Source organism: Micromonospora sp. NPDC048842, assembly GCF_040649935.1.
Taxonomy (GTDB): Bacteria; Actinomycetota; Actinomycetes; order Mycobacteriales; family Micromonosporaceae; genus Micromonospora; species Micromonospora hortensis.
Map to the genome: position 1 here is coordinate 1 of NZ_JBEZGK010000013.1, position 56353 is coordinate 56353.

A 56353-nucleotide genomic window follows, 5' to 3' on the forward strand; every position below is an offset into this window, starting at 1 on the left:
GCCTCGCCGCCCTCGCACCCCGCCGCCACGCGCCCCGCGCCCCGCGCCCCGCGCCCCGCGCCCCGCGCCCCGCGCCCCGCGCCAAGATCTCCGCAACATCCCCGATGTTGCTGCCTCCGCCACGTGGGAGACAGCAACATCAGTGACATTGCGCGGATCTTGACGACCAACCCCGCCCTCGAGAAAGCACGACCCGGGTTCGGGGGCCCACGGCCGCCCAAGATCGCGCTCGAACCAGGGTGCAGTGGCCACGAAACACCGAGAAGTCACTACAACCTGGATGCCGCGTGATCTTGCCGCGCAAGGCGCGGCGCGGGGATGGGGCGGTGGCCCGCCGGCGGGAGCGGGCGGCGGCGGGCTGCGAGCGGCGGCGGGCTGCGAGCGGCGGCGGGCGGAGCGGGCGGCAGGGTGCGAGCGGCGGCGGCGGGCGGGCGGCGGACGGCCGGGGTGGGAGCGGGTGGCAGGGCCGAGACCACACAGCATTGGTACGGAGTATGTGTTGCTGGCCCATGTGCCGGGGAGCACACAGCTCGTAACTTCTTGCGCCATGACGGCAGAACCCGTGGTGGTCCCCCACGTCGTGCAGGTCGACCTCTCCGGTCGGACCGCCCTGGTGACAGGGGGCGGCGGCGGTATCGGGCGGGCGTGTGCCCTGCGGCTGGGCGCGGCCGGCGCCAAGGTGCTCGTGGTGGACCGCAACTTGGAGGCGGCCAAGGCGGTGGCCGCCGAGGTCGGTGGCCGGGCCGAGGGCGTGGACCTGTCCGACGCCGCGGCGGTGGATTCACTCGACGTGGACGTGGACATCGTGGTGAACAACGCCGGGCTCCAGCACGTCGCGCCGTTGCAGGACTTTCCCGTCGAGCGGTTCGAGTACATCCAGCGGGTGATGGTGGAGGCGCCGTTCCTGCTGATCCGCCGGGCGCTGCCGCACATGTACGACCGGGGCTGGGGGCGGATCGTCAACATCTCGTCGGTGCACGGGTTGCGTGCCTCGCCGTACAAGGCGGCCTACGTCTCGGCCAAGCACGCCCTGGAGGGGTTGTCGAAGGTGGTCGCGCTGGAGGGCGCGGCGCACGGGGTCACCGCCAACTGCATCAACCCGGCGTACGTGCGTACCGCGCTGGTGGAGAGCCAGATCGCCGACCAGGCTGCCAGTCACGGCATCGACGAGGCCGAGGTGATCGAGAAGATCATGCTGGCGCGGGCCGCGATCAAACGGTTGATCGAGCCGGAGGAGGTGGCCGAGCTGCTGGCGTACCTCTGCTCGCCGCCGGCGGCGTTCATCACCGGGGCGTCGATCGCCCTCGACGGGGGCTGGACGGCCAACTAGTGGGGCTGAGCACAATGTCGACCATGTCTTCGCCGGTGGAGTTCCTGGAGCTGCTCGCCCGAGAGGCCGCGACGGTCGAGTTCGAGGGACCGCTGGTGGCCGCACGGGCCGCCGGGCTGCCGCCGGACCGGCTGGCCGAGCTGGAGCAGGCCAAGTCGGTGGCGTTGCGGGTCCGCGCGCTGCTGGAGCGTCGCCGCCGCCGGGAGAGCGAGCTGTCCGGCCTGTACGACACGGTCAGCGACCTGGCGGGGCTGCGCGATCTGGACGACGTGTTGCGGGCGATCGTGCACCGGGCCCGTCACCTGCTGGGCGCGGACGTGGCGTACATGACGCTCAACGACGACGAACGTGGCGACACCTACATGCGGGTGACCGACGGGTCGGTCTCGGCCCGTTTCCAGCGGCTGCGCCTGCCGATGGGCGCCGGTCTCGGTGGCCTGGTGGCCCAGTCCGGCGCCCCGTACGTCACCGCCAACTACGGCGAGGACGCGCGCTTCCACCACACCGGTGAGATCGACGCCGGGGTGGGCGAGGAGGGTCTGGTGGCGATCCTGGGGGTGCCGCTGCGGCTCGGCTCGACCTCGATCGGGGTGCTGTACGCGGCCAACCGTTCGGCGCGGCCGTTCGTCCGGGAGGAGGTGGCGCTGTTGGTGTCGCTGGCCGCGCACGCCGCGGTGGCGATCGACACCGCCCGGCTGTTGACCGAGACCCGTTCGGCGTTGGCCGAGTTGTCGGCGGCGAACACCACCATCCGGGCGCACAGCAGCTCGGTGGAGCGGGCCGCGGCGGCACACGACCGGATGACGGCGCTGGTGCTTCGCGGCGGCGGCGTGGAGGACGTGGCGGCTGCGGTGACCGAGGTGCTGGGCGGCGCGCTGCTGGCACTGGACGCCGAGGGCCGCCTGCTGGCCCGGGTGGGTGAGATCGAGGAGCCGGACCGCGCGGACATCGTCGAGGCGGTGGCCGCGTCCCGGACCGAGGGGCGCAGCGTACGCCGGGGTCCGCTCTGGTACGCGGCGGTGGTGGCCGGCGCGGAGAACCTGGGTGCCCTGGTGCTGCGCCCGGACGACGAGTTGGTCGACGCCGACCAGCGCATCCTGGAGCGGGCCGCGTTGGTGACGGCGCTGCTGCTGCTGTTCCGCCGGACGGTCGCGGAGGCGGAGGGGCGGGTGCGTGGCGAGTTGCTGGACGACCTGATCGCCCGCCCGCTGCGTGACACCGACGCGCTGCGCAGTCGGGCCCGTCGGCTCGGGGTGGACCTGGACGCGCCGCACGTGCTGGTGGCGGTGGGCGACGACGCGATCGCCGCGACCGGCTCGGCTCGGCAGCGGGTGCTCTCCTGGGCCACCACGTACGCGTCGGCGCGCGGCGGGCTCGCCGCGGCGCGCGACGGCCGGGTGGTGCTGATGTTGCCGGGGTTGGACGCGGGCGGCAGCGCCCGCGCGGTGGCTCGGGACCTGTCCCGGGTGACAGGTCGACCGGTGACCGCCGGGGCGAGTGGCCCGTCGAACACGCCGGCGGCGCTGGCCGGGACGTTCCAGGAGGCGGACCGGTGCCTGACTGCCCTGGGTGCGCTGGGCCGTGCCGGGCAGGGCGCGAGCACAGTGGAGTTGGGCTTCGTCGGGTTGTTGCTGGGCACTGTCGGTGACCGGGGCGAGAAGGACGTGACCGAGTTCCTCAGCGCCACCGTCGGGCCGGTCCTCGACTACGACGCCCGGCGCGGCACGGCTCTGGTGAAGACGCTGGAGGCGTACTTCGGGGTGGGCGGCAGCCTGGCCCGGGCCGCCGAGCAACTGCACGTGCACGTCAACACGGTGACCCAGCGGTTGGAGCGGGTCGGGCAGTTGCTCGGCGTCGACTGGCAGCGGCCCGAGCGGGCGTTGGAGGTGCAGCTCGCGCTGCGCCTGCACCGACTGCGCGCACCGGCCGGCTGACCAGAACCGAGAAGCTGACCGGAGCCGGTCGGCGGCACGAACGCCGCCGACCGACACCAGCGCACACCACAGCCGCCGACCGGGCACCCGGCGTCAGCGGGCCTGGATGCCCTCCAGCACGGCGTCCACTACCCGTTCGGGCAGGGACTGCTCGTCCAAATCAGGGTTCCACTGGAGCACCCGCTGGATCAGCATCGGCCCGGTGAGCAGAGCCATCGTCACCTCGACGTCGATGTCGGAGCGGAGCACCCCCTCGTCGATGCCGCGCCGCAGCACCTCGCGCATCAACTGCCGGCGGGGCGAGATGATGTTCTGGTAGAGCTGGAACTGGTCGGCGCTGCGGTTCACGGCGGGTGCCAGGCAGGGCATGATCTTGGCCGCTCGCGGATCGACGTTCTTGCCGATCGCGCCGACCAGCAGCACCAGGTCGTCGCGGACGGAGTGGCCCGCCGGCTGGGCCAGGACTCCCTTGAGGCGGCGCAACGCGTCCAGCAGCAACGCGTCCTTGCCGGCCCAGCGGCGGTAGATGGTGGCCTTGCCGACCCCGGCGCGGGTGGCGATCGCCTCGATCGAGAGCGCCTCGATGGTGCTGCCCTCGGCGAGCAGGTCGAGGGTGGCCTCGATGATCGCCTCGTCGGCGCGGATGCTCCGCGGTCGACCGGGCGACCGCGGAGCATCGGCAGTGGACGTCATGTCCGCCATCCTCCCCGAACCTATGCCGTGCCGGCCAGCTCAGGCTCGGCGACCGGCGCCGCCGGGGCGACGCTCGTGTCCTCCTTGCCCGGCATCCAGCGCAGCACCACGATGATCCCGAGTGCGGCGATCACCGCGGAGAGCCCGGCCGCCCAGTGCATGGCGGTGACGAAGGCGTCGTTGGCCGCCGAGATCAGCGCCGGCGCCGCCGGCCCGAGCTGGCCCGCCGCCGCGTACGCCCCGGAGATCGACTCGTTGGCCGCGTCCTGGGCCTGCGTGGGCAGACCGGTCAGCGCGTCACCGATGTCGCTGCGGTAGACGGCGGAGAGCACCGAGCCGAGGATGGCCACGCCGAGCGCGCCGGCCACCTGGCGGATGGTGTTGCTGACCGCGGAGCCGACCCCGGCCTTCTCCCTGGGCAGCGCCGACATGATCGACTCGGTGGCCGGCGGCATGATGTTGGCCATCCCGGCGCCCTGGATGAGGAAGACGAGCAGCACGATCCAGATCGGGGTGGAGGCGCCGATGAAGACGAACGCGCCGAGTGACACCACTGTCAGCACCAACCCGACGGTGGCGACGGCCTTGCCACCGTAGCGACGGACCATCGCGGCGCTGCGCGGCGCGAAGACCAACTGGGCGCCGGCGAAGGGCAGGAAGAGCAGACCGGTCTGCAACGGGCTGTAGTCGCGCACCAGTTGCAGGTAGAACGAGCCGAAGAACATCGAGCCCATCGCGGCGAAGAACACCAGGCCGACGATGGCGACCGGCGCGGCGAACCGGGGCACCTTGAACAGTCGGACGTCCAGCGACGGGTGGTCGCTGCGCCGCTCGTGCTGGACGAACCAGGCCAGCACCGCGACGCCGAGCAGGATCGAGCCCCAGGCCACCGGGCGGCCGAAGCCGTGCTCGCCGCCGTCGATGATGCCGTAGGAGAGGGCGACCAGGCCGACCACGGAGAGCAGCACGCCGAGCACGTCGATCCGGCCGGGCCGCGGGTCACGCGATTCGGGGACCAGCAGCGCGACCAGGACCACGCCGGCGACGACCACCGGCACGTTGATCAGGAAGACCGAGCCCCACCAGAAGTGCTCCAGCAGCGCGCCGCCGAGGATCGGGCCGATCGCCACGGCGAGACCGACAGCGCCGGCCCAGACCCCGATGGCCCGACCACGCTCGCGCGGGTCGAAGACGTTGGAGATGATCGACAAGGTCACCGGCATGATGGCCGCGCCGCCGACCCCCATCAGGGCGCGGGCCGCGATGAGCTGTCCGGGGCTCTGGGCGTACGCGGAGAGCAGCGACGCCAGGCCGAACAGAACCAGACCGATCATCAGGAAGCGCTTGCGACCGGCGCGGTCGCCGAGCACTCCGAAGGTGAACAGCAACCCGGCGAAGACGAGCGTGTAGGAGTTGATGGACCACTCCAGCTCGCCCTGGCTGGCGCCGAGGCCGTGCACCGGGTCGGCCAGGGTGCGCAGGGCGACGTTGAGGATCGTGTTGTCGAGGACGACCACGAGGAGGCTGATCACCAGCACCCCCAGGATCGCCCACCGCCTCGGGTGTCCGGTGTTGTTGTGCAGCTCCATGCCTTGCTTTCCCCCCACGCTGATCACCCGCGACGAAATACGATACGGGTCAGACTCGTAACGCGGATCAGCCTACGACGGGTATTAACGATACGGCACCGATCCGTATCGTATGTGGTGGGCATCACGGCCGGGCACGACCGCCAGGCAGGCGTCGACGGCCTCCGTCAACGTCCCGAGACGGACCGCCGGACGGCCGAGCGGCTCGATCCAGCCCGGCCCCGCGCCGTACACCCGCAGGAGCGGAAAGTCCCGGGCGAAGCGCACCAGGCGGTACGCGCGGCCGGTGAGCGGCGTCTGCGACCACAGCACGACGGTGCGCGGACGGGCGCGGTACACCGCGCTGGTGAGCGCGGACCAGGGCAACGCGGGGCCGAGGTTCAGACAGCCGCGGCCCTGCTCGCGCAGCGCGGCGGCGAGCGCCAGCAGACCCAGGCTGTGCGCCTCCTTCTCGGCGCCGGCCAGCAGGACCCCGCCGGTGGGCAGTGACCGGCCCGGCTCCCGGCGATACGCGTCGAACCCGACCCGGACGCCCTCGAAGAGGGCGTGCTCGATGACGATCTCGGCGGCGGTACGCCCCGACAGCCGGGCCAGCAGCGGACGGCAGACCTGCTCCCAGAGCGCCGGCACGCCCCACGCCTCGACCAACTCCAGCACCAGCGTCGCGACGCCGTTGGCGTCCAGGTCCTCGGCCGCCAGCGAAACCTGCTTGTGCGCGATCTCCACGGCCTCCGCCGGCATCGGATCGGTCAGCACCAGACGTACCCCCGGGTAGACGTTCTCTACCCGGGGGTTCGCTCGGAGGGCGCGTGGCGGATGCGCCGTCGTGTGAATTTCAGCGGCGGCGGGCCGCCAGCCGGTGGGCCAGCGCGGCGACGCTGCCCCAGATGCCGCGTCGGAACAGCACCACGACGAGGACGAAGATGCCGCCGGTCACCAGGCCGATCGCTTCGAACCCGGAGAACGACAGCCAGTCCTCCAGCCGGACCACGAGGGCGGCGCCGAGCACCCCACCCCAGAGGGTGCCGATCCCGCCGAGCACCACCACGATGACCGCCTTGCCGGAGGTGGTCCAGTGCAGCACGTCCAGCGAGACGAACCGGTGGCCGACAGCGAACAACCCGCCACCGAGACCAGCGATGAACCCGGAGAGCACGAACGCGGTGAGCTTGTAGCGGTGCACCGGGTAGCCCAGCGCCCGCGCCCGCGCCGGGTTGTCCCGGATGCCGACCAGCACCCGACCGAACGGTGAGTGCACGATCCGCCAGGCGGCGGCGAGCCCGAGCAGCACGATCGGCAGGATCGCGTAGTAGAAGAAGTAGTCGTCGGTGAGGTCGACGCCGAACAGCTCCCGGGGCACCCCCTGGAGGCCGTTCTCGCCCTGCGTCACCGAGCGCCACTCGTTGGCGACGTAGTAGACCATCTGCGCGAAGGCCAGGGTCACCATGGCGAAGTAGATGCCGGTCCGCTTGACCGCCAGGTACCCGATCGGCACCGCCAGCACTGCCGCGGCGAGGGCCCCGGCCAGCACCGCGAGGGGAAACGGCAGGCCGGCGTGGATGGCCACCAGCCCGGTGACGTACGCGGAGGTGCCCCAGAACGCGGCGTGCCCGAAGGACATCAGCCCGGTGAAGCCGAGCAGCAGGTCCACCGCCACGGCGAACAGCGCCCAGCAGAGGATGTCCACAGCGACCGCCGGGTAGAGGCCGTTGGGCAGCCACGCCGCGACGGCCAGGCCGACGGCGAGCAGCGCGTACCGGACCCAGCCGGGGGCCCGGGCCACGGCGATCAGCCCGGACGGTGGCGTCGAGCGGGACGCGTCGGTGGGAGTGTCCACTGTGTTTGTCATGCGGGGGCCTCCTCCCGACCGAACAGGCCGGCCGGGCGCCAGAGCAGCACGCCGGCCATCACCACGAAGACGATCGTCTGCGAGACGAGCGGGAAGTTGGAGAGGTACGCCTCACCCCACGCCTGCACGAGTCCGATGCCGAAGCCGGCGGCGACCGACCCGAAGATCGAGCCCAGCCCGCCGATCACCACCACCGCGAACACCACGATGATCAGGTCGGCGCCCATCAGCGGGTTGACCGCGCGCATCGGCGCGGCCAGCACACCGGCGAGGCCGGCCAGCCCGATGCCGAAGCCGAAGACCGGGGTCACCCACCGCCCGACGTCGATGCCGAAGGCACGGGTCAGGTCCGGCCGTTCGGTGGCCGCACGGACCACCATGCCGATCCGGGTCCGGGTCAGCACCCACCACACCGCGACGCAGAGCAGCACCGCGAAGCCGAGGATGAACACCCGGTACGTCGGGAAGTCGAACAGCCCGAAGTCCACCGACCCGCTCAACAGCGACGGCGTCTCGTACGGGCTGGACTGCACGCCGTAGCGCAGCTTCACCAGGTCCTGGAGGATCAGCGTCAGACCGAAGGTGAGCAGGAAGTTGTAGAGCGGGTCCAGTTTGGTCAGCCGGTGGATGACCGCGCGTTCCAGTGCCATGCCCAGCAGACCCAACCCCACCGGCATGATCACCAGGGCGGCCCAGAACGGCACACCCGCCTCGCTGAGCAGCACGTACGCCCCGAACGCGCCGAGCATGTAGAACGCGCCGTGGGCGAAGTTGACGACTCGCAGCATGCCGAAGATGACAGCGAGCCCGAGGGCGAGCAGGGCGTAGAACGCCCCACTCACCAACCCGTTGAACGTGTTCTGCGCGAATGCGCTCACAGCGTCACACCCGTTCGCGACTGCGGGGCTCGCACAACCGGCTCACTCCTCGCGCTCACAGCTTGCAGTCCGCCGAGGGCGCGCGGAACGCCTCCGCGGCGGGGATCGTCTTGAGCACCTTCACGTAGTCCCACGGCTCGGCGACCTCGGACTGCGGCTTCACCTGGGCCAGGTACGCGTCGTGCACCACCCGGTGGTCCTCGGCGCGGATCTTGCCGTTGCGCAGGAAGACGTCCTCGACAGTCTTGCCCTCCAGGCCCTTGACCACTGCGTCCGCGTCGTCGGTGCCGGCGGCCTGCACCGCCTCCAGGTACTGCAACGCCGCGGAGTAGTTGGCGGCGTGCGCGAAGGTCGGGCGGGTGCCGGCCTTCTGCTGGAAGCGGTCGGCGAACTCCCGGTTCTTCGCGTCGAAGTTCCAGTACCAGGCGTCGGTGTACGTGGTGCCGGCCAGCGCCGCCGGGGTGAGCGAGTGGATGTCGGTGAGGAACATCAGCCCCACCGCCAGGCCGACGCCCTTGTCCCGCAGCTTGAACTCGTTGTACTGCTTCACCACGTTGACCAGCTCCGCGCCGGCCTGCATGGCGCCCAGCACGTCCGGCTTCGGGTTCAGGTTGGGCGCCTTGAGCAGGAAGGTGGAGAAGTCACCACTGGTGTTCGGGAACGGCGCCCCGTCCCTGCCGACGACAGTGCCGCCGGCCGCCGTGATCGCTGCGGAGAAGCTCTTCTCCATGTCCTGACCGAAGGCGTAGTTCGGGTAGAGGATGTACCAGTTCTTGCCGATCTGCTCGGTGGTGGTCCTCCCGGTGCCGTTGGCCAGCATGTAGGTGTCGTACGCGTAGTGGAAGGTGTACTTGTTGCAGCTCTTGCCGGTCAGGTCGGTGGTCGCCGCCCCGATGTTGAAGTAGAGCTTCTTCTTCTCCTTCGCCACGTCGGCGACCTTCAGCGCGGCCGACGAGGTGGGCACGTCCAGGATCAGGTCGACGCCCTTGCGGTCGTACATCTCCTGGGCCTTGGAGTTGGCCACGTCCGGCTTGTTCTGGTGGTCGGCGGTCTCCACAGTGATGTCGGTGGTCACCGCCTTGTCGCCGTACTTCGCTGTGAAGTCGGCGATGGCCATCTCCACCGCCGCCACCGAGTTCTTTCCGGACAACTCCGAGTACGCCCCGGACTGGTCGTTGAGCACGCCCAGCACGATCTTGTCGCCGGTCAGCTTCTGGTCGCCACTCGACTGGGGGCCACCGCCGCCGCACCCGGCGGCCAGCACCACCACGGCCGACGCCGCGGCCACACCCATCGTCCTGCGCATGCCCACTCCATCCATTCCGCGCGGCGTCGCGCGGGTCGTCGTTGAGAAAATTCAGATCCCGAGGTACGCGAGCAGTTCGCGTTCGCGCGACCGCACTTCGGAGTTGTCCATCGCCTCGGCGACCCGGCCCTCGGCCAGCAGGTAGTGCCGGTCGGCGACACCGGTGGCGAAGTGCAGGTTCTGTTCGACAAGCAGCACCGTCACCCCGTGCCGTTTGGCCTCGCGCAGCAGGTCGCCGACCTGCTGCACCAGCAGTGGCGACAGCCCCTCGGTGGGCTCGTCGCAGAGCAGCAGCCGGGCGCCCATCCGCAGCACCCGGGCCAGCGCGAGCATCTGCTGCTCGCCGCCGGAGAGCATGGTGGCCGCCGAGTCCCGTCGGGTGTACAGGGCCGGGAACGCCTCGTACACCCGCTCCAGCGACCACGGGTCGGGGCCGACAGTGGGCGGCAGCGTGAGGTTCTCGGTGACCGTCAACGTGGCGTAGCTGCCCCGGTCGTCGGGCACCCAGCCCAGCCCCAGGCGGGCCCGCTTGTGCGCCGGCAGCCTGGTGATGTCCCGCCCGTCCAACTCCACGGTGCCGCGCTGACCGGAGTGCAGCCCCATCACGCAGCGCAGCAGCGTGGACTTGCCGGCACCATTGCGGCCGACCAGGGTGACCACCTCGCCGGCGGAGACCTCGAGGCTGACGTCGCGCAGCACCTGCGCCTCGCCGTAGTAGGCGGACAGGCTCTCAATGCGCAGCATCGGCGGCTCCCAGGTAGGCGGTGATCACACGCTCGTCGGCGCGGACCTGCTCGTACGGGCCCTCGACGAGGACCTTGCCGGCCTGGAGCACCGTGACGGTGTCGGCGAGACGGCCGACGACGCTCATGTTGTGCTCGACCATCACCACTGTCCGGCCCTGGCGGACCCGACCGATCAGCTCGACGGTGCGGTCGACGTCCTCCAGGCCCATGCCCGCCGTCGGCTCGTCGAGCAGCAGCACCTTCGGGTCCAGCGCCAGCGCGATGGCCAGTTCCAGGGCGCGTTTGCGGCCGTACGCCAGGGACGCCGAGGGGGCGTGCGCCAGCTCGGCCAGCCCCACCATGGCCAGCAGTTCGTCGGCCCGTTCGGTGTAGCGGCCCATCAGCTTCGCCGACCGCCAGAACCGCCAGCCCAGCCCGCTGGGCGACTGCAACGCCAGCGCGACGTGCTCGCGTGCGGACAGTTGGGGGAAGAGGCTGGTGATCTGGAACGAACGGGCCACGCCGAGCCGGGCCACCTGCTCGGGGGGCAGCCCGGTGACGTCGCGCCCGGCCAGCTCGATCCGGCCACCACTGGGTCGCAGGAAGCCGGTGAGCAGGTTGAACAGGGTGGTCTTGCCCGCGCCGTTCGGGCCGACCAGCGCGTGCACGCTGTCCGACGCGACGTCGAGGTCGACGTCGTCGACCGCCCGGAAGCCCCGGAAGTCGCGGGTCAGCCCACGGGCCGACAGGAGCGCTTGCCCGGCCATCGCCTCATCCTCCGCACGTCGCGGCGACGGTCGGTTCGGTGACCGTGGTCACAGGCCCGTCGCGTGGACGAAACCTACGGCGGGCCGCTGGAGTCGAGCCATGTCGATGGGCTCCATATTCGACGGGCGGTTGACGTGCGTGAACTCCACTCCCCCGCGCCGTCGACTTGACCGGACCCCCTAGGTTGATGATCCACACAGCCCACCGGAAGGTCCCCACCCCATGCCCGTCGGCTTCACCATGGCGATCGTCTTCGCCGTCGCCCTGGCGGTCAGCGCCGTCGTCGCTCTCGTCGCCCCCGCACGGCCGCTCAAGCGGATGGCAGCCCTCGCGGCGCTCGGCTTTCTCGCCCTCACGCTGGTGGTCGGCATCGCGTCCAGCGCCCACTCGGTGCCCATCCGATCGGTCGGCATCGTCACCAGCTTCGGCAAGCCCACCGGCGAGGTGACCGGCTCGGGCCTGAAGTGGGTGGCGCCCTGGCAGAAGGTCGGCGAGTGGGACGCGGGCCGCCAGAAGTACGACCACATCGGCGGCAACAACTGCGTACGCGTGCGCACCGGCACCCTCGCCGACGCCTGCGTCGAGGTGCTCGTCGAATGGCAGGTCAAGCCGGAGAACGCGCCGAAGCAGTTCATGGACTACAAGGGCGACTTCGGCAGCTTCCGGGGTCAGCGGGTGGGAGTACAGCTCGACAGCGCGGTCAACGACGCCTTCGCCGCGTACAACCCGCTGGAGAAGATCGACGCCCAGACCGGCGACCTCAACGTCGACCTGAAGCCGTTCGCCGCGAACATCAAGACCAGTGCGGAGACCCGCCTCGCCACCGACGTGGACATCCTGTCGGTGACCATCACCCGGGTGAACCACGACGACAAGACCGAGGGCAACATCAAGGCGTTCCAGGACAAGCTGGCGCAGACCCGCAACCTGGAGCAGGACCGCAAGAACGCCGAGATCTCCAAGCAGATCACCGAGACCAACGCAAAGGTCGACAAGGTGACCCGTTGTCTGGAGATCGCGGAGAAGAACGGCGCGAACCCGGGGCTCTGCATCAACCCGGGCATCGTCACCGGCAAGTGACGCACAAGCCGGCCCACCCACTGCGGGTGGGCCGGCTCAGGCGTCACGGCCCGCCTGGCCGGTACGCGCGGAGGGTCGAGCTTCGCCTAGGCGAAGCTGAACAGCGGCGGGAAGACGAGGACCACGATCCAGGCCCACGCGGCGTACACCGGCAGGTAGCCGGTCTGCCACCGTTCGAGCGTCGCGAACGGCGTACGCCGACGGATGAAGGACAGCAGCAGCCACGCCGACCACGCGAGGTTGACCAGCAGGATCACGTTCTCGCCGAGCGCTGCCGCCCGGTTCGGCGTGCCGCCGTACTCGTCGGTGATACGCCCGGTGATCTCCAGCAGCACCAGCACGTCGATGGCCAACGCACTGACCACCAGCGCGAGTTGGAGTTTGTCGAACGGACCGGGCGGGGCCAGCGGGTCACGGGCCGAGAGTGAGTAGAGCAGCAGCCCCAGCACCACGACCAGCAGAAGGTCGAACAGGAGCAGCGCCTCCCGCTCGACGTCGATGCCGTGGCTGGTCCAGACGACAGCGACGAGGAAGGCGAGCAGGGCGGCGGTGAAGAGCGGGGTGAACAGCCGGGTGAGGACCGGCGCGATGTTCTCGACGACACTCTGCTTGGCCTCGACGAGCCACCCGGCCACCACGACCGCGGCCGCGGCGCCACCGGGCAGCAGCCACTGCGAGATGAACGCCTCCGGGACGATTCCGATGGCCGCGAAGGTGTTGAACAGGAACGCGGAGAGCACGCCGCCGCCGAGGGCCATCAGCACCAGGTAGATGAACCACTCGCCGGTGAACCGGATGAAGTCCATGCGTCGACGGGAGGAGCGCCAGTCGTCGGCGACATAGGCCAGGCCGACCACCAGCCACAGGGCGATGGGCAGGTGGATGCCAGTGACGACCACTGACTGCGAGTCGTCCGCCAGGGGGTAGGCGTTGGCAGCCACGGCGCCGAGGACGAAGAGCACAGCCAGTGCCGCGATCACCGTCCGTCGGGCTCCCCGGCGCCAGGCCAGGTACGCCGCCAGCCAGGGCAGCGCGAACAGTGTGAAGTTGCGCGCGTAGAACGAGCCGTCGTCGGCGAAGCTCAGCCCGAACAGCGCCGGCACCTTGACGGACACCACAGCGCCCGCCGCACAGCCGAGCATGACCCACAGGTCCCGGCGGGAGCGCGTGCCGCCGACCAGGCTGCCGGAGTCGCCGGTCAGCACCAACTGCTTCCATAACCGTTCGGAATGTTCCCTGGCGAACTCGCGGGAGAGGTCGTCGAGGCTGCCCATCCGTTTCACAGCGACCAGGAACGCCTCGTCCGGGCTCAGGCCGGCCGCGACGAGCTGGTCGACGGAGCCACGAAGGTGGTCTTCCAGCTCGTCGGCGTCCACCGCTTGCAGTTCCCGGCGACGCAGCACGTACTGACGCCACTGCTCGAACTGCGCCTCCAACTCCTGCTGCCCGTCGTGCGTCGTCATGCCAGGCCCTCCACCGGGTGCACCGTCAGCGGCACGCGGTCGTGCCAGATCTCCTTGAGCGCGCCCACCACGGTGTCCCACTGCCGACGCTGTTCGGCCAGCTCGGCCAGACCCCGGTCGGTGATGCGGTAGTACTTGCGCTTGCGCTCGCCGGCGACCGCCTGCCAGCTCGACTCCAGGTGACCGAGGCGCTCGAGCCGGTGCAGCAACGGGTAGAGCAGCCCTTCGGTCCAGTCCAGCTCACCCCCGGACAGCTCGTTGATCCGCCTGAGGATGGCGTAGCCGTAGCTCTCGCCCTCAGCCAGGATGCCGAGCACCATCGGCGTCGCCGAGGCGGCGACCAGATCCTTGGCGACCTTCACGGAACCACCCGCTCCCAAACCTAGAGGTACGATGCATAGTACTGCTAGGTATGGCCCACGGCGCAACGCCCCGGGTCGAGAGAGCGCCCGAATCGCCGTTCCGGGCACCTGTGGTGCCGCGAACGGCATGGTCCGGGTTAGCCTTGGCGCATATGGCTACCTTTCGCAGCGCCTCAGTGCTCCTTTCCTCAGACGGCACCAGGACCCCCGGCACCGCCGCGCTCTTCGCCGAGCCGGCCCGTAGGGGCGGGGTTCCGCCCTGGGCGGGTGACTTCCGACCCGCGAACAGCGCCGGCAACGGCCCCAAGAACGCGGTCGGAAAGACCTTCACCTTGGAGCTGCCCGACGGCAGCACCGGCAAGGTCGTCGTCCAGGGCCTCAAGAGCGGCAAGGGCGGCGTCGTGCTGGCGCTGATGGGCGAGGACGCCCCACCCTTCTGACCAGTCGCCCGGCTCTCGTTGCCCGGGTGCCCAGGGTTGGCCCTTCCCGGGTCGACCCAGGGCGCCTGGTCAACCACGCCAGTCGTCCCCGACAAATCGCTGGGATGTCGATGGTCGTGTCGCGACAATGGCCGTTGTGCCGGAGGTCGAAGTCGTCGTCGCCCACCAGGAACGGGCGACCCTGCGCGTAGGCGACGTGTTCCTGAAGATCGACACTGATCCGGGGCGCACCGACGTCGAGGTCGAGGCGATGGCGCTGGCGCCGGTCCCGACCCCCGAGGTTCTCTGGCGCAAGCCGCCAGTGCTCGCGCTCGCCGCGCTGCCCGGAACGGCGCTTGGTCGCCTCGGTGAACCGTCGAGCGCGTCGCCGGCGGCGTGGGCCGCGGCGGGCGCCGCCGCTCGGAAGCTGCACGACGCGCCGCTGCCGCCATGGCCCGGCCGCAGCCGCGACGAGTTGACATCGCAGCTCGACGCCGAGTGCGAGTGGCTCGTCGCCAACGGCGTCCTCCCCACCGACCTGGTCACGCGCAACCGCCAGGTCGCCGAAGCGGCGCTCCGCCCCTGGACCCCGGTATTCACGCACGGCGACCTGCAGATCACCCACGTGTTCGTCGACGGTGACCAGATCACCGGCGTGCTCGACTGGTCCGAGGCGTGCCAGGGCGACGCCCTCTTCGACCTCGCCACCTTGACGCTCGGCCACGAGGAGCACCTCGGCGACGTCCTCGCCGGTTACCGCGCCGACGTCGACCTCGACGTGATCCGCGGGTGGTGGTCCTTGCGAAGCCTGCTGGCGATCCGCTGGCTCGTCGAGCACGGCTTCGACCCGTGGGCACCAGGCTGCGAGGTCGATGTGCTGAGATCGTCGACGCGCTGAGATCGTCGCTCTGACCAGCGTCAGTCCAGGGTGACCACCCAGCGGGCACCCTCGCCCCGCGCCAACCGGTCGAACGCCGCGGGCGCCTCGTCCAACGGAACCGTCCCGCTGACCAGCACGCCCAGATCCAGCGCGCTGTCGGCCAGCTCGGCGGCCAGCACCGGCACCTCCCGGTCCGGATCGGACGAGCCGTACACCGAGGAGCGCAGCGTGCGCGCGGAGTGGAAGATGTCCAGCGCGCCCAGGCTGACCATGTCGTCCTTGGCGCCCATGCCGACCACTGTCACCGCTCCCCCGCGCCGGGTCAGCCGCCAGGCGGCGCGGATGGTGGCGGCCCGACCGACGCACTCGAAGGCATGGTCGACGCCCCGGCTCTCGGTGCGCGCCCGCACCTCCTTGGAGAGCCGGTCGTCGGAGAGCAGGAAGTCGGTCGCCCCGGCGGCGAGCGCCAGGTCCCGCTTCGCCTCGGCGACGTCGATGGCCAGGATCGTCGTGGCACCGGCCCGGCGGGCCGCGCTGAGCACGGCGAGCCCGACCCCACCGAGCCCGACGACAGCGACCGACTCCCCGGGGGCCACCCGGGCGGTGTTCCGGACCGCTCCGACGCCGGTGAGCACGGCACAGCCGAGCAGCGCGGCCTGCTCGGGCGGCAGCCCGGCGGGGATCGGAATGACGGCACGCTCGGGCACCACCACCGCCTCGGCGAGCGCGCCGAGGCCGAGGGTCAGGTGCAGCGGGACCCCGTCGTCGGTCTCGCCGCGCTGCACCGTCGGGGCCGTGGTGTCCGCGCAGAGCCACGGCTCGCCCCGCCGACACCACCAGCAGGCCCGGCAGGCCGGTGCCCAGTTGAGCACTACCGGTGTGCCGACGGCCAGCTGACTTCCCGGCCCGACCTCGGCCACCACACCGGTCGCCTCGTGCCCGAGCACCAGCGGGAACCTCGCGGCGAGGGTGCCGTTGACCATTGACAGATCGGAGTGGCAGACACCGGCCGCCCTGATCGTCACCCGCACCTCGCCGGGGCCGGGCGCGGGCAGGCGTACCCGCTCGACCCGCAGCTCGGCGCCGGACCCGCGCGCGACCAGCGCGCGGACGATGACCGGCGCGGACGCCGGCTCGGCGCCACCACCCGGTGCGGCCGGGGGCAGCTCGGTGCGGCCTGTGGCCGCGGTCGGGGACAGCTCGGGATCGGTCATCGCTGGATCGCCTTCAGCTCGCAGAACTCGTCCAGCCCGTGCATGCCCAACTCCCGGCCCAGGCCGGACTGCTTGTAGCCGCCGAACGGGGCGAGCGGGTTGAACGGCGCACCGTTGATGTCGACGGCGCCGGTGCGCAGTCGCCGGGCCACCGCGAGCGCCGCGTCGGTGTCGGCGGACCAGACCGCGCCGGCCAGCCCGTACTTCGAGTTGTTGGCGATGGCGACCGCCTCGTCGGTGTCGGCGAACGGGATGACGGCGAGCACCGGGCCGAAGACCTCCTCCTGGGCGAGCGCGCTGTCGGGGTGCACGTCGGCGAAGACGGTCGGGGCGACGAAGTGCCCTCGGGTCGGCACCGGGGCGTCGGGCCCGCCGGCGACCAGCCGGGCGCCGTCGGCGAGGGCCCGGTCGATGTGGCCACGCACCCGCTCGGCCTGGGCGGCGGAGACCAACGGGCCGAGCCGGGTCGCCGGGTCGAACGGGTCGCCGAGGCGGTAGCCGGCCACCGCCGTGGCGATCAGGTGCAGGGCTTCGTCGTACCGGTCGCTGTGCACCAGCATCCGGGTCCAGGCGGTGCAGGTCTGCCCGGAGTTGAGCAGGGCGTTGCCGACGCCCACCTTGACGGCGGTGGCCAGGTCGGCGTCGGGGAGGATCACGTTGGCGGACTTGCCGCCCAACTCCAACGCGACCCGGGCGATCCGGTCGGCGGCGAGCCGCATGATCCGCGTACCGGTGGCGGTGGAGCCGGTGAAGGAGACCAGGTCGACGTCGGGGTGCCCGGCGAGCGCCTCACCGACCACCGGCCCGGTGCCGGGGACCACGTTGAGCACGCCCGGCGGCAGGCCGGCTTCGGTGACCGCGTCGAAGAGCAGGTACGCGGTCAACGGGGTCAGCTCGCTGGGTTTGAGCACCACGGTGCAGCCGGCGGCCAGGGCGGGTGCGAGCTTCGCCATCACCTGGTGCAGTGGGTAGTTCCACGGGGTGATCGCGCCGACCACGCCGATCGGCTCGCGGACGACGAGGGAGTTGCCGATGCTCTCCTCGACCGGCGCGCGGGCGGCGAGCGCGACGTGGTCGCGCAGCACCGTCAGTGGGAGCCCGACCTGCACCCGGGTGGCGAGCTTGAGCGGCGAGCCCAGCTCCACGGCGATGGTGCGGGCGAGGTCGTCGGCGCGGGCGGTGAGCGCCGCGTGCAGCCGGTCGAGGTGGGCGGAGCGCTCGGCGGGGGTCGCGGCCGACCAGCCGGGGAACGCGGCCCGGGCCGCGGCCACGGCGCGATCCACGTCGGCCGGGGTGCCGGCCGGCACCTGCCCGATCAGCTCCCCGGTGCTCGGGTTCTCCACGTCGATGAGACCGGCGTCGGCGGGAGGCGTCCACTCCCCGCCGACGTGCAGGTGGCGTCGGAGGCGCAGGGAGTCGGGTAACAGCGACGGCGGGGCGGCGAGGTCCATGTCGTCCCTTCGAGGGCGGGCGATGGGCGATGGCGGCGGGGGGGTCGTGACGGGCGATGAAACTAGCGCTGGGAGTTTGGACGCTACCCGTTGGGCCGGGCGGACTCCACAGTCTCGACGGTGCGGGTGTACTCGGCGGCCAGACCGTGCAGCAGGGCGTCCAGGCCGAGGGCGAAGGCGCCCTCGTCCACGCTCTGCTGGTGTTCGGCGAGCCGGTGGGCCTGGCGCAGGTGCGGGTAGTGCGCCGCGTACAGCTCCGGGTCCTCGACGAAACCGCGGGCGAACGAGCCGAGCGCCGACCCGGCCACGAAGTAACGCAGCGCCGCGCCGATGTGGGTGGCGCGGGCCGGCGGCCAACCGGCCCGGACCAGCCCGCCGTAGACCGCGTCGGCCATGGCGAGGGCTGCCGGTCGACGACCCGGCCCCTGCGCCAGGTACGGCACGATGTTCGGGTGCGCGGTGAGCGCCCGCCGGTACGACCAGGCCCAGTCCCGCAGCGCGGTGAGCCAGTCCCGGCTGGCGAAGCCGCTGGTGTCGACGGCACCGGTGACCGTGTCGGCGACCGCGTCGAGGATCTCGTCCTTGGTGGCGAAGTGGTTGTAGAGCGAGGGGCCCTGTACGCCGAGCGCGGCGGCGAGTCGGCGGGTGGAGAGCGCGCCGAGCCCGTCGGCGTCGATCAGCGCGAGCGCCGTCTCGACGATCCGGTCGCGGGTGAGCAGAGGCCGTCGAGGTCGGGGCACGTCAGAACTCCTCGGTCTGCGGTGTCCCTCCCCGTGGGAACCACCTGTTCACGCACCCTATCGGGGACCGAGTGCGGGCAGGCGTCACCACGTCGGCCGGAGAAGGGGTCTGGACGAATGAAAACTTACACCGCTAGTTTATGAGGGACCGCCACGGCCCGTGGCGGCGCACCACCACGCCGACCGAGGGGGAACCGTGGACTTCGCACTGTCCGACGAGGAACGCGCCGTCCGAGACACCGTGCGCGCGTTCATCACCCGCGAGGTGATGCCCCTGGAAGCGGAGGTGCTCCGCCGGGAACGGGCGCACCAGCCGGGCCTCGACCACTCCGAGGTGCGCGAACTGCAACTCAAGGCACGCAAGTTCGGCTTCTGGGGCCTGGCCACCCCCGAGGAGTACGGCGGAATGAACCTGCCTGCCGTACTCCAGTCGTTGATCTGGACCGAGCTGGGCCGCACGTTCGTGCCGTTCCGGTTCGGCGGCGAGGCGGACAACATCCTGTTTCACGCCACCGAGGAGCAGAAGCAGGAGTTCCTCATCCCGACCATCGAGGGCGAGCGACGCTCCTGCTTCGCGATCACCGAGCCGGGCGCCGGATCCGACGCGGCAAACATCCGGCTGTCCGCCCGCCGTGACGGCGACGACTGGATCCTCGACGGCGAGAAGACCTTCATCACCGGCGGTCACGACGCCGACTTCGCCATCGTGGTCGCCGTGACCGACCGGGAGAAGGGCGCCCGCAAGGGCGGCGCCACAGCGTTCCTGGTGGACCGGTCGATGGGCTGGCGCTCGGAGTTCATCCAGACGATGGGCGAGGGCGGGCCCGCGTCGCTCATCTTCGACGGCGTACGCGTGCCGCACCGCAACATCCTCGGTGAGATCGGGCAGGGCTTCACGCTCGGCATGGAGTGGATCGGCAAGGGGCGCTACACCATCCCGTCGCACGCCATCGGCATCGCCGAGCGGGTGTTGCAGATGGCCATCGAGTACGCCAACACCCGGGAGACCTTCGGCACGAAGATCGGCGCCAACCAGGCCATCCAGTGGATGATCGCCGACTCCGAGACGGAGTTGGAGGCGGCCCGCTGGCTGGTGCTGCGCTCGGCGTGGACTGTCGACGCGGGCCTGGACCCCCGGCACGCCTCGTCGATGGGCAAGCTCTACGGCGCCGGCATGGTCAACCGGGTGGTCGACCGGGTGCTCCAGATCCACGGCGGCATGGGCTACACCCGGGAGCTGCCGATCGAACGTTGGTACCGGCAGGTCCGGCTGTACCGGATCTTCGAGGGCACCGACGAGATGCAGCGGCTGATCATCTCGCGGGACCTACTGCGCGGCTACACGAAGATCGGTGGCCACCTGGCCTGACGTCGAATGTCCGCCCGTCGTGAACAAAGTAGGTCCGCCGGCCATCTACCCCCATGACAGCTGCCACTCAGCAAAAGGGGGATGTTCCATGCACCTACGAATCAGGGCCGTGGCGACGGCGATCGTCGTCGCCACGGTCGGCGCCATCGCCATCCCGGCCGCGCCGGCCTCGGCCAACGTCAGCCAGGGGTACGTCGCGGGCTCGGGCACCTGGACCGACGACTGGAACGACGAAGGGCCCATCTCCGCGTCGACCCGGTCGTACAACAACGTCGTCGCCATGTGGCAGAAGATCCTGGTTGCCGACGGTTACCTTGCCGCCTCCGGCGTCGATTGCAGGTTCGGTGCGGTGACGACGGCCGCCACCAGGCGGTGGCAGAGCGACAGGGGCCTCGTGAGCGACGGCGTCGTCGGTCCCAAGACCCTAGCCAGGGCAGCAACCCGCCTCAGCACGTACGAGGGCGACAGCTGGTTCTACTACGACGGGCTCGGCAGCAACTTCATCTACTTCGGGCGCCTCGCCAACGGCACGTGGGACATGAGCCTCGGGGTCGACCTGGAGTGGCGACCCCTCTCGTACACCGCGGCGACCTTCGGCGTCTGCTCCTGATGCCGCTGAGGACGGCCGGCCGCGCGGCCGGCCGTACTCGGCGCCGGGTTCAGCCGGTCAACGCCGTGAGCGCGGCGTCCACGTCGGCCTCGGTGGAGTAGATGTGGAACGAGGCCCGGACCCGTCCGGCGCGCACAGCCGCCCGGATGCCGGCCGCCGCCAGGCGCTGCTCCGCGTCCGGCACGTCCACGCTGACGATGGCGCTCTCCCCCGGCGCCCGGCCCAGCCCGGTCAGGAACCGGTTGGCCAGCGCCACGTTGTGCGCCCCGATCGCCGACACGCCGATCTCGGCGACCACCTCCAGGGCGGGTGTCGCCCCGACCCAGCTGAACCAGGCCGGTGAGATGTCGAACCGGCGGGCGTCGTCGGCCAGCCGCAGCGGCGGGCCGTAGTAGGAGGCGTGCGGGTCGCGACCCGCGTACCAGCCCGCCGCGTCGGGGCGCAGCCGCTCACGCAACCCGGGGGCCAGATAGGCGTACGCGGTCCCGCGAGGATTCATCAGCCACTTGTAGCCGCCCACCGCCACCACGTCGGCCCGGCTGCCGTCGAACGGCAGCCAGCCGCACGCCTGGGTCGCGTCCACCGCCACCAGCGCGTCGTGCGCGCGGGCCGCGGCCACGATCTCGTCGTACGCCGCGACCGCCCCGTCGGCCGACTGGACCAGGCTGAACGCCACCAGGTCGGTATCGGCATCGATGGCGTCGACCAGCGACTCCAACGGCACCGTGCGGACCGTGACGCCACGCTCCTCCTGCACCAGCCAGGGGAAGAGGTTCGAGGTGAACTCGACCTCGGGGACCACCACAGTGGCACCGGCCGGCAGCGCCGCCGCGACCGGCGCGAGGAGCTGCGACACCGCCGCGCCGACCGCCACGTCACCGACCGGCACCCCGATCAGGTCGGCGAACGCCGCACGGGACCGGTGCACCGACTCGCCCCAGCCCTCCCACGACGTCCGACCAACCCGCCAGGCCGCGAGAGCCTCCTGCAACGCCGCCCACGCCGGCTCCGGCGGCAACCCGTAGCTGGCGGTGTTCAACCAGCCAGGCTCCGGCTGCCACAGCTTCTGCGCCTGCTCGATCTCCATGCCGTCGACGCTAGGCCGAACGACGCGCGACGGGCACTGCCAATCGGCGATCGGCGGCCTGTCAGATGCGGACGAAGTCCTGACCGAGCAACGCCCGCAGCCTGGTCAACGCGCGGGCGTTCTGCATCTTGACCACCGACACGGAGACGTCGAGGGTGCTGGCGACCGCCTCCACGCTCTGATCCTCCCAGTGCCGGAGCACCACGATGGCCTGGTCACGGATCGGCAGGGTGGCCAACGCCTGGAGCAGGGCGACGTGCAGCTCCGTGGTGTCGTCGGGCCGTTGCGGCGGCCCCTCCGGCAGCTCGGCGAGCACGACCTCAGCGGCGCTGCGCCGCTTGTTCTGGTCGAAGACCGTGTTCATGAGGACCCGACGGCTGTACGCCTCGAGGTTCGCGGTGTGCCGGATCCGGCCCCAGTTCGCATACATCTTCGCGAAGGTGGTCTGGGTCAGGTCCTGGGCGAGGTGCCAGTCGCGACACATCAGGTAGGCGGTACGCCGCAGCCTCGGTGCGGCGGTCTCGACGAAGGCGGTGAACTCCACCTGCCGGGCGGTCTGCTCACGCCGTCGAGCCGCGCCCCAGCGGGCAGCCGCCATCAGTCGACCGCCGACGCGCTGGTGCCGGCCGGGCAGTCGATGCCGATGACCTCGTCGACCCCGAGCGTGCGTTTGACGCGCTCCGCCAGCTCCGCGTACCGAGTCCGCACCACGAACGTGATCCGGAACGACTCCGGCAGTTGGCTGGGCACGATGTGGTCGACGAGTTCGGGTGTGTCCGCGTACACAGTCTTGAGCTTCTTCAGCGCTTCTTCGCGGCTCTGAAACACCACGGTCGCGACCGCCGGGTCCGCGTCCAGCACGTGCTTGACCACGCCGCGCTGCTGATCGGTGATCTCGGGAGCGAGGTAGACCGCGGCGTCGGTCGCGGTCTCGTCAGCGGGGGCCTGGCACTCCCTGTTCACGAGCATGCCGAACGCCGCCGGCACCGTCGGTGGCGGCGCCGACCGCTGCGGCGGTGTCGCCACGTTCACCACCCCCACCGCCGCGACGGCGACCACGGCGGCGGCACCTGCCGCCACCAGCCGTTGTCGGCGTCGACGCAGGCCGGTGCCGACGGCCACCGCGTCACCGACCAGGTCGTCAAGGGGTAGTTCCGGCTCGTCGGCGACAGCGCGGTCGAAGAGCACCCGCAGGTTCTGATCCATGTTTCCTCCCGTGGCCCCCGGTGGGCTCCCACAGGTGTTGACTGGTTGGCCCACCGGATCGGTCACATCGACGCCGCACGGCACCGGCCTCACCGCTTCCGGCGGCGCCCGATCGACTCGTCGGCAGTGGGCAGGGGGATCCGGGCGAGGCTGTCGGCGAGGCCTGCGAGCCACCTGTCGACCTCCACCAGGTGCCGGACCGACTGATGGTCGGCCTCGCCGAGGAGCGGACGGATCCGGTCCAGTTGGTCGACGCAGGTGCTCGAGACCGGCGCCCGGTGCGATGTCCGGCTGTGGGCGACCTCGTCGGCGAGGGCGTCGTACGCCGATCGCAGGCGCCCGGCGGAGTCCCGCAGCAGTGCCGCCGCCCCGGGCCAGCCGGCGAGGCAGCCGGGAGGGTTGCGGCGCAGCAGCGACTCCGCGCCGGGCACGACGTGGTGCCCGGCGCTCAGCACGGCGTCCCAGTTCACCTGTTGACGGTGCGGATCGTGCCGCTCCGAGTGGTACTGGCAGTACGACGAGTCGATCAGGACCATCCGGCGACGGACCCGGGCGAGGGCACGCGCGGGTGGCGGGGCATCGCCGAGCATCGACTGGACCGTCTCTTCGACAGCGTCCGCGCTGGCCGCCAGGTAGCGGGTGGCGTTGTGCCGCAGGTCGTGGCCCGCACCGCGCGGCCAGATCGCCACCCCGGCGAGCACGCCGATCACCGCGCCGAGCAGCACGTCGACGAGGCGGGCCTCGGCGAGCCGCCACCCCTCCGGGCTGAGCTGGGCGAAGACGACTGTCAGCAGCAGTGTGAACAGCGCCTGCTGCCACACCGGACCGAGTATGCGGCCGACGCCGAAGGCCAGCAGCAGGGTGATCGGCAGGACGATGGCGTACACGATCGGCTCGTCGACGACGAGCATCACCCCGCCGCTGACGACCGCACCGATGATCGTGCCCAGCACTGCCGGCCGCAGCGCCGTGCGGGTGTCGGCGGCCGACGTGCGCAGGACCGTGAGGGTGGCCAGCAGCACCCAGAAGCCGTGGGTCAGCTGCAACACCCCGGCGGCCACCCGGGCGATGGCGAGCGCCACTGCCAGCCGCAGCGAGCTGTGCAGGTGGGCCGAGCGCGGCGCCAGGTGGGAGCGAAACTGCCACCAGTACAGCATCCACGGGCTGCGCCGGGCGTACGCGAACAGCTCCGAGGAGGCGTCGTCGCCGCCGAGCCGCGCCCCGGTGGCCACCCGGGAACCGACGACGAAGACCCGCACCTGGTCCGCGAGGGCCAGCGCGGTCGCGTCCCGGCACAACCGGGGTACGTCCGGCACGTAGCGGACCTGATCGGATCCCACCGGGTACGCCGCCTCGGCTCGTCCGACAGCCACGTCCACGTTGGCCGGGGCCGCCGCCGGGGCACCCGGTGACAGGCTCCGGCCGGCCGCGCGGGTGGTGTCCGCGCACGAGCGCAGCAGACGCGCCGCCGCCAGGTCCGGGATCGGCTCCGGCGGGGCGTCCGCCGCCAACCGGTTCGCCTCGGCGAGCACCTCCCGTAACGCGGCAGCGCAGATCCGCAACGCCCGATCCTGAGCGCCCGCAGCGGTGGGCGCCCACGCCGGAGGGCTGCGGTTCAGCTCGATGGCCGCCACCACGTCGTACGCCCGCTCGCGCCGCCCGTCCCGATCACCCCCAGCGGCGTGCGGGTCGGTCAACCGCTCGGCGGCGGCGTCGAGGAAGGCGGCGACGCCGTCCGCCGCGTCGGCCAGGCGCTGCCGGTACGAGACCGGCACCGGGTCGGGCCAGAGAAACACCTCGGCCGCGGCGAGCAGCACGACGGCGAGGGTCACCCCGCCGAGTCGCTCCGGCAGGGTGCCCGGCTGGTACGGCGGGAACGACGCCAGGATGTAGAAGAGCTGGAACGCGCTGGCCAACCCCACCAGGCGCGGGTTGCCGACCCCGGCGAACGCCACCACGAACCCGACGACCAGCATGCCACCGGCGGCCGCCCAGGTGCTCCACGCCAGCAGCGAGCCCGCCGCGATCAGCGCCCACACCACCGGCAGCGACAGCACGAGGATCCGCGCCCGTTGCGGCGCCGGACCAGGTAGCTGCGCGAACGACCCGGCGGCGATCGCGCCGAACAACCCGTACGTGGCGAGCGTCGAGCTGCCCGCGCCGTACCGGCAGCCGTAGAAGACGACTGACGCGACGAGCGTCAGCCGGGCCGCGCGTCGCAGGATGGCGTCGCCCGGGTCACGGCGGCGAAGCCGGCCAAGGAGGCTGGTTCCGAGCACTCCCGCTCCCCCGGTTCGTCGCAGCGCCCCTCCCCGGCCCACCATTCTCCACCGCACCCCGCTGTGGGCGGCGGGTTTGGCGACGAATCACCGCCGGGCGCCGCCGAGCAGGCCGAGCCGGAGGGCCCGGAACAGGGTGCCGGGGCGGCTCAGGGCTGCCGGGTGGTCGAGCATTGTGGTGACCCGCCCCAGCCGGGCGTTGAGCACCGGGTCGGTCAGCGACGCCCGGAAGAGCAGCTCCCCGAACCACTTGGTGACCTTGTAGCCGGGCGGGTACGGCCCGTCGACGTGCGGCAGCTCGATGTCGGCGGTGGTGGAGATCTGCCAGGCGGCGTCGACCACCACGCGGACCTGGTCGAAGTACCCGTGCGCGGGCTCGTCGTGCGGCTCCGGACCGGAGCGCAGGTACTTCGACAGGCAGGAGGCGTGCAGTGTCGCGGAGGTCATGCCCTGGCCGTACACCGGATTGAAGGACGCGACCGCGTCGCCGGCGGCGACCAACCCGGCGGGCAGACGCTCGAGCTTGTGGAAATCGCGGCGTCGGCTGTCGGCCTGGTGGTACGTGACCACCCCGCCGAGCATCTCCCCGCGTTCGGCGATGTCACCGAACATCTGCGGGTAGTGCTCCCGGCAACGGGCTGTGAAGTCGGCGACGTCGCGGCTGGGCCGGTCCCCGTCGTAACCGGCCACCAGCATGATCCAGCGGTCCCCCTCGACCGAGTTGATCCCACCGATCCGGGCGGTACGCCCCTTGCCCGCCATGGTGTGGAAGACCGCCACCCAGGCGTCGCTGACCAACTCGTCGCGCTTGAAGAGCGCCGTGGCGTAGTTCAGCTTGATCGGCATGCGGTGCAGCGGCGGGCGCGGCCACCCGTGCTCGGCCAGCCAGTCGCTCAACCGGCTGGACCGCCCCATCGCGTCGACCACCAGGTCCGCCGCTTCGACGACGGGCTCGGTGCCACCCTCGGGCACGTACCGGGCGCCATTGACCCGCCGCTCGTCGAAGAGCAGACCCTCCGCCCGGCCGTACACCATGCGAATGTTGTCGACGGCGAGGGTGCGTCGGCGGACCAGCGCCTCCAGGAACGGACGCGTGGTGATCAGCGCCGGCCCGGTGCCGGTCGCCGCGGGCGGCAGACCCAACATGCCGTTCACGAAGACCTTCGCCGTGCCCGGGTCGTGCGGTGGTGGAGGGGCACCGAGCGCGAGCGCCTCGTCGGCGATGCCGGGGAACCAGCGCTCCAACTGGACCTGACCGGCGGGCAGCAACGCGTGCACCTGGCTGCCCTGGGGCACACCCGGCCGTGGACCGGCGTCGACATCGGACGGATCCCGCTCGATGATCAGCACTTCCTCGGCGTGGTCGCTCAACACCCGGGCCGCCAGCAACCCGGCCATGCTGCCACCGAGCACCACCGCCCGTCGCATGACGACTCTGGTCTCGGCGGGTGGTTCGGCCGTCGCTATCTCGGCGAAGAGCCGGGACGGAGAGGGGGGCATGCGATCACTCCTCGAACGGTCGGGAACCTCGGCATTCACGACCGTAACCACCTCAGCCCCTGCCGTCAGCGCTCAGTTGGCCCGCCACGTCGAGTTCGCGCCCCGGGTGCGGTGGTCAGATCCGCCGCGGACCCCTGCTGTTCAGGGTCGCGCCGGGTCCGGCGACCAGCTATGCATATCGGATGAGTGCCTATGCCGGTGCGACCCAGCCTCCGCAAGCCCTGGCTCTCCCGGAGCCCGGGGCGGGCGGCCGGACCACACCGATCGCCTGGTGGGGCTTCCTGTGCCTGACGGTGGTCCTGTCCGCCTGCACGCCGGCAGGTGACCCGCGCCAGCGCGCAACGCCGCCGACCAACCGCGCAGCGCCGTCGACGGGCGCCAGCGTCGGTGGGCCACCGTGCACGCCGTCGGTCGACACGCTGCCAGCACCGCCAGCGGGCTACCGGTTGGTGGGCCAAGACGTGGCGGTGCCCGACGCCCCCGTGCTGTCGGCGGAGGCTTCCGGGGAGGCCGATCCGGCGGCACGGCTGTTCGCCAAGTGGGGGCTCGTCGTCCGCGCCGGCACGGTCGTCGACCTGCGGGTGGCGTCGGGCTGGCAGGACAAGGCCCGGCTCGGTTGGGGCGGCACCGGCACGCCCGCGGCGGCCGTCACCGTGCACGCCTGCGCGCCGGAGGGTGGGCAAACTCAGTGGATGGCCTTCGTCGGCGGCACCTGGGTCGCCCAGGCCGCCTGCGTACCGCTCATCGTGACGTCGAACGGCCAGAGCGACCGCGTCAACCTCGGCATCGGCGTCCGCTGCGACAAGACCACCACGCCGTAGCCCCCCCAGCACGGTTGATCAAGAGCTGTGCGTCATCCATCCCGGGGTGTCGTGACGCAAACCTCTTGATCAACGGGGAGCAGCGGTAGGGAACGACGCCGGACGGGATGGGCGTCGTTGCGGGCGGTCCGGGTGGACGGCTAGGTCTACTGTCTACACCGCCTACGTACCGACTGTTCGCCGGGAACGCTGCTCAGCCCCGCCAACGCCCTGGACGTTCTGTCGAGAGGTCAACGACATGCTGAAGGCCGAGGATCTTCCCCCGTTTCAGCGCGCCGTGTCCTACGAGTCGCAGCGCGGCCAACGCGTGTACTCCACCCTCATCGCGCTGCGGCTGTCCCTGCTCCTGGTGGCCGCGATCGCGGGAGTCGCCACGTGGAAGCTCGACAATTTCGCCCCGGGCCCGGCGCTCGCGGCGGGCGCCTTCGCCGCCACCTCGATCGTCGAGGTCTTCCTCCTCAGCAATCGCCCCAATGAACGGTGGTACGTCGGCAGAGCCCTCTCCGAATCCATCAAGTCGCTCACATGGCGATTCACCACCGCGGCTGATCCTTTTCCACGAGGAGTGCGAAGCGACTCGGACAGCGCCGAGGAATTCACCAACCGACTGTTGGGCCTTACCCGAGACATGTCGGCCGCCGGGTTGGCGGCCCCGGCGGTGGCCGGGCAGCAGATCACGGAGGGAATGCGCGCACTACGCGCCACCTCCCTTGAGGAACGCCGCGCCGCGTACCTGACCGGCCGTCTCGACGCCCAACGAGCCTGGTACGCCGATCGATCACTGTCGAACAGGGCGCGGGCGACCCGCTGGTCGGTCAGCATGCTCGTGATGGAGATAGTCGGGGTGACCCTGGCCGTGTCGAGGGCCGCCGGGCTGACCGACCTCGACCTGCTCGGAGTGGCCGCCGCGGCGGTCGCGGCCGGCGCGGCCTGGACGCAGACACGGCAGCACGGTGCGGTGGCCACCGCCTACGCCCTGGCAAGTCAGGAGCTCGCCGCCATCGGGTCCCTCGCCACCCGGATCAGCTCCGAAGCCGAACTGTCGCGGTTCGTGAACGACACGGAGACGGCGATCTCCAGGGAACACACGATGTGGCGAGCACGCCGACGCTGACGCCTGGACGCACCGACCACCGCCCACTGGTCTACTCGATTTGCAGGACGTCGCGGTGTCCGGGCGCCTTGGATGCCCCGATTTTCAGGAAGCCGTGTGGATCACGGCCGGAGGGGGCGCGGCGGCGCTGCGCTGCCGGACCGGGGTCGCTGCGACACTCGGCCGCCGCGACCCCGGTGCACACCGTGACTCAGGCCGGGGCTCCGGCTGGCGTGGCCTCCTTCTCGTCGGGGCGGGACGCCGCCTCGTCGTCGTCGTGCTCGTCGACCATGGTGGCCTCGTCGAACGGGTCGTTGCCGCTCAGCACCGCGGTCGCCCGCTCCCGGTCGAACTCACCGGTCCAGGTGCCCACCAGTACTGTCGCCACCGCATTGCCGGCGAAGTTGGTCAGCGCCCGAGCCTCCGACATGAACCTGTCGATGCCGACGATCAGCCCGACCCCGTCGACGAGGTCCGGCCGGTGCGACTGGAGGCCGCCGGCCAGCGTGGCCAGCCCGGCGCCGGTGACCCCGGCGGCACCCTTCGACGCGATGATCATGAACAGCAGCAGCGAGATCTGCTCGCCGATGGCCAACGGCTTGCCCAGCGCGTCGGCGATGAACAGCGACGCCATGGTCAGGTAGATCGCCGTACCGTCCAGGTTGAACGAGTAGCCGGTCGGCACCGTGATGCCGACGACCGGCTTGCTCACGCCGAAGTGCTCCATCTTGGCGATCAGCCGCGGCAGCGCCGACTCCGACGACGAGGTCGACAGGATCAGCAGGAACTCCCGGCCCAGGTAACGCAGCAACGAGAAGATCGAGATCCGGGCCACGAACCACAGCAGCGCGCCCAGGAACACCAGCACGAAGATCAGACAGGTGGCGTAGAAGCCCACCATGATCTGGGCGAGGCTCTTGAGGGCGTCCACGCCGGTCGCGCCGACCACGGCGGCCATCGCGCCGAACGCGCCGATCGGCGCCAGCCACATGATCATGGCGAGGACCTTGAAGACGACCCGCTGGATGACGGTGATGGCGCTGAGCACCGGCTCACCCCGCCGGCCCATGGCCTGCACGGCGAAGCCGACCAGCAGGGCGACCAGCAACGTCTGGAGCACCTTGCCCTCGGTGAGCGAGGAGAGCAGCGTCGTCGGGATGATTCCGAGCAGGAAGTCGGCAGTTCCGGCGGCCTCGTCGCCGGCGGCGGCCTTGCCGGAGCCGACGAGGTCCGGGCCGAGGTTCAGGCCCGAGCCGGGGTGGATGAGGTTGCCGACGACCAGGCCGATGGCGAGCGCGACTGTCGACATGGTCAGGAAGTAGCCGAGGGCCAGGCCGCCGACCTTGCCGACCTTCGCGGCCTGCCGGACCGAGCCGACGCCGAGCACGATGGTGCAGAAGATGACCGGGCTGATCATCATCTTGATCAGGTTGACGAAGCCGGTGCCGATCGGCTTGAGTTCCTTGCCGAAATCGGGGGCGACCAGGCCGACCACGATGCCGGCGGCCACGGCCACGATGACGGCCAGATACAGGTAACGGGTACGGTCCCGGCGGACCGCCGGTGCCGGGGTGGTGGCGGATGCGGTGGTGTCCATGTCGACAATGTGAAGCGCGTCTCACCCGTTGACAGCCTTGCGGTCATTCTGTTCACCGCGATGGCAGAAGCGGTGGCGCGGCGAGGGAGGTGGTGAAGGTGGCCCGACGCCAGTGGAGCATCGCGGGGCAACTCTTCGCCCTCCAGGCGATGGTGGTGACGCTGCTCGTGCTGGCCGGCGCGGCGGGCGCCGTCTGGCTGGCCCGCAGCGACTCCCGCCAGGCCGCGCAGGAGGAGGTGCTCGCGGTGGCGCAGACAGTGGCCGGATCCCCCGACGTCCGCGCGGCCCTCACGACCGCCGACCCCGCCAGGGTTCTCCAGCCGTACGCCGAATCGACCCGGCAGGCCACGGGCACCGACTTCGTGGTGGTGATGGCTCCCGACCGCACCCGTTTCTCGCACCCGACCCAGGACCGGATCGGCGAGCCGTTCGTCGGTGAGATCGGGCCCGCCCTGGCGGGCCGCGCGTTCACCACCACCAACGTCGGGACGCTGGGCGAGTCGGTGCGCGCTGTCGTTCCGGTGTACGACGAGCAGCGACGCCTCGTCGGTCTGGTCTCGGTGGGCATCACCACCCGCGAGATCGACAAGAAGCTGCTCGGCCAGTTGCCGGTGCTCTTCGGTGTGGTCGCGCCGGCTCTGGCGCTCGCCGCGACGGGCTCCTGGCTGCTCAGCCGCCGGCTCCGTCGCCAGACGCACGGTTTGGGGCCGGCCCAGATGACCCGGATGTACGAGTACTACGACGCCGTTCTGCACTCGGTGCGCGAAGGTCTCGTCGTGCTGACCACCGATCGTCGAGTGGCGCTGGTGAACGACGAGGGCCGCCGGCTGTTGGGGCTCGACGCGGACGCGCCGGTGATCGACCAGCCGGTGGCCGGGATCGACCTGCCGCCCGCGGCGGCCGAGTTGCTCGACTCCGGGCGCGACGCCCGCGACGAGCCGATCGTCGCCGGTGACCGGGTGCTCGTCGCCAACCAGCGGACCACCCGCTTCGAGGGCGCGGTGCTCGGCACCGTGCTGACCCTGCGCGACCAGACCGAGCTGCGCACCCTTGCCAGCGAGCTGGATTCGGTGCGCGCGTTGACCGAGGCGTTGCAGGCGCAGACCCACGAGTCGGCCAACCGGCTGCACACGGTGCTGACCCTTGTCGAGTTGGGCCGCGCCGACGAGGCCGTCCGGCTCGGCACCCGGGACCTGGCCCTCGCCCAACAGCTGACCGACCGGGTGGTCGGCGCGGTGACCGAGCCGGCGTTGGCCGCTCTGCTGCTCGGCAAGTCCGCACAGGCCGGCGAGCGCGGAGTGGATCTGGTCATCGAGCCGGACTGCCGCCTCGACGACAGTCCGCTGCCGACCGGTGACCTGCTCACAGTGGTCGGCAACCTGGTCGACAACGCCCTGGAGGCGGTGGCCGGTACGCCGACGCCACGCCGGGTGCGGGTCTTCGTCGGCGCGACCGACGACGAGCTGGTGGTCCGGGTGGCCGACAGCGGCCCCGGTCTGGCGCCGGAGCGGGTCGCCGACGCGTTCCGGCGCGGCTGGTCCACGAAGAGCACCGGCCGGGGCCTCGGCCTGGCGCTGGTCGGCCAGGTGGTACGCCGGCACGGCGGTAGCGCCGAGGTCGGTCGCTCCGACGACGGCGGCAGCCTGTTCACCGTCCGGCTGCGGGGCAGGATCGAGCGGTCATGACCGCCATCCGGGTGTTGGTCGTCGAGGACGAGCCGCTGCTGGCAGAGGCGCACAGCGCGTACACCGAACGGGTTCCCGGTTTCGTGGTGGTCGGGGTGGCGCACACCGCGCGGGCGGCGATGGCGGCCCTGCGCGCCAACGACGGCGGCGACGTGGACCTCGTACTCCTTGATTTTCGGCTGCCCGACCTGCACGGCCTGGACGTCTGCCGGGCGCTGCGCGCGGCCGGCAGCAACGTCGACGTGCTCGCCGTGACGTCCGCGCGGGACCTGGCGGTGGTGCGTACCGCGGTGTCTCTCGGGGTGACCCACTACCTGCTCAAGCCGTTCACGTTCGCCGCGTTCCGCGACAAGCTGGAGCGCTACGCCGACTACCGCGCCCAGGCGCTCGCCGACGGCGAGGTCGCCGCCCAGCACGAGGTGGACCAGATGTTCGCCACTCTGCGCGGCACCGCCGGGCACAGCCTGCCCAAGGGGCTCGACGCGCAGACCCTCGATCGGGTACGCGCCGCACTCACCGACGGCACCCGCGCAGAGGTCGGGCTGTCCGCGACCGAGGTGAGCGCGCTGACCGGCATCTCCCGGGTGACCGCCCGCCGCTACCTGGAGTATCTGGTCACCGTCGACCGGGCCGCCCGCACGCCCCGCTACGGCACCCCCGGCCGCCCCGAGGTCGAGTACCGCCCCCGCTGAGCGGGGCGTAACTCCGCCCCGACACCGGCCGCGAGGTGCCACGATCGGAGAGCTGACCGGAACGCGGTGGCGGGGCGGAGATCCGTTGTTAGACTCATCGGGCTGGGTTAGCGATACGACCAGGGAGACCAGACATGGCGGGTGACGACGACATCTCCGGGTGAGACCGGACATGTTCGGCCACCGGTTCGGCGCGCGTAGGCGCAGCCGCCGTGGCCATTTGTCGTTCCACCGGTTCCCGTTGTCGTCGGGCGGCTGAGGCACGCCCACCCCACCCTTTGAGGTCACTCGCATGTCTGATGCGTTCATTGTCTGCTCGAACCTGTCCTTCTCCTGGCCGGACGACACCCCGGTCTTCTCGGAGCTGTCCTTCACCGTCCCCGGCGGTCGCACCGGCCTGGTCGCGCCCAACGGCGCCGGCAAGAGCACCCTGCTGCGGCTGATCGCCGGGGAGCTGCCGCCCAGCGGCGGCAGCGTCACCGTCGACGGTGTGCTCGGCTACCTCCCGCAGACGCTGCCGCTGGTCGGTGACCTGAGCGTGGCGCAGGTGCTGGGGGTGGCCGAGCGGGTCGCGGCGCTGCACGCCATCGAGGCCGGCGACGCCAGCGAGGAGCACTTCGCCACCATCGGCGACGACTGGGACATCGAGGAGCGCACCCGCTCCGAGCTGGACCGGCTCGGCCTGGGTGAGCTGTCGCTCGACCGCCGGCTGCACACCCTCAGCGGCGGCCAGGTGGTCTCCCTCGGCCTGGCGGCGCAACTGCTGCGCCGCCCGGACGTGCTGCTGCTCGACGAGCCGACGAACAACCTGGACCTGGAGGCCCGACACAAGCTCTACGACGTCCTCACCGAGTGGTCCGGGTGCCTGCTGCTGGTCAGCCACGACCGGGAACTGCTCGACCGGATGGACCGCATCGCCGAGCTGGACCAGGGCGAGATCCGCTGGTACGGAGGCAACTTCACCGCGTACACCGAGGCCGTGCAGGCGGCGCGGGAGGTGGCCGAGAGCAACCTGCGCAACGCCGAGCAGGAGGTCAAGCGGGAGAAGCGGGAGATGCAGCAGGCCCGGGAGCGGGCCGACCGGCGGGCCAGCAACGCCTCCAAGAACCTGAAGAACGCCGGCCTGGCCCGGATCGTCGCCGGTGGGCTCAAGCGCAGCGCGCAGGAGTCGGCGGGCAAGGCGCAGGAGACACACGCCGGCCGGCTCGGTCAGGCCAAGGCCCGACTCGACGAGGCCGGCCGGGCGGTACGCGACGAGGACCGGATCGTCGTGGACCTGCCCGACACCACAGTCCCGGGCGGGCGCACGGTCTTCTCCGGCCAGGGGATGCGGGCCCACTTCGACGACCGGGAGCTGTTCGGCGGCGACGGCGCCGACCTGGTGATCCGGGGGCCGGAACGGATCGCGCTGACCGGGGCGAACGGCGTCGGCAAGTCGACCCTGCTGCGCCTTGTCAACGGCGACCTGCAACCGTCCGGCGGCGAGCTGAAGCGCGGCGAGGGACGGATCGCGTACCTGTCGCAGCGGCTGGACCTGCTGGACCTCGACCGCACGGTGGCGGAGAACTTCGCCGCGTACGCGCCGAGCCTGCCGGACGCCAAGCGGATGAACCTGCTCGCCCGGTTCCTGTTCCGGGGCGCCCGGGTGAACCTGCCGGTCGGGGTGCTCTCCGGCGGTGAACGGCTGCGGGCCACCCTCGCCTGTGTGCTCTGCGCCGAACCGGCGCCGCAACTGCTGCTGCTCGACGAGCCGACGAACAACCTGGACCTGGTCAGCGTGGGTCAGTTGGAGAGCGCGCTGTCGGCGTACCAGGGGGCGTTCGTGGTGGTCAGCCACGACGAACGGTTCCTCGCCGAGATCGGCGTGCAGCGTTGGTTGCGGTTGGCCGACGGTCAACTGCGCGAGATCAGCGCGCCCGAGCGGGACTGAGCCCTGCGGTCCGGCCGGCGGACGCCGGCCGGACCGAGGCCGGCTCAGCTCACGTTGGCCGGGCCGAGAACGCTCTTCAGGTCACCCATCAGCGCGGTCGTCGCCGCCACCCGGAACGGACCCAGCCGCAGGGTGGTGGTGCGCCCGCCGTTCTGGAGTTTGACGTGCACCTCGGTGTCGCCGGGGTGCAGCACCAGGGTTTCCTTGAGTTTCTCCACCAGCGGCGGTGTGCAGCGGTGCACCGGGATGGTGAGGGTGACCGGCTTGTTGGTGGCGCTGGTGCTGACGTCCGGCATGGACATGTCCATCGCCATGATCCGTGGGGTGTCGTCGCGGCGGTCCACCCGACCCTTGACCACGACGATGGCGTCCTCGGCGATGTACTGCCCGATCACCTCGTAGGTGTTGGGGAAGAACAGCGCCTCCACCCCACCGGCCAGGTCCTCCAGGGTGGCCGACGCCCAGGCCCGGCCCTGCTTGGTGACCCGGCGCTGCACCCCGGAGAGGATGCCGGCGAGGGTGACGACCGCCCCGTCGGGCACCCCGCCCTCCTCGGCCAGGGACGCGATGGTGGTGTCGGCTGCCGCGTTGAGGATGTGCTCCAGACCGAACAGCGGGTGGTCGGAGACGTACAGGCCGAGCATCTCCCGCTCGAAGGCCAGCTTGTCGCGCTTGTCCCACTCGCTGTCGCCGATGGTCGGCATCACGGTGGTGCTGCCGGTGTCGGCGTCACCGAAGCCGGCGCCGAACAGGTCGTACTGGCCGACGGCCTCCTTGCGCTTGACGTCGGCGTACGCGTCGATCGCGTCGGCGTGCACCGCGAGCAGGCCCTTGCGGGGGTGGTCGAGAGAGTCGAACGCCCCCGCCTTGATCAGCGATTCGATTGTCTTCTTGTTGCAGACCACGGCGTCCACCTTGGACAGGAAGTCGTAGAAGTCGCCGTAGTCGCCCTTGTCGTCCCGGCAGCGCATGATCGAGGCGACCACGTTCGCCCCGACGTTGCGGACGGCGGCGAGGCCGAAGCGGATGTCCTTGCCGACCGGGGTGAACGGCCCGGCCGAGGTGTTCACGTCCGGCGGCAGCACCTGGATGCGCATCCGGCGACACTCGGCCAGGTAGAGCGCCATCTTGTCCTTGTCGTCACCGACGCTGGTCAGCAACCCGGCCATGTACTCGGCCGGGTAGTGCGCCTTCAGGTACGCCGTCCAGTAGGAGACCAGGCCGTACGCGGCGGAGTGCGCCTTGTTGAAGGCGTACCCGGCGAACGGCACCAGGACATCCCACACCGCCTGGATCGCCTCGTCGGAGTAGCCGCGCTCGCGGCAGCCGTCCCGGAACGGGATGAACTCCTTGTCGAGGATCTCCTTCTTCTTCTTGCCCATGGCCCGGCGCAGCAGGTCCGCCTGACCGAGGGTGTAGCCGGCGAGGATCTGCGCGGCCCGCTGCACCTGCTCCTGGTAGACGATCAGGCCGTGGGTGGGCGCGAGGATCTCCCGCAGCGGCTCCTCCAGCTCCGGGTGGATCGGCGTGATCTCCTGGAGGCCGTTCTTTCGCAGCGCGTAGTTGGTGTGCGAGTCGACGCCCATCGGGCCGGGTCGATACAGGGCCAGGACGGCGGAGATGTCCTCGAAGTTGTCCGGCTTCATCAGCCGCAGCAGTGACCGCATCGGCCCACCGTCGAGCTGGAACACGCCCAGGGTGTCACCGCGGGCCAGCAGCTCGTACGCGGCCTTGTCGTCCAGCGGCAGGCCCAGCAGGTCGAGCTTCCGGCCGTGGTTCAGCTCGATGTTCTTGACCGCGTCGTCGATGATCGTCAGGTTGCGCAGGCCGAGGAAGTCCATCTTCAGCAGCCCGAGCGACTCGCAGGTCGGGTAGTCGAACTGCGTGATGATCGCCCCGTCGGCGTCGCGGCGCGTCAACGGGATGTGATCGATGATCGGCTCGGCGGACATGATGACGCCGGCAGCGTGCACACCGGTCTGCCGGATCAGCCCCTCGATGCCCTTGGCCGTGTCGATCACCTTGCGGACGTCCGGGTCGGAGTCGTACAGGCCGCGGATCTCGCCCGCCTCGGCGTAGCGGGGGTGCTTGTTGTCGAAGATGCCGGTGAGCGGGATGTCCTTGCCCATCACCGCCGGCGGCATCGCCTTGGTGATCCGGTCGCCGACCGCGTACGGGAAGCCGAGGACCCGGGCCGAGTCCTTGATCGCGGCCTTCGCCTTGATCGTGCCGAATGTGGCGATCTGGGCGACCTTGTCCTCGCCCCACTTGTCGGTGACGTACTTGATCACCTCGCCGCGCCGACGCTCGTCGAAGTCGATGTCGACATCCGGCATCGAGACCCGCTCCGGGTTGAGGAACCGCTCGAAGATCAGGCCGTGCAGGATCGGGTCCAGGTCGGTGATGCCCAGCGCGTACGCGACGAGCGACCCGGCGGCCGAGCCACGGCCCGGACCCACGGCGATGCCCTGGTTCTTCGCCCACTGGATGAAGTCGGCGACCACGAGGAAGTAGGACGGGAAGCCCATCTGGTTGATGACGCCCAGCTCGTACTCGGCCTGGACGACGTGCCCCTCCGGGATGCCGCCCGGATAGCGGCGGGCCAGGCCGGCGAAGGTCTCCTTGCGGAACCAGGACTCCTCGGTCTCCCCCTCGGGCACCGGGAAGCGCGGCATCAGGTTGTGGAACTCGAACATGCCCTTCGGGTCGACCTTCTCGGCCACCAGCAGGGTGTTGCGGCAGCCCTCCTGCCACAGCTCGGACGAGTCCACAGCGCGCATCTGGTCGGCGCTCTTGATGAAGTAGCCGCCACCCTCGAACCGGAACCGGTTGGGGTCGTCGATGTTGCTGCCGGTCTGCACACAGAGCAGCACGTCGTGGGCGGTGGCCTGCGCCTCGTGGGTGTAGTGGGAGTCGTTGGTGACCACCGGCGGGATGTCCAGCTTGCGGGCGATCTCGGTGAGCCCCTCACGGACCCGGCTCTCGATGGAGAGGCCGTGATCCATGATCTCCAGGAAGTAGTTGTCCTTGCCGAAGATGTCCTGGTAGCTGGCGGCGACCTTGAGGGCCTCGTCGAACTGGCCCAGCCGCAGCCGGGTCTGCACAGCGCCGGACGGACAGCCGGTGGTGGCCATGATCCCCTCGGCGTGCTCGGCGATCAGCTCCATGTCCATCCGGGGCCACTTGACGTAGTGCCCCTCCATGGAGGCGCGCGAGTTGAGGGTGAACAGGTTCTTCAGGCCCTGCGCGTTCTTCGCCCACATGGTCTTGTGGGTGATCGCGCCGTTACCGGAGATGTCGTCGCTCTTCTGCTCCGGGCGACCCCACTTCACCCGGGCCTTGTGATAGCGCGACTCCGGCGCCACGTACGCCTCGACGCCCAGGATCGGGGTGATCCCGGCGGCCATCGCCTGGTTGTAGAAGTCGTTCGCGCCGTGCATGTTGCCGTGGTCGGTGATCGCCACCGCGGACATGCCCAGCCGCTTGGCCTCGGCGAACAGGTCCTTCAGTCGGGCCGCTCCGTCGAGCATCGAGTACTCGGTGTGCACGTGCAGATGCGCGAACGAATCAGCCATGCGTGGCGCCCCCCGGCGGTGTGGATCTTGTTGGTCGGAGCCGACCGGGACCTACCCTACCGAGGTGATCTCGGCGGCTCCACCGTCCGCGCCGAGGGTGGCCCTCGTCTCCTGATCCTCCCCGCGTGCGCCTAGTCTCGGAGCATGGCGAGGTACTACGACGTACACCCGGAGAACCCACAGCCCCGGGTCATCGGGCAGGTCGCCGACCTGATCCGCGGCGGTGGGCTGGTCGCCTACCCGACAGACTCCTGCTACGCGCTAGGCACCCAACTGGGCAACCAGGACGGGCTGGACCGGATCCGGCAGATCCGGCATCTCGACGATCGGCACCACTTCACGCTGGTCTGCCACGACTTCGCCCAGCTCGGCCAGTTCGTGCAGATCAGCAACTCGGTCTTCCGCCTGGTGAAGGCGTCCACCCCGGGCAGCTACACGTTCATCCTGCCGGCCACCAAGGAGGTGCCCCGCCGGATGCTGCACCCGAAGAAGCGGACCGTCGGCGTGCGGGTGCCCCGGCACACAGTCACGCAGGCGCTGCTGGCCGAGCTGGCCGAGCCACTGGTGTCCAGCACGCTGGTCCTGCCCGGCGACGAGGAGCCGATGACCCAGGGCTGGGAGATCAAGGAACGGCTCGACCACCAACTCGACGCGGTGCTCGACGCCGGCGACTGCGGCAAGGAGCCGACGACAGTGATCGACCTGTCCGGGCCCGAGCCGGAGATCCTGCGCCGGGGCGCCGGGGACGTCTCCCGCTTCGATTGACGCCCTCTCCACCCTGAAGGGCGGAGATTCCGGTCTGCTGCACCCCCGAAGGGGCACGCTCCCGGCGGGTTACCGCTTCGCTGCGCGGTGCCGGCACGGGTGCCGGTCTTACCTGCGCTCCACGGTCGCTGAGGTCCGCCCGTCCGGCGGCCCTGATGTTTCTGGCGGCGTTCACGTCTCGGTCGTGCAGGCTGCCGCATGGGCAGCCCCACGTCCGGACGTTGAGCGCCATCTTGTCGTTGATCCGGCCGCAGTCCGAGCACATACGGGTCGACGGGAAGAACCGATCTACCCGGCTGAAGGGCAGTGCACTAGCTCGCATTTCGGTAGCGCGCCGGTTTCGGGTCGGGTGCCGGACGGTACGGGGCCGCCGCCGCGGCACCTGTCATACGCTCAGGGATCGGCACCGGCGAGCATTGGACACCCGGCATGCCCGACGCGGACGACATCGACGCCCTGGCCCGGTCCGCCGCGCACGGCGACCCGGCCGCGCTCAACGCCCTGCTGGTCGCGGTGCGCCCAGAGGTGTTGCGGCTGTGCGCCCGGTTTCTGCCCAACCGGGAGGACGCCGAGGAGGCCTGCCAGGACACGTTGTTGGCGCTGGCCGGCGGCATCACCCGGTTCGAGGGGCGCTCCTCGTTCCGCACCTGGCTGCACCGGCTGACCGTCAACCGGGCCCGCTCCACGTACCGCACGCTGCGCCGCCGCTGCCGACTGGAGGCCGAGGGCGTGCCGCTGCCCGACCAGGCCGACCCCCGACGGACCAGCGTGGTCGCGGGCACCCGCCTCGACCTGCTCGACGCCTTCGACTCGGTGCATCCCGATCTCGCCGAGGTGGTCGCCCTTCGCGATGTCCTGGGGCTGAGCTACCCCGAGATCGCCGCCCTGCTCGACGTGCCGCTGGGCACTGTGAAGTCCCGGTTGCACCTGGCCCGGCGCCAGGTCCGGCAGCGGCTCGGCGCGGAATGAACCGCAGGTCGTTCCGCCGGGTCGTCGTCCTCGCGGCCACCGTGGGGGTCGCCGCCTGCGGCGCCGACGCCGTCTCGCCCCTGCCCGTCCAACCGGCCGGCCCGACCCTCTCGACCCCGACCCTCTCGCCGCCGTCCCCCTCCGCGGTTCTCCCGATCCCCGCGCCCACCGGGTCGCCATCCCGACCACCGCCGGCCAGCGCGCGCCCGGCACCGCCCGCACCCACCAGAACACTGGGTACGCCCCGAACGACTCCCCCGCCGACCGACGCGACGCCGGCCTGTCAGGGCGCTGTCCGCTACGACCTGCCGCTCGCCGAGACCGAGATCGAGCTGCTGAAATCGCTCTGCTTCGCCACCGGTGCGGTGCTGCGCATCCAGGGCATCGGGCCGGGGCTCGTCACCGTCGACCGCCCGGAATTGGTCTCCCAGCAGTACGAGGCGGGCGTGGTGGACATCCGCTTCGTCCGCGCCGGCACCGTCGCCGTCACGATCCCCAAGGACGGCCGGGAGCACACCATCACAGTGGTGGTCCGCTAGCCGGGATCGACGCCGGGCGCGGAGGAACTCGGCGGCGGCGACCCCCAGCAGCACCAGACCGGCGGCGACGCCAGCCGGGCCGGGTGGGACCCAGGTACCGCTGAAGATCAACCCGTGGTCACCGAACGCCGTGAGCAGCGCGGCGGCCATCAGCATCAGGCCGAACATGGTGCCCAGGATCAGCAGTGGGACCGGCTGCCTCCGAGGGCTGTAGCTGTCCGTGATCAACGTGGTGGTCACCCACACCGCGAACAGTGTCGACAACAGGAGCAGCGCCTGGGTGATGCCGATCCAGCTCTCGTCGCGGCCATCTACCTTGTGGTCATCGCCAGACCACAGGTGGAGTACACGTATTCGATTCCTGCGCCATTCCCTGATCATGAGGGTGACTTGGTGCTGCGAGGCCCGGCCCAGGTTGGGGCCCTGGTGCCAGTGGAGATCCCGACTGGCTTTGACGGGACGAGATGGGCTCCACGGGAACGGCCACAACTGGCCCCCACCACGGGCTGACTGTCACTCCTCCCGGTTTGCGAACGTAGTCGGCGCTGGTGCTTATCGATCGGCAATGGCACCGACCCGCGCGTTGTCTGCAACAAATGAGGGTGGTCGTTATTGAGGTGTCATACCTGTCGGCGGCATGTAGGGTCATCGATTAGGTGATCCGTCAACGTCGGTAATCCACCGAGGGGGCAAGTACCAATGATTGGCGACGGCGGAGTCCGGCCGCGGGTCCTCGTCACTGGGGCGACCGAGGTCGTCGGCCGGGTTGCCATTGATTGCCTTCTCGACGCTGGTGTCCGAACGCGGGCGCTCGTGCCGCCGACGAAAGCGGCTGGGGTGCCTGACGCGGTCGACGTGGCGTTCGGCGATCTCACTGCCCCCGAGTCGCTCGACGCGGCTCTGGTCGAAATCGACGCGATGCTGCTTGTGCCTGCCGGCGCACCAAATCGCGAAGTTCTCGAGCGAATCAGGACCGCCGGACTTCGGCGGATCATCGTGCTGTCCTCAGCCTCCGCACCGTGGGAACGGGCCCAGCCCCGCGCTAGTCGCCACTTCCTCGCATGGGAGCAGGCGGTGGAGGCAACAGGACTGGGTTGGACGCACATTCGACCGGCGGGGCTCATGGCCGCCTCGTGGCAGTGGGCTGAGGACATTCGTAGTGACAGCGTGGTGCGAGAGGGTTTCCCCACCGCTCGGTATCCGTACGTGCACGAGTGGGACGTGGCCGCGGTCGCGGTCGCCGCCCTCCTTGATCAACGCCACGATGGCGCCCGGTACCTGACCACCGGCCCGGCTGCGATCAGCGCGGCCGACCGGGTTCGTGATCTGGCGGAGGCGATCGGTCGACCGCTGCGGCTTGAACAACTCAGTGAGGATCAGGCCATCGCACGGTGGAGGGCCTTGGGTTACGACGAGGACTCCATAGAGATTCAACTCATCGTGTCGCGCGATCAGGTCGACAAGCCTCCTCGCCCCAAACGCACTGTGGAGAAGGTGCTCGGTCGGCCCGCCTTGCCGTTTTCGCAATGGGCCATCGACCACGCCGAGGACTTTCAGTAGCGACCTCAACCCAGCGACACGCGCAGTCTCGTCCGGCGATTCATGGCGCACGTGAGCAGGCGCTCATCGGCAGATCCGCGCACTGCCATGCGCCAACACCAGTAGCCTTGGCTCTCACGCACCCTTACTTGACTCTCGGCGAAGCCGGCCCGTGGTGGGGCCAGTTATGGCCGTCTCGTGGAGCCCACGGCAGCGAGCAGAAGCTGGTCGCCCGGTCGCCCGCATCGTGTACAGATGATCTGCTCGACCTTGGGCAGGGCACGGCTGGCAGCATCGCCCAATCCCATCCGGATGTGGTCGGCGGTGCCGGTAGCGCAACCGTCGGCGGCGGCCTTGCGGACGGTCTGGTTCACCACCTGCGGTTCGATCAGGTCGTTCGGGGTGCATCCAAGGATGTCGCACAACGCGACGAAGGTGTCCATCGACAGTCTCTGCGGCGGCTGGGTCACCGCCGGGCCGGTTCGCCGCACCTACCGCAGGCGCACTCCGGCGAGCAGGGTGTCCACGAAGTCGGGTCCGCTGTCAGCGGGCGGGGCGATCTGCACGTACACCAGGGCGGGTCGGCCGGGGTGCAGGGCTGCCGACTCGATGATCTGCGGACGACCCCTGTCGCAGCGGTACGCCACCACTGTCCACTCGACGCCCGCCTGCCAGGTGATTCGGGGCGGCGCGGACGTGCAGTCGCCGTGGGTGCGCTCGGCCAGGAACCCGGCCGGCGTGGTGCGTGCCGCCGTGCTGGCGGAGAGGCCCACGAACGCGCCGGGCAGGCGGGGGTCGGCGGCCCAGCGGCGGGGTTGCGGCGACATCACCAGCGCCGGTTCGGGATCACCGTCGGCACCGTACTGACCGGCCCAGGTGGCACCCGTGGCGGACCAGCCGGGCGGCAACGCCACTGTCAACGGCCCGGCCGTGTACGTGCCGATGACTGGCCGAGCAGACCCGACGCCACCTGCCTCGGCGCCCACCGCACCCACCGCGGCGACGGCCACCACGGCGGCCCCGGCCAGCCGCAACCGGCGGCGCGCCCTCACCCGGGGTGACGGCTGTCGCCGCACGGGACCGGCCGCCGCAGCCGGGGCGCTCGCGCGGACCAACGCGGCGTGCACCGTCGCGGCGTCGGGGTAACGGTCGGCCGGGCGGTGGGCGGTGGCCCGGGCGAGCACCGCCGCGACCGCCGGAGGCACGCCGTCCCGGAGTCGGATCTCCGGGGCCCGCCGAGGCGGCTCGGGCCGGGTCGGGTTCGCGCTCGACGGGTCGGCGGCCAGCAACCGGAGGCCGAGCCGGCCGAGCCCGTACACGTCGGCGCGGGTGTCGACCACCGCGCCGGGATCGTCCTGCTCGGGGGCCATGTAGCCCGGGGTGCCGGCCCGAGCGGTCAGCCCGGAGGCGGCGGCGAGCGCCTTGGCGAGGCCGAGGTCGGCGATCAGCACCTGTTCCGCGCCGCCGTGGCCGGCGGTGCGGAAAAGGATGTTGCCCGGGGTGAGGTCACGGTGCACGACGCCGTGGCCGTGCAGCACGGCGACCCCGGCGCAGACTTCGCCGAGCAGCCACAACGCGGTCGGCGCGGGGATCTCGCCAGTGGCCAAGCGGTCCCGCAGGCTGCCCCCGTCCGCCCAGGCCAGGACCGCGTACGGGCGGCCGTCGGGCAGCTCACCGACGGCGTGCACCCGGACCAGCCGCTCGTGCTCCAACCGGCGCAGCAACCGGGCCTCGTCGAGGAAGCGTTCCCGCACCCGCAGGTCGTGGCTCCAGTTCTCGGCCAGCACCTTGATCGCCACGTGCGCGTCCAGCGCCCGGTCGTAGCCCAGCCAGACCATCGCGAACGAACCGACGCCGAGCAGTCGCTCGACGGCGTAGGGCCCGATCAGCAGTGGAGCCGTCACCGTCTCACCCCCGGCCAGCACGGTCGGTCGGCGTTCCTCTGCACAGTAGACCCGGCCGGTCGGAATCCCGACGAACCGTTGGCCCTGGCGCGGTGACTAACAGGGCAGGAGACCCATCACCGAAGGAGCCACAATGAACCGTCCCGCGATCCTCCTCACCACCGCCGCGTTGGCGCTCGGCACGCTCGTCCCGGCGACCGTCGCCGGCCCCGCGGCGGCAGCACCCCTGCCCGGCGGCACCGCGCCCGCCTCGGCCCGTGGTCCGCTCGTCGCCGCCGCCGGGCACACCCACCCGCAGGTGCTCGGCGTTGGTGGCGTCGGTGTGTACCGCATCGGTGCCAGCCTGGCGTCGCTCACCACGAACGGACACATCGACTGGACCGTGCCGACCTGCGGCGGGGTGGTGCACGCCGGCGCGACCGGTTCCTGGGCGGGCGTGATCCTGCTGGCCTTCCGCGACGGGCGACTGGTGGAGGTCGGTACGGCCACCGCGCCGCCGCGGTCCCCCGCCGGTGCCACTGTCGGCATGTCCTTCGACGAGCTGGAGGCGATCTACGGCTGGCGGGGGTCGCTGATCCGCAACGACGCGGGGGACGCCGAGGCGTACCTGGTCCGGGCGGGCTCGCGGGTGGAGCTGTTCACCGGGCACCCGATCCGGCCGGGGGTCGGCTACTTCCAGGTCGGCCCGGCCAGCTTCGTCGAGCGCAACTTCCGGCAGGGCGTGTCCTGCTGACTTTTCCCAGGTACGGGGCGTCCGGTGTCGACCGGGCGCCCCGTACGTCGTATCGGCCCGAAGGGGAGGCTGGGCGGACACGATGATGTCGGGCTAGACAACAGTGTGTGCCACACAGTATGGTGTGACACATGGTTAGCGAGGACGTTCTACGGACGCACCTACAGGAGTTGCGTCGAGGCACCGTCGTGGTGGCCAGCCTGGTCGCGCTACGCCGACCGGACTACGGCTACGCACTGCTGCAACGGCTCAGCGACCACGGCTTCCCGGTCGACGCCAACACCCTCTACCCGCTGCTGCGCCGCCTGGAGGACCAGGGGCTGCTGACCAGCGAGTGGAACACCGAAGAGAGCCGACCGCGCAAGTTCTACCGGACCAGCGACGAGGGCGAGTCGATGCTGAACCGGCTCCTCGACGACCTCGCCGCCGTACAGACCTCCATCACCGGGCTGATCCAAGGAGTGGACCGATGAACACCCTGACCGACCGCTACCTCGCCGCCACCCTGCGATCGGTGCCCACCCAGCGCCGCGACGAGATCGCCAACGAGCTGCGGGCCTCCATCGACGACATGATCGAGGGCCGGACCGATGGAGGGCAGGACGCGACCACCGCCGAGCGGGAGGTGCTCACCGAGCTGGGCAACCCGGACGTGCTGGCCGCCCGGTACGCCGACCGCCGGTTGCAGCTCATCGGCCCGACCTACTACCTGCTCTGGCTGCGCCTGCTGAAGCTGCTACTCAGCTTCATCCCGGCGCTCGTCGGCACGATCGTCACAGTGGTCGAGGCGGCCGAAGGAAAGGGTTTCGGGGCCATCGGGCCAGGCATCGTCGCGGCCATGCAGGTGGCCGTGCAGATCACCTTCTGGCTCACAGTGACCTTCGCCATCATCGAGCGCACCCAGACGGCCGTGGACGTGCCGGAGTGGACGGTGGACCAGCTGCCCGACGCACCGGTGCGACGAGGCATCCCCCTCGCCGACACCATCGCATCGGTGATCATGCTGGTGCTGACCATCGCGTACCTGCCGTTCCAGCACTACCACTCCTGGGTGCGTGGCACCGACGGCGAGAACATCCCGATCCTCGACCCGGCGCTCTGGTCGTTCTGGCTCCCGGCGCTGATCGTGGTGCTGGCGCTCAGCGTGATCTTCGAAGTCGTCAAGTACCGGATCGACCGCTGGACCTGGGCCCTGTTCGGCATGAAGGCGCTGCTCAACCTGGCCTTCTCGGTGCCGCTGGCGTGGCTGGCGCTCTCCGACCGACTGCTCAACCCGGCCCTCGGCGAGCGGCTCAGCTGGCTGGCGGAGGCAGACAACCGGAACTCCCTCGGCCTGGCCATCGCTGTGGGCGCCGCCGCGATCGTCGTCTGGGACCTGGTCGACACCGCTCGGAAGACCCGCCAGCAGACGACCGCGTGAGCGCACCAGAGTAGGCGGCCCGGCGCGTACCCCGCGCCGGGCCGCCGCCCGTCGGCGTGGCCGTGGCGGCGTGCCCGGTCGACGGGCCTGGTGGGCGGCGTGGCATCGTTCCCGGATGACAGTGGCAGCGCGAGACGAGTGGCGCCGGCCGGGTCCGACAGCGGAACAGCGCCGGTTCGACCTGTGGATCGGGCTGGCGGTGACCGTGCTGGCGGTGGTCAGCCTCACCCTGGCCCGCAGCGCCGGGGCATTCCTGCTGGGCCCACCACCATCCGGGCCGGAGCAGTTGTTCTGGACCGTCGCGGTGACCCTCCCGCTGATCTGGCGGCGACGCTGGCCGCTGGCGACCCTGCTGATCGTCTCGGTGGTGTTCATCTGCGCCCAGGCACGATCGGCACCGGAGACCCAGTTCTCCGCCTGGGCGCTGTTCTGCGTCATCTACACCGCCGGCGCCTGGGGGCAGGACCATCGGCTGGCCCGCCGGCTGCGGAGCGGCGTGATCGCCACCATGTTCGCCTGGCTGGGTGTCTACTACGCCGTGACCATCGACCACATCCCCCCGGATGCCTTCGATGACGCGGTCGGACCGGTGCCACCAGTCCTCGCGGCAATGGTCACCGGTGTGCTGGTCAACGTGCTGACTCTCGGGTTCGCCTACTTCTTTGGTGAGACCGCCTGGGTGGCCGCGCGCCGTGAACACGAGCTGCGCGCCCAGGCCGAGGACCTGCGTCGGTCGCAGGCCGAGGGGCGGGAACGGGCGGTGCTCGGCGAACGGGTCCGGATCGCCCGGGAGCTGCACGACGTGGTCGCCCATCACGTGTCGGTGATGGGCGTGCAGGCGTCCGCCTGCCGCCGCGTGTTCGACCGCGACCCGGGCAAGGCCCGCGCGGCGCTCACCGCCATCGAGCAGAGCGCCCGCACCGCCGTCGACGAGCTGCGTCGGATGCTCGGCGTGCTGCGGACCTCCGCCGGCACCGACGCCGCGCCGCCGGCGGTTGGCGGCGTCGAACGGATCGACGAGCTGGTCGAGCGGGCTCGGGCCGCCGGGCTGACGGCCACCCTCGGGGTGTACGGCGACCCGGTCGCGTTGCCCGAATCGGTCTCCCAGACCGCCTACCGGGTGACGCAGGAGGCGGTGACCAACACCCTGAAGCACGCCGAGGCGGGCCTGCTCGACGTGCGGGTCCGTTACCTGGCCCGGGAGGTGGAGGTCGACGTGACCGACGACGGGCGGGGCGGTGGCCGGGCCGACACCGTCGGGTTGGGGCTGATCGGCATGCGTGAACGGGTCACCGCCCACGACGGCGACCTGGAGGCCGGGCCGCGGCCCGGCGGCGGCTGGCGGGTACGCGCTCGCTTCCCCCTGGCGGCGTCGGCGGACCTGCCGGTGGGCCCACAGCGGGAGCCGAGCGACAGGCAGCAGGCGGCAGCCGGCGCGGAGCCGTCGGCATGAGCGCGGCGGCCCAGCGGGCGCCCGACGCCGGACCGACTGTGCGGGTGCTGCTCGCCGATGACCAGCACCTCGTCCGTACCGGCTTCCGGGTCATCCTGGAGGTGGAGGACGACATCGAGGTGGTCGGTGAGGCCGCCGACGGCGAACGGGCGGTCACCATGACCCGAGCCACCCGCCCCGACGTCGTACTCATGGATGTGGAGATGCCCGGGATGGACGGCCTGGAGGCCACCCGGCAGATCGTCGCCGACGGCGCCGGGGCGCCCGCGGTGCTGATCCTCACCACCTTCGACCGCGACGACTACCTGTTCGCCGCGCTGCGGGCCGGGGCCAGCGGCTTCCTGCTCAAGAACGGCACGCCGGAGGAGCTGATCGAAGCGATCCGGGTGCTGGCCAGGGGCGACGGTCTGCTCGCCCCGGAGATCACCCGCCGGGTGATCTCCACCTTCGCCCGGCCCGGCGACCCGGCGGGCACCGCCCACCGGGGCCCGGACGCCGATGCCGCGCTGGCCGAGCTGACCCCGCGCGAACGGGAGGTGCTGATGCTGCTCGCCGCCGGGTCGAGCAACGCGGAGATCGCCACTGCCATCCACCTGGGCGAGGCGACGGTGAAGACGCACGTGAGTCGGGTACTGGCCAAGCTGGGCCTGCGCGACCGGGTGCAGGCCGTGGTGTTCGCGTACGAGAACGGGGTGGTCCGCCCCGGCGGGTGACGGTGTCCGCCGCGAGGTGGACCCGCCCGCTCACCCGCCGGGCGGACGGCGCGGCGGCGTCATCGATCTAGCGTGGGTGCGTGACCAGAACGCTTCGCCTCGACGGCGTCGACCGCAGCTTCGGCGACCGTCAGGTGCTCAGGAACGTGTCCTTCGAGGTGTCCGCCGGCCGGATGACCGGTTTCGTGGGCGCCAACGGCGCCGGCAAGACCACCACCATGCGGATCATCCTGGGCGTGCTCGCCCCCGACGCCGGCGAGGTGAGCTGGGGCGGCGCCACGCTGACCCGGCAGGACCGCCGGCGCTTCGGCTACATGCCGGAGGAACGGGGCCTCTACCCCAAGATGACCACCCGCGAGCAGGTGGCCTACCTGGGCCGGCTGCACGGGCTGGACGCCGCCGCGGCACGACGTTCCACAGACGCGCTGCTGGACCGGGTCGGGCTCGGCGAGCGCGGCGACGACCTGCTGGAGACGCTGTCGCTGGGCAACCAGCAGCGCGCACAGATCGCCGCCGCGCTCGTGCACGACCCCGAGGTGCTGGTGCTCGACGAGCCGTTCTCCGGCCTCGACCCGCTGGCAGTGGAGACCGTCGTGGCCGTGCTGCGGGAACGGGCCTCGGCCGGCGCGCCGGTGCTCTTCTCCAGTCACCAACTCGACGTCGTGGAGCGACTCTGCGACGACCTGGTGATCATCGGGGACGGGGTGATCCGGGCCGCCGGCAGCCGGCAGCAGCTGCGCGACTCGTACACGGTGCCCCGCTTCGAGTTGGTCGTGGAGCACGACGCCGGCTGGGTACGCGACCACCCCGGGCTGACAGTGGTCGAGTTGGACGGCGCGCGGGTGGTCTTCGACCTGGCGGCCGGCACCGACGAACAGCCCGTGCTGCGGGCTGCCCTCGCGCGCGGCCCGGTCCGCGCCTTCCGCCCGGTCAGCCCCTCGCTCACCGAGATCTTCCGAGAGGTCACCCAGTGAACGTCACCCAGGCCACCCGGCTGGTCGCCGAACGCGAGATCCGGGTCAAGCTGCGCGACCGTACCTTCCTGTTCGGCACGCTGTTCTTCCTGTTGATCGCCGCGGCCGGCACCATCCTGCCGCCGTTGTTCTCCGGCGGGCCGTCCACAGTGGCAGTGACCGAGAGCTTGGCCGCTCCGCTGCGTGCCGCCGGGCTGGAAGTCCGGGTCGTTTCCGACGACCGGGCCGCCGAGCAGGCCGTCCGCGACGACGACGTGGACGCTGCGGTGGTTACCGGACCGGCCGTCCTGGCCATCGACGACGCCCCCGACGACGTGGTGAAGGCCCTGAGCACCCAGCCGACCGTCCGCCTGCTCGACCCGGACGCTGTCGATCCGGTGGTGGCGTTCCTGGTGCCGTTCGTCTTCGCGTTCGTCTTCTTCATCACCTCGCAGACGTTCGGTGTGCAGATCGCGCAGAGCGTCATCGAGGAGAAGCAGACCCGGATCGTGGAGATCCTGGTCGCCGCCGTGCCGGTCCGGGCCCTGCTGGCCGGGAAGGTGGTGGCCGGGGCCATCCTGGCGTTCGCGCAGATCGCCCTGATCGCGGTGGTGGCGGTCATCGGGCTACAGATCGGCGACAGCGGAGGTCTGCTCAGCCTGCTCGCCCCGGCGATCGGCTGGTTCGTGCCGTTCTTCCTGATCGGTTTCGTGCTGCTCGCCGCCATGTGGGCCGCAGCCGGCGCGCTGGCCAACCGGCAGGAGGACATCGCCGCCGTCTCGACGCCGGTGCAGCTCGCCGTCATGCTGCCGTTCTTCGCGGTGATCTTCCTGAACGACAACGCCACAGCGATGCGGGTGCTGTCCTACCTGCCGTTCTCGTCGCCCACGGCCATGCCGCTGCGGCTCTTCACCGGCGACGCGGCCGGTTGGGAGCCGATCGTCTCACTGGTCCTCCTGGTGCTCGCCGCCGGCGCGTTCCTCCTCGCCGGGGCCCGGGTGTACGAGGGGTCGCTCCTGCGGACCAACGGCCGGACCTCGCTGCGTACCGCCTGGCGGGAGCGGGAGACGATCGGCTGAGCCAGCGGTCCGCCCCGCACGGGCGTCGGTGTCCTGTTCGGATACCGGCGCCCGCTGCCGTACGGCACCGTTCCGAGCGCTGTTCGGTGGCCGTGAACAGCGCGAACACTCCTACGTTGAGCCGATCCTCACGGCAACGACCTGGTCGTCGCCGGTTTCCGGACCGGAAAGGCTCTCGATGTCCCCACCGATCAACGCACGGCAACTCCGCCGTCTGCTCAGCGTCGTGCTCGCGGTCGCCCTCGCCAGCACCCTCACCGCCCTCGTCCGCCCCGCGCCGGCCACCGCCGCCCCGGGTGACCTCATCCTCAACGGCACGTTCGACAACGGCAGCACTCAGCCCTGGTGGACCCGGCTCGCCTCGACCAGCACCACTGTCAACGCCGGGCAACTGCGCGTCCGCACCAGCGCCACTGTGGGCAAGCCCGTCTGGGAGGACCTGGTCGGTCACTTCGAGTTCGGCGTGACGGCCGCGCAGTCGTACCGGCTGCAGTTCGACGCCTCGGCCGACGTCAGCCGTTCGCTGCGCGTCTCGGTCTCCCGGGCGGACACGCCCTTCACCTCCGCCGTCGACCAGAGCGTCACGCTGACGTCCTCGATGAGCCGGTTCACCTTCGACTTCGTGTCCCCGTTCGGCGACCCGAAGGCGGTGCTGCTGTTCCACCTCGGCGGCCAGACCGCCTCGACGGTCCGGTTGGACAACATCTCGCTCACCCCGCTGGCAGTGAACCCGGCCACCGACCCGATCCTGTACTGGAACGGTGTCCTGCTGTCCACCTACAAGGCGCTGGACCTGCCACCCACCTCCTCGTCCCGCGAGGCCGCCATCCTGCACGCGGCGATGCACGACGCCGCCGTCTCGGTCACCGGGGTCGGCAACCCCTACCGGGTACGAGTGCCGGTCAGCTACCCGGGCACCATGGACAACGTCGTGGCGCCGTCCCTGAACGCGGCCATCGACCGGGCCGCGTACGACGTGCTGACCGCCCTGTACGGCGGTCAGGGCCAGTCCTACTCCCAGGCCCTCACCGCCGCTGTCGCGCTCCGGCCGTCCGGGGTGAACGCCGCCGAGGTCACCCGTGGTGACACCGTCGGCGCGGCGGCAGCCGCCGCCAACCTCCAGGCCCGCGCCAACGACGGCTCCGGCAACGACACCGCGTATCCGGTGCAGGAGAACGTCCCCGGCGCGTGGCGGCCGACCAACGGCAAGGCGGCGGTCAGCCCGAACTGGGGATCGGTCACCCCGTTCGCGCTCACCTCGGGCCAGCAGTTCCGGCCCCGCCTGCCGGCCGGCGCCACCGGGTACGCCGACCTGCTCGGCAAGCAGGAGTACCGCACCCAGGTGCAGGAGATCCGCGACTACGGCGGTCAGACGTCGTCGCTGCGGACCCCGGAGCAGACGCAGATCGCGTTCTTCTGGGCCAACGACCTGGGGGGCACGTACAAGCCACCGGGTCAACTCTTCTCCCACACCCGGATCGTGTCGGAGCAGCGTCAGCTCGGCATCCTGGCCAACGCCCGGCTCTTCGGGCTGGTGGCCCTCGCCCTCGCCGACGCCGCCATCGCCGCCTGGGACGCCAAGTACCAGACGCCCATCGACCTGTGGCGGCCGGTGACGGCGATCGAGGCGGCGGAGGGCCCCGGTTGGCAGCCGCTGTCGAAGACCCGCGAGGGGGTGCCGTACACGCCGGCGTTCCCGGCCTACATCTCCGGGCACGCCACCTTCGCGGGGGCCTGGTCCGCGGTGATGAAGAGGTTCTTCGGCACCGACGCGATCGCTTTCGACGCCACCACTGACGATCCGCACGCCGTGGGCGTGGTCCGGCACATGACCGGCTTCGACGACGCCGCCGAGGAGAACGCGCTGAGCCGGATCTACCTCGGCGTGCACTATCGGTTCGACGCGGACGCCGGGCTCGCCACCGGCCGTTCCGTGGGTGCGTACGTCTTCGCCAACCGCCTGCGACCGTAATCGTCAGTCGGGACAACGGGGGGCTCCCCGTCCGGTTCGTGGACCGGGCGGGGAGCGTCACGCGTGACCGCTACGCCCCGCAGTTCCAGTGGCCGAAGCCGCCGGTACGAGACCAGACCTCCCGTGCCGTCCTGATGTTCCACGCCGCGTCCAGCGCCGTCTGGCGGTCGACTCCGAACCGGGACACCTCCGTGTCGCTGAACTGGAACAACCCCCAGCGCCGCGATCCGTCCTCGACGACCTCCACCCGGTACGGGTCCAAGCCGGACAGGCAGCGCGCCACCTGCACCGCCCCGGCCGGGTCCTCCGGGAACGTCCGCCGCAGATGTTTGCCGATCCGGTCCTCCGACCAGGTGGCGGGCACCTTGCGATCACCCGCCAACACGTCGAACAGCCGCTCGTCCGCTGTGCCACTGACCGGCAGGCCGCCAAACGCCTGCAACACCATCACCCGGCTGGTGGTGTCCGGGCCGAACCAGCCGTCGACCGGCACCGTGAGTCCGTCGGCCACCAGGTGTTCCTGGAGGCTCAGCACGCAGGGGCCGTACATGCCCTGGCGCAGCACCTCCGGGCAGCCAACGGTCGGCGAGCTGTCCACTGTGGGAGGGGTGAGAGGTCGCAGCGCCCCGGTCGCCCCGATCGTCAGGACACCGAGCACTGCCAGCAGCGCCAGCCGAAGCCAGCGACGGGCCGGCCAGGGCGCTTGGGGTCGCGGCGGTACCGAGCCGACGCTCGGGCGGATGTCCGCCGCGACGGTGGTGGACGGGCCGGCAGGGGTCGGTGCCGCGTCGCTGTCCCCTCGACCCTGCTCGCCGAGGCGAGCCTCGAGGTCCCGCCGTGTCTCCAGCCACCTGTCGACCTCGACCGCCGGGGTGCCGCAGGCGGCCAGCAGCGCGACGACTGTGCGTTCCCGAGGCAGCGTCGTCCGGCCCAGCATCGTCGCGAGGGTGCTCGGCGGCAGCCAGTGTCCGGCGGCCGAGGCTCGCCGGGCGAGCTCCCGATAGGTCAGACCGGAACGCCGCCGCACCTCCCTGAGCAACGCCACGTACTCCCCCGCCGTGGTCGCCTGCGGCACCGGATCTCGGGCAGCGTCATCCATCGAATCTCCCCCGTGTCGTTGGTGTGGTCGAGCCCGAGCCAGCGCCGGCACGAGCCCATCGGCCGTACACCGGTCAGCGGTGCGGCCATCGACGATGACGCTAGGTAACCCGGTCGGCCAGGACAATGCCCTGGTCGCCGTGCTGGGTTGTCCGGGCAGCTCACGGCAGCATGTCCGGATCTTGTCCGACCATCTCGGACAGTCACCCGGACCCGATTTGCCCTCGGGTCCGCGGTGTCTGGAGAATTGAGCGATGACCACGGGGGAGCTACGCCCGGACGACGCGTCCGACCCGGCCGAGTTCGTCGAGATGCTGCGCCAGCTCAAGGACCGGTCGGGGCTCACCTACCGGCAACTGGAGCAGCGTGCCGCGTCGACGGGTGACGTGCTGGCCCGCAGCACCGCGGCGGACATCCTGCGCCGGTCCACACTGCCGCGCCCCGAGGTGGTGGCCGCGTTCGTGCGAGCGTGTGGCGCGGGAGATCAGGTCGAGACGTGGCTACGGGCCCGGCACCGCCTCACGGCAGGTCAGTTGGCCCCGCCGTCGCCGGCAGCGGACCCACCGCCGGTCGACGCGGTCACGACAGTGGCCCCGGAGCAGTCTGGCCCGGCCCGCCCACGTTGGTTCGCGCGGCCCGCACCGCTGGCGCCGCTCGTCGTCGCCGCCCTGCTGGCCACGCTCGGCGTGGGCTTCTGGATCGAGCGACGCGACGACGAGCAAGGAAAGGCCCCCGCATCGGCGGGTGACGGTGCCCGTTCGCCGAGCGCGGGGCTCAGCCAGATCCGCCCCGTCCGCAGCCCGCACCTCTGCCTCACCGAGGGTCGCGATCGCACCGGCCAGTACACCAAGGAGATAGCGGTCCAGCGGCCCTGCTCGGAGGCCACCCCACCGGACACCTCGCTGGAACCGGTGGCCGACGGAATGTTCTTCATCCACTGGGTCCACCCGGTGCTCGGGAAGGGCTGCCTCACCGTCCGCGACGAGGATCCCGGCCGGGACCTGCTCGAACCCTGGAACGAGAAGGATTGCAGCGCGGACAGGCCGCAGCAGGTGTTCCACTTCGAACCGGCCGGAGCGACGCCCGGCGCGTACCGCATCCGGCCCGACCGTAGCGAGTTGTGCGTCGGCCTGCGCGACGACGACAGCGACGTGTCCGACGCGGCGCTGGTCGAGCCGTGCACCGGCGGCCCGGATCAGGTGTTCCTGGTCAACGCGCCGCCCGGGAACTGACCTCGGCGTCGCTCAGCGCGCGGGTGGCACCTGATCCCAGCCGGCGGGCAGCGGGGGCGCCGTCCAGGCAGGGTCGGGCTGCCAGGTGGCCCACGACGGGTCCCACCAGCGCTCACCCCCGTCGAGCAGGGCGGCGACCCGGTCACCCTCGGCCTGGATGGCGTCCCCCATGCCCGGGTAGCGCCCCTCGACGAGGCGCTGGGCGAACATCTCCACGTCCTTCCAGACGTACCGGTCGGCGTCCGCGGCCCACCACAGGTCCAGCTCGTGGTCCAGGGTGTCCACCCCGATCGGAGTACGCCGCACCGGGTCCTGAAGGTTGAAGTACCAGCCGGCGAAGTCGCGACCCGGCCCGGTCCAGAACACGTCGATCGAGTGCGCCTCACCGGGGCGTTGCAGCATCAGCTTGCCGTGCCCGGACCAGGAGCGGTGCCCGGCGGCCTCCCACGGGTGCCGCCCGCAGGGGAAGACGCCGGTGCCCGGGAAGCCGAACTCGGCCCCCGAGGGGAGGTAGAGGGCGAGCAGGTCAGGCGAATCCTCGACGCAGATCGTCGGGCAACCGAACCAGACCTCACCCCGCAGCACCTCACGCCGTACCACTGTGTCGCCAGGCGCGAACCGCTCCACCACCCCCGCATCCCTCCCTCGCCGCGATCTTGCACTTCCTGTTGACGATATGCCCCGCGTGACGCGGACTGTCGGGTCAGGAAGTGCAAGATCGCGGCGGGGTGAGGCGGGGTCAGGCGTCGACCGCCGCCATCACGTCGTCACTGACGTCGAAGTTGGCGTAGACGTTCTGGACGTCGTCGCAGTCCTCCAGGACGTCGATCAGCTTGAAGATCTTGCGCGCGCCCTCTTCGTCCAGCGGCACGTTGACGCTGGGGATCAGGGAGGACTCGGCCGACTCGTACTCGATGCCGGCGTCCTGCAACGCCGTGCGCACCGGGATCAGGTCGGTCGGCTCGGAGACCACCTCGTACGCCTCACCGATGTCGTTGACCTCTTCGGCGCCGGCGTCGAGGACGGCCAGCATCACGTCGTCCTCGCTGGTGCCCTCCTTGGGGACGATCACCACGCCCTTGCGGGAGAACATGTACGACACCGAGCCGGCGTCGGCGAGCGAGCCGCCGTTGCGGGTCAGCGCCGTCCGCACCTCGGTCGCCGCGCGGTTGCGGTTGTCGGTGAGGCACTCGATGAGCATGGCCACGCCGCTCGGGCCGTACCCCTCATACATGATCGTCTGCCAGTCGGCGCCGCCAGCCTCCAGGCCGGAGCCACGCTTGACGGCGCGGTCGATGTTGTCGTTCGGCACCGAACTCTTCTTCGCCTTCTGGATGGCGTCGAAGAGCGTTGGATTCCCGGTGGGGTCGCCGCCGCCGATCCGCGCGGCCACCTCGACGTTCTTGATCAGCTTGGCGAACATCTTGCCGCGCTTGGCGTCGATGACGGCCTTCTTGTGCTTGGTCGTCGCCCACTTTGAGTGGCCGGACATCTTCTACCTCCGTTGCTACCCGCCGTCTGCATCGACCGCACCGCTCACGCCCCGCTCCCGCCGGCGCACGCGGAGGTGCCGGTCAGCTCTGGTGGAAGCCGTGGCGGGCAGATGGCCCTGCCGAATCTCCGCAATCCTACCGACGTCCCCCGGGTCCCTGTCATGCACCGCGCACGGCACTATCGCCCGGCCCCGACGGACCAGGGCAGACGGGACAAAAACCCTGGGCGAAGCCACTACCGCAGCGAGCATCATGGACAGCCCGGCGCGGTCGGCCGCCGCTCAGCAGGCGGCGCGGACCAGGTCCACGAAGTACGCGTGCACCCGCAGGTCACCGGTGAGCTCCGGATGGAACGAGGTGGCCACC

General features: G+C 71.1%; 51 protein-coding genes and 2 pseudogenes (1 of these 53 cut by a window edge). 25 read left to right on the top strand and 28 right to left on the bottom strand.

The window, feature by feature from the left end:
- Positions 1 to 547 precede the first annotated feature (547 nt).
- A complete protein-coding gene (locus AB0C19_RS19370) occupies positions 548 to 1330 on the top strand; it encodes a 3-hydroxybutyrate dehydrogenase (RefSeq protein WP_357187071.1) in 783 nt (260 codons plus the stop codon).
- Positions 1331 to 1344: 14 nt separating this feature from the next.
- Complete coding sequence (locus AB0C19_RS19375) at positions 1345 to 3264, top strand: helix-turn-helix domain-containing protein (protein ID WP_357187074.1); 1920 nt, start codon at positions 1345 to 1347, stop codon at positions 3262 to 3264.
- Positions 3265 to 3357: 93 nt separating this feature from the next.
- On the opposite strand, the gene AB0C19_RS19380 is transcribed toward AB0C19_RS19375, so the two are convergent.
- From AB0C19_RS19380 to AB0C19_RS19415, 8 genes are all read right to left on the bottom strand, one after another.
- Positions 3358 to 3966 carry a TetR/AcrR family transcriptional regulator gene (locus AB0C19_RS19380; RefSeq protein ID WP_357187077.1) on the bottom strand — a complete coding sequence of 203 codons (609 nt, stop codon included), beginning with the start codon at positions 3964 to 3966 and terminating at the stop codon, positions 3358 to 3360.
- An 11-nt stretch (positions 3967 to 3977) separates the two neighbouring features.
- The gene (locus AB0C19_RS19385) at positions 3978 to 5546 is read right to left on the bottom strand and encodes an MFS transporter (RefSeq protein ID WP_357187470.1); all 1569 of its coding nucleotides are present in this window, start codon (positions 5544 to 5546) and stop codon (positions 3978 to 3980) included.
- An 84-nt stretch (positions 5547 to 5630) separates the two neighbouring features.
- Positions 5631 to 6302, bottom strand: coding sequence for a transcriptional regulator (locus AB0C19_RS19390; protein ID WP_357187080.1), 672 nt, complete (start codon positions 6300 to 6302; stop codon positions 5631 to 5633).
- Positions 6303 to 6381: 79 nt separating this feature from the next.
- Complete coding sequence (locus tag AB0C19_RS19395) at positions 6382 to 7395, bottom strand: branched-chain amino acid ABC transporter permease (protein ID WP_112583339.1); 1014 nt, start codon at positions 7393 to 7395, stop codon at positions 6382 to 6384.
- Positions 7392 to 8273, bottom strand: coding sequence for a branched-chain amino acid ABC transporter permease (locus tag AB0C19_RS19400; protein ID WP_357187083.1), 882 nt, complete (start codon positions 8271 to 8273; stop codon positions 7392 to 7394). The genes AB0C19_RS19395 and AB0C19_RS19400 overlap by 4 nt, the downstream gene beginning before the upstream one ends.
- Before the next feature lie 55 nt (positions 8274 to 8328).
- Positions 8329 to 9567, bottom strand: a complete 1239-nt coding sequence (locus tag AB0C19_RS19405) for an ABC transporter substrate-binding protein (protein ID WP_357187473.1) — start codon at positions 9565 to 9567, stop codon at positions 8329 to 8331.
- 63 nt (positions 9568 to 9630) lie between these two features.
- Positions 9631 to 10323, bottom strand: coding sequence for an ABC transporter ATP-binding protein (locus tag AB0C19_RS19410; RefSeq protein ID WP_357187086.1), 693 nt, complete (start codon positions 10321 to 10323; stop codon positions 9631 to 9633).
- A complete protein-coding gene (locus AB0C19_RS19415; protein ID WP_091401800.1) occupies positions 10310 to 11071 on the bottom strand; it encodes an ABC transporter ATP-binding protein in 762 nt (253 codons plus the stop codon). Before AB0C19_RS19415 ends, AB0C19_RS19410 begins: the two co-directional genes overlap by 14 nt.
- A 223-nt stretch (positions 11072 to 11294) precedes the next feature.
- Here AB0C19_RS19415 and AB0C19_RS19420 point away from each other — a divergent pair, with 223 nt between their 5' ends.
- The gene (locus AB0C19_RS19420; RefSeq protein ID WP_357187090.1) at positions 11295 to 12152 is read left to right on the top strand and encodes an SPFH domain-containing protein; all 858 of its coding nucleotides are present in this window, start codon (positions 11295 to 11297) and stop codon (positions 12150 to 12152) included.
- An 86-nt stretch (positions 12153 to 12238) separates the two neighbouring features.
- Here the strand turns inward: AB0C19_RS19420 and AB0C19_RS19425 are convergent, their stop codons facing one another.
- Both AB0C19_RS19425 and AB0C19_RS19430 read right to left on the bottom strand, forming a co-directional pair.
- Complete coding sequence (locus tag AB0C19_RS19425) at positions 12239 to 13615, bottom strand: permease prefix domain 1-containing protein (RefSeq protein ID WP_357187093.1); 1377 nt, start codon at positions 13613 to 13615, stop codon at positions 12239 to 12241.
- Positions 13612 to 13977 (bottom strand): helix-turn-helix transcriptional regulator, encoded by a 366-nt coding sequence (locus AB0C19_RS19430; RefSeq protein ID WP_357187096.1) that lies wholly within the window; start codon positions 13975 to 13977, stop codon positions 13612 to 13614. Before AB0C19_RS19430 ends, AB0C19_RS19425 begins: the two co-directional genes overlap by 4 nt.
- Before the next feature lie 152 nt (positions 13978 to 14129).
- Here AB0C19_RS19430 and AB0C19_RS19435 point away from each other — a divergent pair, with 152 nt between their 5' ends.
- Both AB0C19_RS19435 and AB0C19_RS19440 read left to right on the top strand, forming a co-directional pair.
- A complete protein-coding gene (locus tag AB0C19_RS19435; protein ID WP_357187099.1) occupies positions 14130 to 14417 on the top strand; it encodes a hypothetical protein in 288 nt (95 codons plus the stop codon).
- Positions 14418 to 14544: 127 nt separating this feature from the next.
- The gene (locus tag AB0C19_RS19440; RefSeq protein ID WP_357187102.1) at positions 14545 to 15294 is read left to right on the top strand and encodes an aminoglycoside phosphotransferase family protein; all 750 of its coding nucleotides are present in this window, start codon (positions 14545 to 14547) and stop codon (positions 15292 to 15294) included.
- Positions 15295 to 15314: 20 nt separating this feature from the next.
- Here AB0C19_RS19440 and AB0C19_RS19445 read toward each other — a convergent pair whose 3' ends face one another.
- The 3 genes from AB0C19_RS19445 to AB0C19_RS19455 form a co-directional block, all read right to left on the bottom strand.
- Positions 15315 to 16490, bottom strand: coding sequence for an alcohol dehydrogenase catalytic domain-containing protein (locus AB0C19_RS19445; protein WP_357187105.1), 1176 nt, complete (start codon positions 16488 to 16490; stop codon positions 15315 to 15317).
- Positions 16487 to 17941: an aldehyde dehydrogenase family protein gene (locus AB0C19_RS19450; protein WP_357187108.1), complete on the bottom strand. Its 1455-nt coding sequence runs from the start codon at positions 17939 to 17941 to the stop codon at positions 16487 to 16489. Before AB0C19_RS19450 ends, AB0C19_RS19445 begins: the two co-directional genes overlap by 4 nt.
- 83 nt (positions 17942 to 18024) lie before the next feature.
- Complete coding sequence (locus tag AB0C19_RS19455) at positions 18025 to 18681, bottom strand: TetR/AcrR family transcriptional regulator C-terminal domain-containing protein (protein WP_328655112.1); 657 nt, start codon at positions 18679 to 18681, stop codon at positions 18025 to 18027.
- A 196-nt stretch (positions 18682 to 18877) separates the two neighbouring features.
- Between AB0C19_RS19455 and AB0C19_RS19460 the strand changes: the two genes are divergently transcribed.
- Entirely contained in the window at positions 18878 to 20050 is a 1173-nt protein-coding gene (locus AB0C19_RS19460; protein WP_357187112.1) for an acyl-CoA dehydrogenase family protein, read from the top strand.
- A gap of 88 nt (positions 20051 to 20138) precedes the next feature.
- Positions 20139 to 20660, top strand: coding sequence for a peptidoglycan-binding domain-containing protein (locus AB0C19_RS19465; RefSeq protein ID WP_238682991.1), 522 nt, complete (start codon positions 20139 to 20141; stop codon positions 20658 to 20660).
- Positions 20661 to 20709: 49 nt separating this feature from the next.
- Here the strand turns inward: AB0C19_RS19465 and AB0C19_RS19470 are convergent, their stop codons facing one another.
- The 5 genes from AB0C19_RS19470 to AB0C19_RS19490 form a co-directional block, all read right to left on the bottom strand.
- Positions 20710 to 21747 (bottom strand): aminotransferase class V-fold PLP-dependent enzyme, encoded by a 1038-nt coding sequence (locus AB0C19_RS19470; protein WP_266303022.1) that lies wholly within the window; start codon positions 21745 to 21747, stop codon positions 20710 to 20712.
- Positions 21748 to 21808: 61 nt separating this feature from the next.
- On the bottom strand, positions 21809 to 22345 hold the full coding sequence (locus AB0C19_RS19475) for a SigE family RNA polymerase sigma factor (protein ID WP_357187116.1): 537 nt from the start codon (positions 22343 to 22345) through the stop codon (positions 21809 to 21811).
- Positions 22345 to 22953 carry a permease-like cell division protein FtsX gene (locus AB0C19_RS19480; RefSeq protein ID WP_357187119.1) on the bottom strand — a complete coding sequence of 203 codons (609 nt, stop codon included), beginning with the start codon at positions 22951 to 22953 and terminating at the stop codon, positions 22345 to 22347. Before AB0C19_RS19480 ends, AB0C19_RS19475 begins: the two co-directional genes overlap by 1 nt.
- An 89-nt stretch (positions 22954 to 23042) precedes the next feature.
- The gene (locus AB0C19_RS19485) at positions 23043 to 25232 is read right to left on the bottom strand and encodes an FUSC family protein (protein WP_357187121.1); all 2190 of its coding nucleotides are present in this window, start codon (positions 25230 to 25232) and stop codon (positions 23043 to 23045) included.
- Between the two features lie 87 nt (positions 25233 to 25319).
- Complete coding sequence (locus AB0C19_RS19490; protein WP_357187124.1) at positions 25320 to 26732, bottom strand: FAD-dependent oxidoreductase; 1413 nt, start codon at positions 26730 to 26732, stop codon at positions 25320 to 25322.
- A gap of 182 nt (positions 26733 to 26914) precedes the next feature.
- On the opposite strand from AB0C19_RS19490, the gene AB0C19_RS19495 reads away from it, so the two are divergent.
- Both AB0C19_RS19495 and AB0C19_RS19500 read left to right on the top strand, forming a co-directional pair.
- Positions 26915 to 27553 (top strand): hypothetical protein, encoded by a 639-nt coding sequence (locus AB0C19_RS19495; protein WP_357187127.1) that lies wholly within the window; start codon positions 26915 to 26917, stop codon positions 27551 to 27553.
- A gap of 238 nt (positions 27554 to 27791) precedes the next feature.
- Entirely contained in the window at positions 27792 to 28667 is an 876-nt protein-coding gene (locus tag AB0C19_RS19500) for a DUF4231 domain-containing protein (protein WP_357187130.1), read from the top strand.
- A 190-nt stretch (positions 28668 to 28857) separates the two neighbouring features.
- Here the strand turns inward: AB0C19_RS19500 and AB0C19_RS19505 are convergent, their stop codons facing one another.
- Positions 28858 to 30243 carry a cation:dicarboxylase symporter family transporter gene (locus tag AB0C19_RS19505; RefSeq protein WP_357187132.1) on the bottom strand — a complete coding sequence of 462 codons (1386 nt, stop codon included), beginning with the start codon at positions 30241 to 30243 and terminating at the stop codon, positions 28858 to 28860.
- A gap of 98 nt (positions 30244 to 30341) precedes the next feature.
- Here AB0C19_RS19505 and AB0C19_RS19510 point away from each other — a divergent pair, with 98 nt between their 5' ends.
- The 3 genes from AB0C19_RS19510 to abc-f all read left to right on the top strand — a co-directional run bounded on the left by AB0C19_RS19510 (position 30342) and on the right by abc-f (position 34550).
- The gene (locus AB0C19_RS19510) at positions 30342 to 31928 is read left to right on the top strand and encodes a sensor histidine kinase (protein WP_357187135.1); all 1587 of its coding nucleotides are present in this window, start codon (positions 30342 to 30344) and stop codon (positions 31926 to 31928) included.
- Complete coding sequence (locus tag AB0C19_RS19515; RefSeq protein WP_357187138.1) at positions 31925 to 32620, top strand: response regulator; 696 nt, start codon at positions 31925 to 31927, stop codon at positions 32618 to 32620. The genes AB0C19_RS19510 and AB0C19_RS19515 overlap by 4 nt, the downstream gene beginning before the upstream one ends.
- Positions 32621 to 32912: 292 nt before the next feature.
- On the top strand, positions 32913 to 34550 hold the full coding sequence (abc-f, locus tag AB0C19_RS19520; RefSeq protein ID WP_357187141.1) for a ribosomal protection-like ABC-F family protein: 1638 nt from the start codon (positions 32913 to 32915) through the stop codon (positions 34548 to 34550).
- A 44-nt stretch (positions 34551 to 34594) separates the two neighbouring features.
- Here abc-f and dnaE read toward each other — a convergent pair whose 3' ends face one another.
- Entirely contained in the window at positions 34595 to 38125 is a 3531-nt protein-coding gene (gene dnaE, locus AB0C19_RS19525; protein WP_357187144.1) for a DNA polymerase III subunit alpha, read from the bottom strand.
- A gap of 144 nt (positions 38126 to 38269) precedes the next feature.
- On the opposite strand from dnaE, the gene AB0C19_RS19530 reads away from it, so the two are divergent.
- Complete coding sequence (locus tag AB0C19_RS19530; RefSeq protein ID WP_357187147.1) at positions 38270 to 38890, top strand: L-threonylcarbamoyladenylate synthase; 621 nt, start codon at positions 38270 to 38272, stop codon at positions 38888 to 38890.
- Positions 38891 to 39053: 163 nt separating this feature from the next.
- On the opposite strand, the pseudogene AB0C19_RS19535 reads toward AB0C19_RS19530, so the two are convergent.
- A pseudogene (locus tag AB0C19_RS19535) lies at positions 39054 to 39212 on the bottom strand (zinc ribbon domain-containing protein); the annotation flags it as partial.
- A 107-nt stretch (positions 39213 to 39319) separates the two neighbouring features.
- Between AB0C19_RS19535 and AB0C19_RS19540 the strand changes: the two are divergent.
- The gene (locus AB0C19_RS19540; protein ID WP_238682975.1) at positions 39320 to 39859 is read left to right on the top strand and encodes an RNA polymerase sigma factor; all 540 of its coding nucleotides are present in this window, start codon (positions 39320 to 39322) and stop codon (positions 39857 to 39859) included.
- Entirely contained in the window at positions 39856 to 40398 is a 543-nt protein-coding gene (locus tag AB0C19_RS19545; RefSeq protein ID WP_357187150.1) for a hypothetical protein, read from the top strand. The genes AB0C19_RS19540 and AB0C19_RS19545 overlap by 4 nt, the downstream gene beginning before the upstream one ends.
- 102 nt (positions 40399 to 40500) lie before the next feature.
- On the opposite strand, the pseudogene AB0C19_RS19550 reads toward AB0C19_RS19545, so the two are convergent.
- Positions 40501 to 40779 (bottom strand): annotated as a pseudogene (locus AB0C19_RS19550) (low temperature requirement protein A); the annotation flags it as partial.
- 318 nt (positions 40780 to 41097) lie between these two features.
- Here AB0C19_RS19550 and AB0C19_RS19555 point away from each other — a divergent pair.
- Positions 41098 to 41958: an NAD(P)H-binding protein gene (locus AB0C19_RS19555; RefSeq protein ID WP_357187153.1), complete on the top strand. Its 861-nt coding sequence runs from the start codon at positions 41098 to 41100 to the stop codon at positions 41956 to 41958.
- 164 nt (positions 41959 to 42122) lie between these two features.
- Here the strand turns inward: AB0C19_RS19555 and AB0C19_RS19560 are convergent, their stop codons facing one another.
- Together AB0C19_RS19560 and AB0C19_RS19565 are read right to left on the bottom strand one after the other, a co-directional pair.
- Complete coding sequence (locus AB0C19_RS19560; RefSeq protein ID WP_357187156.1) at positions 42123 to 42380, bottom strand: hypothetical protein; 258 nt, start codon at positions 42378 to 42380, stop codon at positions 42123 to 42125.
- A gap of 48 nt (positions 42381 to 42428) precedes the next feature.
- Positions 42429 to 43841, bottom strand: a complete 1413-nt coding sequence (locus AB0C19_RS19565) for a serine/threonine-protein kinase (RefSeq protein WP_357187160.1) — start codon at positions 43839 to 43841, stop codon at positions 42429 to 42431.
- Positions 43842 to 43974: 133 nt separating this feature from the next.
- On the opposite strand from AB0C19_RS19565, the gene AB0C19_RS19570 reads away from it, so the two are divergent.
- From AB0C19_RS19570 to AB0C19_RS19605, 8 genes are all read left to right on the top strand, one after another.
- The gene (locus AB0C19_RS19570) at positions 43975 to 44574 is read left to right on the top strand and encodes a hypothetical protein (RefSeq protein WP_357187163.1); all 600 of its coding nucleotides are present in this window, start codon (positions 43975 to 43977) and stop codon (positions 44572 to 44574) included.
- Between the two features lie 131 nt (positions 44575 to 44705).
- Complete coding sequence (locus tag AB0C19_RS19575; RefSeq protein WP_091401756.1) at positions 44706 to 45047, top strand: PadR family transcriptional regulator; 342 nt, start codon at positions 44706 to 44708, stop codon at positions 45045 to 45047.
- Positions 45044 to 45994: a permease prefix domain 1-containing protein gene (locus tag AB0C19_RS19580; RefSeq protein WP_357187167.1), complete on the top strand. Its 951-nt coding sequence runs from the start codon at positions 45044 to 45046 to the stop codon at positions 45992 to 45994. The genes AB0C19_RS19575 and AB0C19_RS19580 overlap by 4 nt, the downstream gene beginning before the upstream one ends.
- A gap of 115 nt (positions 45995 to 46109) precedes the next feature.
- Entirely contained in the window at positions 46110 to 47447 is a 1338-nt protein-coding gene (locus AB0C19_RS19585; RefSeq protein ID WP_357187170.1) for a sensor histidine kinase, read from the top strand.
- Positions 47444 to 48160 (top strand): response regulator transcription factor, encoded by a 717-nt coding sequence (locus AB0C19_RS19590; RefSeq protein WP_357187173.1) that lies wholly within the window; start codon positions 47444 to 47446, stop codon positions 48158 to 48160. The genes AB0C19_RS19585 and AB0C19_RS19590 overlap by 4 nt, the downstream gene beginning before the upstream one ends.
- A gap of 80 nt (positions 48161 to 48240) precedes the next feature.
- Complete coding sequence (locus AB0C19_RS19595) at positions 48241 to 49134, top strand: ATP-binding cassette domain-containing protein (RefSeq protein WP_357187176.1); 894 nt, start codon at positions 48241 to 48243, stop codon at positions 49132 to 49134.
- A complete protein-coding gene (locus AB0C19_RS19600; protein WP_357187179.1) occupies positions 49131 to 50192 on the top strand; it encodes an ABC transporter permease in 1062 nt (353 codons plus the stop codon). The genes AB0C19_RS19595 and AB0C19_RS19600 overlap by 4 nt, the downstream gene beginning before the upstream one ends.
- A gap of 178 nt (positions 50193 to 50370) precedes the next feature.
- A complete protein-coding gene (locus AB0C19_RS19605) occupies positions 50371 to 52164 on the top strand; it encodes a carbohydrate binding domain-containing protein (RefSeq protein WP_357187182.1) in 1794 nt (597 codons plus the stop codon).
- Between the two features lie 70 nt (positions 52165 to 52234).
- Here AB0C19_RS19605 and AB0C19_RS19610 read toward each other — a convergent pair whose 3' ends face one another.
- Entirely contained in the window at positions 52235 to 53263 is a 1029-nt protein-coding gene (locus tag AB0C19_RS19610; protein WP_357187185.1) for a helix-turn-helix domain-containing protein, read from the bottom strand.
- A gap of 253 nt (positions 53264 to 53516) precedes the next feature.
- Between AB0C19_RS19610 and AB0C19_RS19615 the strand changes: the two genes are divergently transcribed.
- Positions 53517 to 54494: a helix-turn-helix domain-containing protein gene (locus tag AB0C19_RS19615; RefSeq protein WP_357187188.1), complete on the top strand. Its 978-nt coding sequence runs from the start codon at positions 53517 to 53519 to the stop codon at positions 54492 to 54494.
- A 12-nt stretch (positions 54495 to 54506) separates the two neighbouring features.
- Here the strand turns inward: AB0C19_RS19615 and AB0C19_RS19620 are convergent, their stop codons facing one another.
- From AB0C19_RS19620 to pdxT, 3 genes are all read right to left on the bottom strand, one after another.
- Positions 54507 to 55124: a DUF402 domain-containing protein gene (locus tag AB0C19_RS19620; RefSeq protein WP_357187192.1), complete on the bottom strand. Its 618-nt coding sequence runs from the start codon at positions 55122 to 55124 to the stop codon at positions 54507 to 54509.
- Positions 55125 to 55233: 109 nt separating this feature from the next.
- On the bottom strand, positions 55234 to 55986 hold the full coding sequence (locus AB0C19_RS19625) for a YebC/PmpR family DNA-binding transcriptional regulator (protein ID WP_091401738.1): 753 nt from the start codon (positions 55984 to 55986) through the stop codon (positions 55234 to 55236).
- A 282-nt stretch (positions 55987 to 56268) separates the two neighbouring features.
- A protein-coding gene (pdxT, locus tag AB0C19_RS19630; protein WP_357187195.1) for a pyridoxal 5'-phosphate synthase glutaminase subunit PdxT crosses the window boundary here: on the bottom strand, positions 56269 to 56353 show its final stretch. Its footprint extends 521 nt past the window's final position; the window shows 85 of its 606 coding nt (coding positions 522-606); its start codon lies beyond the right edge, outside the window; it ends in the stop codon at positions 56269 to 56271.

Coding starts and splice junctions, on each gene's coding strand:
- AB0C19_RS19495 (WP_357187127.1), top strand. CDS start 26,915: ATGAGTGCCTATGCCGGTGCGACCCAGCCTCCGCAAGCCCTGGCTCTC.
- AB0C19_RS19515 (WP_357187138.1), top strand. CDS start 31,925: ATGACCGCCATCCGGGTGTTGGTCGTCGAGGACGAGCCGCTGCTGGCA.
- AB0C19_RS19410 (WP_357187086.1), bottom strand. CDS start 10,323: ATGCTGCGCATTGAGAGCCTGTCCGCCTACTACGGCGAGGCGCAGGTG.
- AB0C19_RS19570 (WP_357187163.1), top strand. CDS start 43,975: ATGAACCGTCCCGCGATCCTCCTCACCACCGCCGCGTTGGCGCTCGGC.
- AB0C19_RS19415 (WP_091401800.1), bottom strand. CDS start 11,071: ATGGCCGGGCAAGCGCTCCTGTCGGCCCGTGGGCTGACCCGCGACTTC.
- AB0C19_RS19500 (WP_357187130.1), top strand. CDS start 27,792: ATGCTGAAGGCCGAGGATCTTCCCCCGTTTCAGCGCGCCGTGTCCTAC.
- AB0C19_RS19610 (WP_357187185.1), bottom strand. CDS start 53,263: ATGGATGACGCTGCCCGAGATCCGGTGCCGCAGGCGACCACGGCGGGG.
- AB0C19_RS19615 (WP_357187188.1), top strand. CDS start 53,517: ATGACCACGGGGGAGCTACGCCCGGACGACGCGTCCGACCCGGCCGAG.
- AB0C19_RS19560 (WP_357187156.1), bottom strand. CDS start 42,380: ATGGACACCTTCGTCGCGTTGTGCGACATCCTTGGATGCACCCCGAAC.
- AB0C19_RS19605 (WP_357187182.1), top strand. CDS start 50,371: ATGTCCCCACCGATCAACGCACGGCAACTCCGCCGTCTGCTCAGCGTC.
- AB0C19_RS19580 (WP_357187167.1), top strand. CDS start 45,044: ATGAACACCCTGACCGACCGCTACCTCGCCGCCACCCTGCGATCGGTG.
- AB0C19_RS19505 (WP_357187132.1), bottom strand. CDS start 30,243: ATGGACACCACCGCATCCGCCACCACCCCGGCACCGGCGGTCCGCCGG.
- AB0C19_RS19555 (WP_357187153.1), top strand. CDS start 41,098: ATGATTGGCGACGGCGGAGTCCGGCCGCGGGTCCTCGTCACTGGGGCG.
- AB0C19_RS19445 (WP_357187105.1), bottom strand. CDS start 16,490: ATGACCGATCCCGAGCTGTCCCCGACCGCGGCCACAGGCCGCACCGAG.
- AB0C19_RS19545 (WP_357187150.1), top strand. CDS start 39,856: ATGAACCGCAGGTCGTTCCGCCGGGTCGTCGTCCTCGCGGCCACCGTG.
- dnaE (WP_357187144.1), bottom strand. CDS start 38,125: ATGGCTGATTCGTTCGCGCATCTGCACGTGCACACCGAGTACTCGATG.
- AB0C19_RS19375 (WP_357187074.1), top strand. CDS start 1,345: ATGTCGACCATGTCTTCGCCGGTGGAGTTCCTGGAGCTGCTCGCCCGA.
- AB0C19_RS19530 (WP_357187147.1), top strand. CDS start 38,270: ATGGCGAGGTACTACGACGTACACCCGGAGAACCCACAGCCCCGGGTC.
- AB0C19_RS19385 (WP_357187470.1), bottom strand. CDS start 5,546: ATGGAGCTGCACAACAACACCGGACACCCGAGGCGGTGGGCGATCCTG.
- AB0C19_RS19465 (WP_238682991.1), top strand. CDS start 20,139: ATGCACCTACGAATCAGGGCCGTGGCGACGGCGATCGTCGTCGCCACG.
- AB0C19_RS19585 (WP_357187170.1), top strand. CDS start 46,110: ATGACAGTGGCAGCGCGAGACGAGTGGCGCCGGCCGGGTCCGACAGCG.
- AB0C19_RS19380 (WP_357187077.1), bottom strand. CDS start 3,966: ATGGCGGACATGACGTCCACTGCCGATGCTCCGCGGTCGCCCGGTCGA.
- AB0C19_RS19435 (WP_357187099.1), top strand. CDS start 14,130: ATGGCTACCTTTCGCAGCGCCTCAGTGCTCCTTTCCTCAGACGGCACC.
- AB0C19_RS19575 (WP_091401756.1), top strand. CDS start 44,706: ATGGTTAGCGAGGACGTTCTACGGACGCACCTACAGGAGTTGCGTCGA.
- AB0C19_RS19395 (WP_112583339.1), bottom strand. CDS start 7,395: ATGACAAACACAGTGGACACTCCCACCGACGCGTCCCGCTCGACGCCA.
- AB0C19_RS19490 (WP_357187124.1), bottom strand. CDS start 26,732: ATGCCCCCCTCTCCGTCCCGGCTCTTCGCCGAGATAGCGACGGCCGAA.
- AB0C19_RS19450 (WP_357187108.1), bottom strand. CDS start 17,941: ATGGACCTCGCCGCCCCGCCGTCGCTGTTACCCGACTCCCTGCGCCTC.
- AB0C19_RS19590 (WP_357187173.1), top strand. CDS start 47,444: ATGAGCGCGGCGGCCCAGCGGGCGCCCGACGCCGGACCGACTGTGCGG.
- AB0C19_RS19405 (WP_357187473.1), bottom strand. CDS start 9,567: ATGGGTGTGGCCGCGGCGTCGGCCGTGGTGGTGCTGGCCGCCGGGTGC.
- AB0C19_RS19475 (WP_357187116.1), bottom strand. CDS start 22,345: ATGGCGGCTGCCCGCTGGGGCGCGGCTCGACGGCGTGAGCAGACCGCC.
- AB0C19_RS19420 (WP_357187090.1), top strand. CDS start 11,295: ATGCCCGTCGGCTTCACCATGGCGATCGTCTTCGCCGTCGCCCTGGCG.
- AB0C19_RS19625 (WP_091401738.1), bottom strand. CDS start 55,986: ATGTCCGGCCACTCAAAGTGGGCGACGACCAAGCACAAGAAGGCCGTC.
- AB0C19_RS19425 (WP_357187093.1), bottom strand. CDS start 13,615: ATGACGACGCACGACGGGCAGCAGGAGTTGGAGGCGCAGTTCGAGCAG.
- AB0C19_RS19480 (WP_357187119.1), bottom strand. CDS start 22,953: ATGGATCAGAACCTGCGGGTGCTCTTCGACCGCGCTGTCGCCGACGAG.
- AB0C19_RS19470 (WP_266303022.1), bottom strand. CDS start 21,747: ATGGAGATCGAGCAGGCGCAGAAGCTGTGGCAGCCGGAGCCTGGCTGG.
- AB0C19_RS19540 (WP_238682975.1), top strand. CDS start 39,320: ATGCCCGACGCGGACGACATCGACGCCCTGGCCCGGTCCGCCGCGCAC.
- AB0C19_RS19370 (WP_357187071.1), top strand. CDS start 548: ATGACGGCAGAACCCGTGGTGGTCCCCCACGTCGTGCAGGTCGACCTC.
- AB0C19_RS19440 (WP_357187102.1), top strand. CDS start 14,545: ATGGCCGTTGTGCCGGAGGTCGAAGTCGTCGTCGCCCACCAGGAACGG.
- abc-f (WP_357187141.1), top strand. CDS start 32,913: ATGTCTGATGCGTTCATTGTCTGCTCGAACCTGTCCTTCTCCTGGCCG.